The 57,671-nt window shown below is 30.1% G+C and carries 56 protein-coding genes, 3 tRNA genes and 3 pseudogenes (1 of these 62 running past the window's edge); 38 read left to right on the forward strand and 24 right to left on the reverse strand.

Annotated elements, in window-relative coordinates; genetic code table 11:
- Positions 1-769, forward strand: a pseudogene (locus AJ884_RS06195) (tyrosine-type recombinase/integrase); the annotation flags it as partial.
- 42 nt (positions 770-811) lie between these two features.
- On the opposite strand, the gene AJ884_RS06200 reads toward AJ884_RS06195, so the two are convergent.
- The 7 genes from AJ884_RS06200 to AJ884_RS06215 all read right to left on the reverse strand — a co-directional run bounded on the left by AJ884_RS06200 (position 812) and on the right by AJ884_RS06215 (position 3,091).
- Positions 812-1,222: a hypothetical protein gene (locus tag AJ884_RS06200; RefSeq protein ID WP_261660573.1), complete on the reverse strand. Its 411-nt coding sequence runs from the start codon at positions 1,220-1,222 to the stop codon at positions 812-814.
- An 11-nt stretch (positions 1,223-1,233) separates the two neighbouring features.
- Entirely contained in the window at positions 1,234-1,533 is a 300-nt protein-coding gene (locus tag AJ884_RS09650) for a tyrosine-type recombinase/integrase (protein WP_002881695.1), read from the reverse strand.
- Between the two features lie 8 nt (positions 1,534-1,541).
- Complete coding sequence (locus AJ884_RS09655) at positions 1,542-1,934, reverse strand: tyrosine-type recombinase/integrase (protein WP_052521783.1); 393 nt, start codon at positions 1,932-1,934, stop codon at positions 1,542-1,544.
- Between the two features lie 20 nt (positions 1,935-1,954).
- Complete coding sequence (locus AJ884_RS10310; RefSeq protein WP_374220172.1) at positions 1,955-2,227, reverse strand: phage integrase central domain-containing protein; 273 nt, start codon at positions 2,225-2,227, stop codon at positions 1,955-1,957.
- Positions 2,224-2,439: an Arm DNA-binding domain-containing protein gene (locus AJ884_RS09660; protein ID WP_002881691.1), complete on the reverse strand. Its 216-nt coding sequence runs from the start codon at positions 2,437-2,439 to the stop codon at positions 2,224-2,226. Before AJ884_RS09660 ends, AJ884_RS10310 begins: the two co-directional genes overlap by 4 nt.
- Before the next feature lie 194 nt (positions 2,440-2,633).
- A tRNA-Leu gene (locus AJ884_RS06210) sits at positions 2,634-2,719 on the reverse strand.
- Positions 2,720-2,752: 33 nt separating this feature from the next.
- Entirely contained in the window at positions 2,753-3,091 is a 339-nt protein-coding gene (locus tag AJ884_RS06215) for a F0F1 ATP synthase subunit C (protein WP_002861627.1), read from the reverse strand.
- 231 nt (positions 3,092-3,322) lie between these two features.
- Between AJ884_RS06215 and AJ884_RS06220 the strand changes: the two genes are divergently transcribed.
- From AJ884_RS06220 to argH, 5 genes are read left to right on the forward strand one after another with little or no spacing between them, the layout of a single operon-like run.
- Positions 3,323-4,657: a sodium-dependent transporter gene (locus AJ884_RS06220; protein ID WP_044779223.1), complete on the forward strand. Its 1,335-nt coding sequence runs from the start codon at positions 3,323-3,325 to the stop codon at positions 4,655-4,657.
- 12 nt (positions 4,658-4,669) lie between these two features.
- Positions 4,670-6,010 (forward strand): sodium-dependent transporter, encoded by a 1,341-nt coding sequence (locus AJ884_RS06225; RefSeq protein ID WP_044779224.1) that lies wholly within the window; start codon positions 4,670-4,672, stop codon positions 6,008-6,010.
- A 30-nt stretch (positions 6,011-6,040) separates the two neighbouring features.
- A complete protein-coding gene (locus AJ884_RS06230; protein WP_070233360.1) occupies positions 6,041-7,840 on the forward strand; it encodes a biotin/lipoyl-containing protein in 1,800 nt (599 codons plus the stop codon).
- 12 nt (positions 7,841-7,852) lie between these two features.
- On the forward strand, positions 7,853-9,427 hold the full coding sequence (pckA, locus tag AJ884_RS06235; protein ID WP_004305981.1) for a phosphoenolpyruvate carboxykinase (ATP): 1,575 nt from the start codon (positions 7,853-7,855) through the stop codon (positions 9,425-9,427).
- Positions 9,428-9,436: 9 nt separating this feature from the next.
- On the forward strand, positions 9,437-10,819 hold the full coding sequence (gene argH, locus AJ884_RS06240; RefSeq protein ID WP_070276238.1) for an argininosuccinate lyase: 1,383 nt from the start codon (positions 9,437-9,439) through the stop codon (positions 10,817-10,819).
- A 21-nt stretch (positions 10,820-10,840) separates the two neighbouring features.
- Here the strand turns inward: argH and ychF are convergent, their stop codons facing one another.
- From ychF to rpiB, 6 genes are read right to left on the reverse strand one after another with little or no spacing between them, the layout of a single operon-like run.
- Complete coding sequence (gene ychF / locus AJ884_RS06245) at positions 10,841-11,944, reverse strand: redox-regulated ATPase YchF (RefSeq protein WP_004305979.1); 1,104 nt, start codon at positions 11,942-11,944, stop codon at positions 10,841-10,843.
- On the reverse strand, positions 11,941-13,392 hold the full coding sequence (locus AJ884_RS06250; protein WP_044779226.1) for a leucyl aminopeptidase: 1,452 nt from the start codon (positions 13,390-13,392) through the stop codon (positions 11,941-11,943). Before AJ884_RS06250 ends, ychF begins: the two co-directional genes overlap by 4 nt.
- Entirely contained in the window at positions 13,389-13,985 is a 597-nt protein-coding gene (locus AJ884_RS06255; RefSeq protein WP_002861619.1) for a DedA family protein, read from the reverse strand. The genes AJ884_RS06250 and AJ884_RS06255 overlap by 4 nt, the downstream gene beginning before the upstream one ends.
- An 18-nt stretch (positions 13,986-14,003) precedes the next feature.
- Complete coding sequence (apt, locus tag AJ884_RS06260) at positions 14,004-14,552, reverse strand: adenine phosphoribosyltransferase (RefSeq protein ID WP_044779227.1); 549 nt, start codon at positions 14,550-14,552, stop codon at positions 14,004-14,006.
- On the reverse strand, positions 14,549-14,881 hold the full coding sequence (locus AJ884_RS06265) for a membrane protein (protein WP_002853247.1): 333 nt from the start codon (positions 14,879-14,881) through the stop codon (positions 14,549-14,551). The genes apt and AJ884_RS06265 overlap by 4 nt, the downstream gene beginning before the upstream one ends.
- The gene (gene rpiB, locus AJ884_RS06270) at positions 14,881-15,318 is read right to left on the reverse strand and encodes a ribose 5-phosphate isomerase B (RefSeq protein WP_002861617.1); all 438 of its coding nucleotides are present in this window, start codon (positions 15,316-15,318) and stop codon (positions 14,881-14,883) included. The genes AJ884_RS06265 and rpiB overlap by 1 nt, the downstream gene beginning before the upstream one ends.
- Positions 15,319-15,481: 163 nt before the next feature.
- Here rpiB and AJ884_RS06275 point away from each other — a divergent pair, with 163 nt between their 5' ends.
- The 9 genes from AJ884_RS06275 (at position 15,482) to kcuS (ending at position 23,421) form a co-directional block, all read left to right on the forward strand.
- Positions 15,482-16,036, forward strand: a complete 555-nt coding sequence (locus tag AJ884_RS06275; RefSeq protein ID WP_002861616.1) for a CheB methylesterase domain-containing protein — start codon at positions 15,482-15,484, stop codon at positions 16,034-16,036.
- 15 nt (positions 16,037-16,051) lie between these two features.
- Positions 16,052-16,840, forward strand: a complete 789-nt coding sequence (locus tag AJ884_RS06280; protein ID WP_070276240.1) for a CheR family methyltransferase — start codon at positions 16,052-16,054, stop codon at positions 16,838-16,840.
- A gap of 135 nt (positions 16,841-16,975) precedes the next feature.
- On the forward strand, positions 16,976-17,704 hold the full coding sequence (locus AJ884_RS06285) for an amino acid ABC transporter ATP-binding protein (RefSeq protein ID WP_002865902.1): 729 nt from the start codon (positions 16,976-16,978) through the stop codon (positions 17,702-17,704).
- 21 nt (positions 17,705-17,725) lie between these two features.
- On the forward strand, positions 17,726-18,505 hold the full coding sequence (gene peb1A, locus AJ884_RS06290) for a bifunctional adhesin/ABC transporter aspartate/glutamate-binding protein PEB1a (protein ID WP_044780510.1): 780 nt from the start codon (positions 17,726-17,728) through the stop codon (positions 18,503-18,505).
- A gap of 1 nt (position 18,506) precedes the next feature.
- Positions 18,507-19,259 (forward strand): amino acid ABC transporter permease, encoded by a 753-nt coding sequence (locus AJ884_RS06295; RefSeq protein ID WP_044780509.1) that lies wholly within the window; start codon positions 18,507-18,509, stop codon positions 19,257-19,259.
- Positions 19,260-19,269: 10 nt separating this feature from the next.
- Complete coding sequence (locus tag AJ884_RS06300; protein ID WP_004305969.1) at positions 19,270-19,929, forward strand: amino acid ABC transporter permease; 660 nt, start codon at positions 19,270-19,272, stop codon at positions 19,927-19,929.
- Between the two features lie 107 nt (positions 19,930-20,036).
- Positions 20,037-20,966, forward strand: coding sequence for a ribose-phosphate pyrophosphokinase (locus tag AJ884_RS06305; RefSeq protein WP_002861611.1), 930 nt, complete (start codon positions 20,037-20,039; stop codon positions 20,964-20,966).
- Positions 20,967-21,131: 165 nt separating this feature from the next.
- A complete protein-coding gene (locus AJ884_RS06310; protein WP_070276244.1) occupies positions 21,132-23,243 on the forward strand; it encodes a carbon starvation CstA family protein in 2,112 nt (703 codons plus the stop codon).
- On the forward strand, positions 23,224-23,421 hold the full coding sequence (gene kcuS, locus AJ884_RS06315) for a KCU-star family selenoprotein (RefSeq protein WP_002867452.1): 198 nt from the start codon (positions 23,224-23,226) through the stop codon (positions 23,419-23,421). Before AJ884_RS06310 ends, kcuS begins: the two co-directional genes overlap by 20 nt.
- A gap of 39 nt (positions 23,422-23,460) precedes the next feature.
- Here kcuS and AJ884_RS06320 read toward each other — a convergent pair whose 3' ends face one another.
- Positions 23,461-23,874 carry an acyl-CoA thioesterase gene (locus tag AJ884_RS06320; protein ID WP_052949397.1) on the reverse strand — a complete coding sequence of 138 codons (414 nt, stop codon included), beginning with the start codon at positions 23,872-23,874 and terminating at the stop codon, positions 23,461-23,463.
- 61 nt (positions 23,875-23,935) lie between these two features.
- Between AJ884_RS06320 and ciaB the strand changes: the two genes are divergently transcribed.
- The 3 genes from ciaB to cysM all read left to right on the forward strand — a co-directional run bounded on the left by ciaB (position 23,936) and on the right by cysM (position 27,192).
- The gene (gene ciaB / locus AJ884_RS06325) at positions 23,936-25,768 is read left to right on the forward strand and encodes an invasion protein CiaB (RefSeq protein WP_004305962.1); all 1,833 of its coding nucleotides are present in this window, start codon (positions 23,936-23,938) and stop codon (positions 25,766-25,768) included.
- 101 nt (positions 25,769-25,869) lie between these two features.
- Positions 25,870-26,166 (forward strand): HU family DNA-binding protein, encoded by a 297-nt coding sequence (locus AJ884_RS06330; RefSeq protein WP_002861608.1) that lies wholly within the window; start codon positions 25,870-25,872, stop codon positions 26,164-26,166.
- 126 nt (positions 26,167-26,292) lie between these two features.
- On the forward strand, positions 26,293-27,192 hold the full coding sequence (cysM, locus tag AJ884_RS06335; RefSeq protein ID WP_070210065.1) for a cysteine synthase B: 900 nt from the start codon (positions 26,293-26,295) through the stop codon (positions 27,190-27,192).
- A 6-nt stretch (positions 27,193-27,198) separates the two neighbouring features.
- Here cysM and AJ884_RS06340 read toward each other — a convergent pair whose 3' ends face one another.
- The 4 genes and pseudogenes from AJ884_RS06340 to AJ884_RS06355 form a co-directional block, all read right to left on the reverse strand.
- Positions 27,199-27,759, reverse strand: a complete 561-nt coding sequence (locus AJ884_RS06340) for an SCO family protein (protein ID WP_070210066.1) — start codon at positions 27,757-27,759, stop codon at positions 27,199-27,201.
- Positions 27,756-28,208: a hypothetical protein gene (locus tag AJ884_RS06345; RefSeq protein ID WP_053872823.1), complete on the reverse strand. Its 453-nt coding sequence runs from the start codon at positions 28,206-28,208 to the stop codon at positions 27,756-27,758. The genes AJ884_RS06340 and AJ884_RS06345 overlap by 4 nt, the downstream gene beginning before the upstream one ends.
- A gap of 3 nt (positions 28,209-28,211) precedes the next feature.
- Entirely contained in the window at positions 28,212-28,631 is a 420-nt protein-coding gene (locus tag AJ884_RS06350) for a copper chaperone PCu(A)C (protein WP_053872822.1), read from the reverse strand.
- 86 nt (positions 28,632-28,717) lie between these two features.
- Positions 28,718-29,175 (reverse strand): annotated as a pseudogene (locus AJ884_RS06355) (hypothetical protein).
- Between the two features lie 153 nt (positions 29,176-29,328).
- Between AJ884_RS06355 and AJ884_RS06360 the strand changes: the two are divergent.
- The 4 genes from AJ884_RS06360 to AJ884_RS06375 all read left to right on the forward strand — a co-directional run bounded on the left by AJ884_RS06360 (position 29,329) and on the right by AJ884_RS06375 (position 33,333).
- Positions 29,329-30,306: a murein L,D-transpeptidase family protein gene (locus AJ884_RS06360; RefSeq protein ID WP_004305957.1), complete on the forward strand. Its 978-nt coding sequence runs from the start codon at positions 29,329-29,331 to the stop codon at positions 30,304-30,306.
- Positions 30,307-31,293: an alanine racemase gene (locus tag AJ884_RS06365; RefSeq protein WP_002861602.1), complete on the forward strand. Its 987-nt coding sequence runs from the start codon at positions 30,307-30,309 to the stop codon at positions 31,291-31,293.
- 2 nt (positions 31,294-31,295) lie between these two features.
- Entirely contained in the window at positions 31,296-31,763 is a 468-nt protein-coding gene (locus tag AJ884_RS06370; RefSeq protein WP_002921721.1) for a tRNA (cytidine(34)-2'-O)-methyltransferase, read from the forward strand.
- Between the two features lie 103 nt (positions 31,764-31,866).
- Entirely contained in the window at positions 31,867-33,333 is a 1,467-nt protein-coding gene (locus tag AJ884_RS06375; protein ID WP_002861600.1) for an alanine/glycine:cation symporter family protein, read from the forward strand.
- Positions 33,334-33,353: 20 nt separating this feature from the next.
- Here the strand turns inward: AJ884_RS06375 and AJ884_RS06380 are convergent, their stop codons facing one another.
- A complete protein-coding gene (locus tag AJ884_RS06380; protein WP_002861599.1) occupies positions 33,354-34,085 on the reverse strand; it encodes an amino acid ABC transporter ATP-binding protein in 732 nt (243 codons plus the stop codon).
- Positions 34,078-34,821: an amino acid ABC transporter permease gene (locus AJ884_RS06385; protein WP_002861598.1), complete on the reverse strand. Its 744-nt coding sequence runs from the start codon at positions 34,819-34,821 to the stop codon at positions 34,078-34,080. Before AJ884_RS06385 ends, AJ884_RS06380 begins: the two co-directional genes overlap by 8 nt.
- A gap of 82 nt (positions 34,822-34,903) precedes the next feature.
- Here AJ884_RS06385 and AJ884_RS06390 point away from each other — a divergent pair, with 82 nt between their 5' ends.
- Positions 34,904-35,083 (forward strand): hypothetical protein, encoded by a 180-nt coding sequence (locus tag AJ884_RS06390; RefSeq protein ID WP_010891894.1) that lies wholly within the window; start codon positions 34,904-34,906, stop codon positions 35,081-35,083.
- Positions 35,076-35,634 (forward strand): annotated as a pseudogene (locus AJ884_RS06395) (DJ-1 family glyoxalase III). The gene AJ884_RS06390 and the pseudogene AJ884_RS06395 overlap by 8 nt, the downstream one beginning before the upstream one ends.
- Before the next feature lie 29 nt (positions 35,635-35,663).
- Here the strand turns inward: AJ884_RS06395 and AJ884_RS06400 are convergent.
- On the reverse strand, positions 35,664-36,029 hold the full coding sequence (locus AJ884_RS06400) for a histidine triad nucleotide-binding protein (protein WP_002857192.1): 366 nt from the start codon (positions 36,027-36,029) through the stop codon (positions 35,664-35,666).
- A 123-nt stretch (positions 36,030-36,152) separates the two neighbouring features.
- Here AJ884_RS06400 and pheS point away from each other — a divergent pair, with 123 nt between their 5' ends.
- The 10 genes from pheS to abc-f all read left to right on the forward strand — a co-directional run bounded on the left by pheS (position 36,153) and on the right by abc-f (position 49,307).
- Positions 36,153-37,145 (forward strand): phenylalanine--tRNA ligase subunit alpha, encoded by a 993-nt coding sequence (pheS, locus tag AJ884_RS06405; protein WP_002852567.1) that lies wholly within the window; start codon positions 36,153-36,155, stop codon positions 37,143-37,145.
- A complete protein-coding gene (pheT, locus tag AJ884_RS06410) occupies positions 37,142-39,463 on the forward strand; it encodes a phenylalanine--tRNA ligase subunit beta (protein ID WP_070261282.1) in 2,322 nt (773 codons plus the stop codon). Before pheS ends, pheT begins: the two co-directional genes overlap by 4 nt.
- Positions 39,460-40,746, forward strand: coding sequence for a 3-phosphoshikimate 1-carboxyvinyltransferase (gene aroA / locus AJ884_RS06415; RefSeq protein ID WP_070239657.1), 1,287 nt, complete (start codon positions 39,460-39,462; stop codon positions 40,744-40,746). The genes pheT and aroA overlap by 4 nt, the downstream gene beginning before the upstream one ends.
- A complete protein-coding gene (locus AJ884_RS06420; RefSeq protein ID WP_002861592.1) occupies positions 40,736-41,569 on the forward strand; it encodes a 4-hydroxy-3-methylbut-2-enyl diphosphate reductase in 834 nt (277 codons plus the stop codon). The genes aroA and AJ884_RS06420 overlap by 11 nt, the downstream gene beginning before the upstream one ends.
- Before the next feature lie 132 nt (positions 41,570-41,701).
- A complete protein-coding gene (locus AJ884_RS06425; protein WP_070286508.1) occupies positions 41,702-43,372 on the forward strand; it encodes a 30S ribosomal protein S1 in 1,671 nt (556 codons plus the stop codon).
- On the forward strand, positions 43,372-43,860 hold the full coding sequence (locus AJ884_RS06430; protein WP_070276251.1) for a hypothetical protein: 489 nt from the start codon (positions 43,372-43,374) through the stop codon (positions 43,858-43,860). The genes AJ884_RS06425 and AJ884_RS06430 overlap by 1 nt, the downstream gene beginning before the upstream one ends.
- Positions 43,857-45,440: a phosphoglycerate dehydrogenase gene (serA, locus tag AJ884_RS06435; protein WP_044780500.1), complete on the forward strand. Its 1,584-nt coding sequence runs from the start codon at positions 43,857-43,859 to the stop codon at positions 45,438-45,440. Before AJ884_RS06430 ends, serA begins: the two co-directional genes overlap by 4 nt.
- The gene (locus tag AJ884_RS06440) at positions 45,427-46,089 is read left to right on the forward strand and encodes a response regulator transcription factor (protein WP_004305935.1); all 663 of its coding nucleotides are present in this window, start codon (positions 45,427-45,429) and stop codon (positions 46,087-46,089) included. Before serA ends, AJ884_RS06440 begins: the two co-directional genes overlap by 14 nt.
- Positions 46,083-47,372 (forward strand): sensor histidine kinase, encoded by a 1,290-nt coding sequence (locus AJ884_RS06445; RefSeq protein ID WP_044779238.1) that lies wholly within the window; start codon positions 46,083-46,085, stop codon positions 47,370-47,372. The genes AJ884_RS06440 and AJ884_RS06445 overlap by 7 nt, the downstream gene beginning before the upstream one ends.
- A gap of 3 nt (positions 47,373-47,375) precedes the next feature.
- Positions 47,376-49,307, forward strand: a complete 1,932-nt coding sequence (gene abc-f / locus AJ884_RS06450) for a ribosomal protection-like ABC-F family protein (protein WP_070286509.1) — start codon at positions 47,376-47,378, stop codon at positions 49,305-49,307.
- Between the two features lie 30 nt (positions 49,308-49,337).
- On the opposite strand, the gene AJ884_RS06455 is transcribed toward abc-f, so the two are convergent.
- Positions 49,338-49,412 (reverse strand) — tRNA-Gly (locus tag AJ884_RS06455).
- Positions 49,413-49,422: 10 nt separating this feature from the next.
- A tRNA-Leu gene (locus AJ884_RS06460) sits at positions 49,423-49,509 on the reverse strand.
- Positions 49,510-49,689: 180 nt separating this feature from the next.
- Between AJ884_RS06460 and flgL the strand changes: the two genes are divergently transcribed.
- Together flgL and AJ884_RS06470 are read left to right on the forward strand one after the other, a co-directional pair.
- Positions 49,690-51,939, forward strand: a complete 2,250-nt coding sequence (flgL, locus tag AJ884_RS06465) for a flagellar hook-associated protein FlgL (protein WP_070286510.1) — start codon at positions 49,690-49,692, stop codon at positions 51,937-51,939.
- A 107-nt stretch (positions 51,940-52,046) separates the two neighbouring features.
- On the forward strand, positions 52,047-54,887 hold the full coding sequence (locus tag AJ884_RS06470) for an FtsK/SpoIIIE family DNA translocase (RefSeq protein WP_044780499.1): 2,841 nt from the start codon (positions 52,047-52,049) through the stop codon (positions 54,885-54,887).
- Between the two features lie 85 nt (positions 54,888-54,972).
- Here the strand turns inward: AJ884_RS06470 and rpsO are convergent, their stop codons facing one another.
- Complete coding sequence (gene rpsO, locus AJ884_RS06475) at positions 54,973-55,245, reverse strand: 30S ribosomal protein S15 (protein ID WP_002852579.1); 273 nt, start codon at positions 55,243-55,245, stop codon at positions 54,973-54,975.
- 174 nt (positions 55,246-55,419) lie between these two features.
- Here rpsO and AJ884_RS06480 point away from each other — a divergent pair, with 174 nt between their 5' ends.
- Entirely contained in the window at positions 55,420-55,830 is a 411-nt protein-coding gene (locus AJ884_RS06480; RefSeq protein WP_044780498.1) for an Rrf2 family transcriptional regulator, read from the forward strand.
- Positions 55,817-57,671, forward strand: the 5' portion of a protein-coding gene (flhA, locus tag AJ884_RS06485) for a flagellar biosynthesis protein FlhA (RefSeq protein WP_002890378.1). It continues 320 nt past the right edge of the window; only the first 1,855 of its 2,175 coding nucleotides appear in the window; its start codon is at positions 55,817-55,819; its stop codon lies off the right edge, out of view. The genes AJ884_RS06480 and flhA overlap by 14 nt, the downstream gene beginning before the upstream one ends.

Genomic DNA, 57,671 nt, shown 5'->3' on the forward strand with positions numbered 1-57,671 from the left:
GCAAATAAACGATATAAAAACGACTTTTTTAGTCAATTTTCTTAATTATTTAGAAAATAATTCAAAAAATGGCAATAAACTATCAAAAAAACAAAAATAACTTATTTGAGAGTATTAACTAGCTTTTTTTATAAGCGATAATAATGATGATTTGTTTATTTTTTCCTTTGATATGAAGAAAATTAGATTTAGAACAGAAAAATCAGAAGAAAAATTAAATTATCTTAATGAAAATGAAATTATAAGGCTAAATAATGTTTTAGAGAAAGAAAAAGCAAAAAAAGAAGTTTATAATAGTTTTAGAAACTCTTTACTGATAAAACTTATGCTTTATGGAGGACTTAGAATTTCTGAAGCTTTAAATGTAAAACTTTGTGATTTTGAAGAGGTTGATGATGAAATATTAAAAATATCCATAATAGGCAAGGGTGGTAAAGAACAATTTGCATTTATTAAAAAAGAAGTAGATGATGAGCTTGAATATTTTAAAGAAAATATCCAAGATCATGATTACATAATGCAAACTAGCATAGGAAAACATTTAAATAGAAGCAATGCTTTTTTGATTGTAAATAATATTTACGCTAAAGCTTTGATCAGCAAAAAAGGACTTCATTTGCTTAGACACACTTTAGCCATGAGATTAACAGCCAAAGGAACAAACCTTGTGGTCATACAAAAAATTCTAAGACATGCAAATCTAAATACTACCACTATATATGCCAAAGCAACAAATGATACAATAAAAGCTGCGTTATTGAATAATTAATTTTTCTAAAATTGAGTATTTGCATAGACTTCTTTTTGAAGTCTATGCTGTGAATCTTTCTAATAAAAGTTTAGGTTCTCCGCCAAGTATTTTGATGAAATTTGCAATTCTTGATTGTATTATTTCTACGGAATACATACCTCCTAAACCGCCTAAAGCATAAAATAATTCTTCGAAAATGTCTTCTTTGTTAAATTCAAGTTCTTCTATGTCAATAAGATCAGGAGTTCGGCTACATTTTTGTAAATTTTGATATATTTTGACTAAAATCTTGATTTTTTGTAGATTACTTTCAGCCTCTAAATAAGAATTTAAGTGTATGATTAGGGTTTTTATGAGTTTTTCTCTATTTTCTTTATTTTCTCTATTTTCTCTATTTTCTTTATTTTCTTTATTTTCAAGAAATTCACCCCCCGCCCGAGTGAATGCTTCTTTTAAATATTTGTTTTTCATATTATTCCTTTTTATATAAAATCAAGTAAAATAAAATCTTTTAATTTTGGGCATATTTCGCACAAATAATCACTATACCATTGCATCAACTCCCTTCTCTCTTTTAAATTTTGTGCAAAATTATATGAAGCTTTAACCTTATTTTTTTCCGTATGTGCCAAACACATTTCTATAATATTGCTACTAAACTGATGTTTTTGAATATTTTCGTGAGCTAGAGTACTAAACATAGATCTAAAACCATGTGGAGTAAAATCTTCATTTGAATATCCCATTCTTCTAAATACCATTCTTACTGTATTATCACTCAAGATCTCATTTAGTCCATCGCCTTTCTTTTTTGTTTAATGGATTTAAATAAAAGATCATGATGACTTATTTGTTTGTATTCTTTTAATAATTGCACTGCAATATCACTTAGATGTATACAATGCGCTTTTTTCATTTTCATTTTTGAAGCAGGTATGTTCCACAAGCCATTTTCTAAATCAATATCTTCCCAAGCAGCATTTCTTATGCTAAAACTTCTTTGCGCAGTAAGAAGCGACAATAAGATTGCCATTTTTGTATTTGTATCACATTGTATATAAATAATATTTTCAATTAATTCTTTAATTTTTGAAACTTCCGTAATAGTCGCAAAATGTCTTGTTTTTTTGTTATAGACCAAATCCTTTCTTTTTATACCAAGCATAATATTATTTTCAATCATCTCTTTGTTAACTGCATAAGTTAATGTTGTAAATATTTTTTTACCGACTTCGGATTTTTTTGTAGTTTTATTTTTTCAAGAACATTTAAAATATCGCTTCTTTTAAGATTACTAATGGGAATATCTCCTATAATAGGATAGCAATGATTTTCCATTCGCTTAATAGACTCATTGAGAGTGCGTTTTGTTATGTCGTTTTTTTGAAGAAAATACTGTTCAGCAATTTTTCTAAAACTTGTATCACATCCTTCTTTTTTTCTTATACTTTCATTAGTTTTTAGTAAAGTTTTTATCTCATTTTTTTATCTCGAGCTTCTTTAATTGATATTTGCGGAAATTGCCCCAAAGTTATTCTTTTTAATTTTCTTGTTTTTGGATCTTTACAATCAAATACAAAAGACTTTTTGCCGCTAGGATAAACTAATACAAATAAATTATCACTATCGCTAATTAAAAATTTTTTATCTTTTGGACTAATATTTACTATATCTTTCTGTGTAAGCATTTAAAAATAGACTCCTTGTGGTAATTTCTCCTAACTTTTTAGAATAAAAAATAAAAAGTTAGGAGAAAAGTTAGGAAAAAAGTTTCGAAATGAATTTTAACGGAAAAAACTTTAATTTAGGCTTTATATAGCTATAAATGCCTATTTTATCGATATTTTATAAGTATGATATTTATAGTAGTTTATAGTATCGATGGTGCGGTTAGCGAGATTTGAACTCGCACACGCAGAGCGTACCACCCCCTCAAGATGGCGTGTCTACCAATTCCACCATAACCGCATAAAAAAAGCCCAAAAAGGGCTTTGATAAGTTTTATTGTAAAACTATAAAAGGATTTGCATAAAGTGCTATTAGCGCGATAACAAGAGCATAGATAACTTGTGCTTCAATCATCGCTAAAGCGATAAACATAGTTGTCATTAATTTTGGCCCAAGGCCAGGGTTTCTAGCTGTTCCTGCAATTGTTGCCGCTGCAGTATTACCCATACCGATAGCACCACCAAGTGCTGCAACACCAAGACCTAAACCTGCTGCAAGAACTGAAAATGCTTTAATCCATACATTAATAGCTTCTTGCTCTACTGGAGCATTAGTTTCAGCTGCAAAAGCTACTGCTGAACATGCTAATAATAAAAAAAGAACTTTTTTCATTATCTTAACCTTTCTATAAAAAAATTTTTTCAATTTTTAAATCAGTTCGGCTTGCGTATCCCTACTTAAGACTTAAAAATAAAGCCGAATTATAACCAAAAGTATCTTTATTTTTATTGAAATTTACAAAAATTCACATTTTTGATTTAAATTTGATTGTTTTCAATAAAGCTTAAAAGTTTTTTTGCTTTAATAATATTTTAAAATAATTTTTAAGTTAAGGTTGTAACATTGAGTTCTAAATTTTCAAAAATAGGTTTCATTTTAGCGGTAGCAGGTTCAGCGGTGGGCTTGGGTAATGCTTGGAAATTTCCAACATTAGTAGGTCAAAGTGGTGGATCTGCTTTTATCTTGCTTTATATAATTCTTACTTTAGGTGTAGGTTTTGTGATATTTTTAGCTGAGCTTAGCATAGGAAAAATTAGTGAAAAAGATCCGGTTAATGCCTATGAAAAGTTAGCACCTTCAAATAAAAAAGCTTGGTCTTATGTTGGTTTTACTATGGTGGGGGCGATTTTAATAGTTTCTTTTTATACCTTGGTGATTGGCTGGATAGTTAAATATGTGTTTTTAAGTATCACTGGAAATTTGCCTATGGATCTAGAAGTAAGTAAAGCACAGTTTGGATTTTTTACAAGTGAGGATTTTTTAAGTCAGTTTATTTGTTTTACTTTGGTTTTTTTATGTGTTTTTTATATTGTTTCTAAAGGTGTTAAGAATGGGATTGAAAAGTTAAATGTTTGGATGATGCCTTCATTGTTTATTTTACTTATTTTGATGCTTGTTTATGCTATTAGTAAAGATGGTTTTATGATGGCGGTTAAATTTCTTTTTGTACCTGATTTTTCCAAAATCAACACTTCAAATGTTCTTGAAGCCTTAGGACTTGCTTTTTTTAGTCTTTCTTTGGGCGTTGGAACGATTATTACTTATTCTGCTAGTCTGCCTGATAAAACCAATTTTATTACCAGTACTTTAAATATTATTTTTATCAATCTTTTAGTTGGTTTATTAATGGGTTTGGTTGTTTTTACTTTTATCTTTGAATTTGGCTACAATCCTAATCAGCAAGGACCAGGACTTGTTTTTATTTCCTTAGCTACTTTATTTGAAAAAATTGGGGTGATTGGTTGTATTTTTGGAGCAGCATTTTTTATTTCTTTAATCTTTGCTGGTATTACTTCAGCTGTTTCAATGATAGAGCCTTTTGCTTTTTATCTTATTAATACTTTTGGCATGAGCCGTAAAAAAGCTTTGATTTTAATAGGAATTGTTGTTTATATTTTAGGAATGTTGTGTATTTTATCTTCTTTAAAAAGTACTCAGTTTGGATTTTTTGGAATGAGTTTTTTTGATTTGCTTGATAGTGTTTCAAGCAAGGTTATTATGCCTTTAGGTGGAATTTTGGCAGCTATTTTTGTGGGATTTGTGATGAAAAAAGATGCTTTAAAAATTTTATTTGAACCTTATATGAGCGGTATATTTTTTGAACTTTGGTATGTGTTTTTGAGATTTATTTCCCCTTTGGCTGTTGTTATAGTTATGATAGCCGCTTTTTTAAAGTGAGTTTGAAAAATAATGAGAACATATTTTTCAAAAATCGGTTTTGTATTGGCTGTTGCTGGTGGAGCCGTTGGTTTAGGTAATGCTTGGAAATTTCCAACTTTAAGTGCAGAAAATGGTGGTTTTGTTTTTGTGCTTTTATATTTGTTTTTTACCTTAACTATAGGATTTAGTATTTTTTTGGCTGAAGTGGCTATGGGACGTTTAAGTAAAAGTGATCTTGCAAATGCTTATTCAAATCTTGCTATAAAATATGGCAATAGATGGCGATATGGCGGCGTTTTTATGTTAGGTGGTATTTTTGTCCTCTCTTTTTATCTAGTTATCATGGGATGGGTTTTAAAATATACTGTAGTGAGTCTTTATTATCTTCCTAAAACTTTAGATGAAGCAGCAAGTAATTTTCAGAATTTAATCACTACAAATTTGACAAGTTCTGTTTTTTTCTTCACTTTATCTTTTTTTCTTACTTTATTGATAGTATCTAAAGGTTTAATCAAAGGGATTGAAAAATTAAACGTTGTTATAATGCCTAGCTTATTTTTAATGCTTGTTTTTATGTTGTTTTATTGCATGGGATTTAAGCAAGGTTTTGCAAATGCTTTTTCTTATTTATTTTATCCTGATTTTTCACACTTTAAATTTAGCTCTATTGCCGAAGCCTTAGGGCTTGCATTTTTTACCTTATGCTTGGGAATAGGTTGTATAGTTACATATTCATCAGCCTTGGATAAAAAAACAAATTTTATAAAAAGTTCAGTGTATATTGTTTTGATTAACTTATTGATTTCTTTTATTATGGGACTTATTGTTTTTACTTTTATCTTTGAATTTGGAGCCGATCCACATACTCAAGGAGCGGGGATTGTTTTTGTATCCTTGATGAGTTTGTTTAATCAGCTTGGGATTTTAGGCTATATTTTTGCATTTTGTTTTTTCTTAGCACTTTTTTTTGCTGGTATTACTTCAGCTGTTTCAATGATAGAGCCTTTAACTTTTTATATGATTAATAACTATCAAATTTCTCGTGCTAAAGCTCTATTTTTAATAGGTTTATTTGTTTTTGTTTTTGGAATTTGTTGTATCTTGTCGTTAAATTTAAATTTTTTTTCTATGTTTAGTTTTTTTGGCAAAGATTTTTTTACTTTATTAGATAAATTAACTTCAAATTTTTTACTTCCACTTGGTGCTATAGCATGCTCTATATTTGTAGGTTTTTTTATGAATAAAAAACAAATTTATAAAATTTTTTCTAAATTTATAAGTCGAAAAATTTTCTTAATTTGGTTGTTTTTTATTCGTTTTATATCGCCTATAGCAATAATTTTGGTAATGTGTTATCAAATTTTTGTATAATAATGAAAAAATATTTTTTAAGGAAAAATAATGGCTAAAAAATTCATCGATGTAATGGATACAAGCTTTAGGGATGGTTTTCAGTCTGTTTATGGAGCTAGGGTTTTAATGGATGATTTTTTTCCTGCAATAGAAGCAGCAAAAGAAGCAGGCATTACACATTTTGAATTTGGCGGTGGTGCTAGATTTCAAAGCTTGTATTTTTATCTTAATGAAGATGCTTTTACCATGATGGATAGATTTAGGGCTATTGTAGGAAAAGATGTCAATCTTCAAACTTTAGCAAGAGGGGTCAATACCGTTACTTTAGATACTGGAAGTAGTGAACTTATTGATTTGCATGCAAAACTTTTTGCAAAACACGGTACTACAACGATAAGAAATTTTGATGCCCTTAATGATGTAAATAATTTAAAATTTAGTGGTGAATGTATAGTAAAACATGGGTTAAAGCATGAAATTACTATCACTTTAATGGATTTACCGCCAAATTGTAAAGGTGCCCATGATGTGCCTTTTTATGAAAAAATTTTAAAAGAAATTTTAGCAGCAGAAATTCCTTTTCATAGTATTTGTTTCAAAGATGCAAGTGGGACTTCTAATCCAAATAAAATTTATGAAACCATTAAAATGGCTAGAAAAATTTTACCTCAAGATACACACATTAGACTTCATACGCATGAAACTGCAGGAGTGAGTATAGCCTGCTATCTTGCAGCACTTGAAGCAGGGGTTGATGGTATCGATTTGGCTGCGGCTCCAGTAAGTGGCGGAACCTCTCAGCCTGATATTTTAACCATGATGCATGCTTTAAAAGGCAAAGATTATGATTTAGGCGGACTTGAGGAAGAAAAAATTCTAAAATACGAAGAAGTTTTAAAAGATTGTTTAAAAGAATATTTTTTACCACCTGAAGCTACTATGGTAAATCCACTTATTCCTTTTTCTCCTATGCCAGGAGGAGCTTTAACAGCAAATACACAAATGATGAGAGATAATAATATCTTAGATAAATTTCCACAAGTCATTCATGCTATGAGAGAAGTTGTAGAAAAAGGTGGATTTGGTACTTCGGTTACTCCAGTTTCTCAATTTTATTTTCAACAAGCTTTTAATAATGTGATGTTTGGACCTTGGAAAAAAATAGCAGAAGGTTATGGAAAAATGGTGCTTGGTTATTTTGGAAAAACTCCTGTTACACCCGATGCAAATATTGTTGAACTTGCTTCAAAACAACTTAATTTAGAACCTACTACAGAGCTTGCTATTAATATAGCTGATAAAGATGAGAGTAAAAGTATAGTTTATACCAAAACCTTGCTTGAAAAAGAGAGTATAGAAACGAGTGAAGAAAATATATTTATTGCAGCAGCTTGTAAAGAAAAAGGTATAGCATTTTTAAAAGGAGAGGCAAAGGTAAATGTACGCAAATTAGCTAGTATGCCAAAGCCTATGAGTGTAGATGAAAACAAATTTACCGTAGCTGTAAATGGTAATAAATATCATGTAGAGGTAAGCTATGGTTTTGATAAAGATGTTAATGTTAAAAGTGTAAAAAAAGTAGAAGAAAATAAAAATATTGTTTCTTCAAATTCAACAAGTTCTGTAGATGCTGAAAATGAAGTTTTAGCAGGTATTTCAGGTAATGTCTTTAAAATTTATGTTAACGAAGGTGAAGAAGTAAAATCAGGTCAAGCCATCATGGTTTTAGAAGCAATGAAAATGGAGATTGAGGTTAATGCTCCAAAAGATGGAATTATTTCAGAGCTTTGTATTAAAATAGGCGATACTGTTAACGAAGGCGAAGTATTAGCTATCTATAAGAATTAAAGTGAGGGAAAGATGAAAAAATTTGATAATTTAGGTTTGGATAATATAAAAGAAATTTTTCATAATTTAAGTTATGATGAATTAAATGCTCATGAAAAAGCAAATAATGAAGGTTTAAGTACGGATAATGATACTTTTTGTGTAGATACAGGGATTTTTACAGGTAGAAGTCCTAAAGATAAATATTTTGTAAAACAAGATCCATCTAGTAAGTATATTGCTTGGGGAAAGGTAAATCAGCCCATTACAAAAGAATTATTTGATAAGCTTTTGACCAAAGCAAAACAAGAATTAAGTGGAAAGAAAATTTATGTTCAAGATGCTTTTTGTGGCGCTTCTTTGCAAAGTCGCAAAGCAGTAAGATTTGTTACTGAAATTGCATGGCAAGCGCATTTTGTTAAAAATATGTTTATTCGCCCAAGTCAAGAAGAACTTGAGAATTTTAAAGCAGATTTTATTGTTTATAATGCTTGCAAATGTATCAATGAAGATTACAAACAAGATGGTTTAAATTCAGAGGTTTTTGTAATCTTTAATGTTGAAGAAAATATAGCAGTTATTGGTGGAACTTGGTATGGCGGAGAAATGAAAAAAGGTATTTTTTCTATGATGAATTATTGGTTGCCACTAGAAAATAAACTTTCTATGCATTGTAGTGCAAATGTCGGAGAAAAAGGTGATGTAGCACTTTTCTTTGGACTTAGTGGCACTGGAAAAACTACACTCTCAACCGATCCAAAAAGAAAACTTATAGGTGATGACGAACATGGTTGGGATGATGAAGGTGTATTTAATTTTGAGGGTGGTTGTTACGCAAAAACAATCAATCTCGATCCTGAACATGAGCCTGAAATTTATGGTGCCATTAAAAGAAATGCACTTTTAGAAAATGTAGTTTTAAGAGCCGATAAGAGTGTTGATTATGCTGATGCTTCAAAAACAGAAAATACAAGAGTTTCTTATCCTATAGAGCATATTGAAAATCATGAGCCTAGTCTAAAAGCAGGGCATCCAAAAAATATTATATTTTTAAGTGCAGATGCTTTTGGAATTTTACCTCCAGTAAGTAAACTAAGCAAAGAGCAGGCTATGTATTATTTTTTAAGTGGTTATACAGCAAAAGTAGCTGGAACTGAGCGTGGTATTTTAGAACCTCAAGCAACTTTTTCAGCTTGTTTTGGAGAACCTTTTATGCCTTTGCATCCAACGGTTTATGCGAGATTACTTGGTGAAAAGATTGAAAAGCATGAAGCTAATGTTTATCTTGTTAATACAGGCTGGAGCGGTGGAAGCTACGGTGTGGGTAAAAGAATGAGTATTAAGGCTACTAGGGCTTGCATTAATGCTATTCTAGATGGAAGTATTGCAAAATGCGAATTTGAAAATTTTGAAGTGTTTGATTTAGCTATTCCAAAAGCTTTAGAAGGTGTAGAAAGCACGCTTTTAAATCCTATAAATACTTGGTCAGATAAAAATAATTATATTGCAACAAGAGATAAATTAGCACATATGTTTATACAAAATTTTAAACGTTACGAAGATGTCAAAGAAGGCATTGAATTTAGCAAATTTGGACCAAAAATTTAAGGCATTTAAATGAAAAATGAAATGTGGTCAGGACGCTTTAGTAGTGCAAGTGATGAGCTTTTAAAAGAATTTAATGCAAGTTTAAATGTAGATAAAACTTTGTTCAATGAAGATATACAAGGTTCTATAGCACACGCTACAATGCTTGAAAGTTGTGGTATTTTAAAAAAAGAAGAATTAGATGCTATTATAAAAGGTTTAGAGCAGGTTAGAAGTGAAATAGAGCAAGGCAAATTTATTTTTGATATTAAAGATGAAGATATTCATATGGCTATAGAAAAGCGTTTAAGCGAGCTTATAGGTAGTGAAATTGGTGGAAGACTTCATACTGCAAGAAGTAGAAATGATCAAGTGGCTACTGATTTTAAACTTTTTGTCAAAAAATCTCATATTGAACTTATAAAGCTTTTAAAAGAATTGATTCAAACCATGCTCAAACATGCCAAAGTGCATAAAAAAACTATTATGCCAAGTTTTACACATTTACAACACGCTCAGCCTGTGAGTTTTTCTTTTTATATTTTAGCTTATGCTTTTATGCTAATGCGAGATATTAAGCGTTTGCAAAATAGTCTAGAACTCGCTGATTTTTCGCCACTTGGGTCTTGTGCGTGTGCAGGAACAAGCTATGCCACCAATCGTGAGTTGAACGCTAAAATTTTAGGATTTAAAGATATTATGCCAAATGCTATGGATGGAGTGAGTGATAGAGATTTTGCTCTTGATTTACTTTATGATATAGCAGTTATTTTTACACACACTTCAAGACTTTGCGAGGAAATGATTTTATTTTCAAGTTCGGAATTTTCTTTTATATCCATAAGTGATAGTTTTTCAACAGGAAGTTCTATCATGCCTCAGAAAAAAAATCCCGATGTTTGTGAACTTATACGCGGAAAAACAGGGCGTGTCTATGGAAATCTGATTTCTCTTTTAACTATAATGAAAGCTCTACCTTTAGCTTACAATAAAGATATGCAAGAAGATAAAGAAGGGCTTTTTGATAGTGTAAAAACCGCTAAAGATAGTTTAATCATCTTAAATGCAATGTTAAAAGAAATACGAATTAATAAAGAAAATATGCTTAATGCTTGCAAAAAAGGTCATTTATTGGCTACTGATTTGGCGGATTATTTAGTGCGTGAAAAAAATATTCCTTTTAGAAAGGCACATTTTATAGTAGGAAATGTTGTTGCACAAGCTGAAATACAAGGCATTGATATAAGCGAAATTAAAGATCTTTCAAAAATAGATCCTATATTTGATGAAAAAGCTATAGAGCTTTTAAATTTTGAAATTTCTTTAAATTCTAAACAAAGTGAAGGCTCAAGTTCTACTACAAGCGTAGAAAAGCAAATTCAAATTTTACAAGAATTTATTAAAAAAATATAAATATTGTTTAGGCTATTTTGCCTAAACATTGAATCTAAAATGCATTACATCGCCATCTAAAACGATATAGTCTTTTCCTTCAAGGCGTAGCTTTCCTGCTTCTTTGGCGCCATTTTCGCCTTTGTATTGGATATAGTCTTCATAGGAAATAACTTCAGCTTTTATAAAGCCTTTTTCAAAGTCATTATGAATCACGCTCGCTGCTTTTGGTGCTTTCCAGCCTTTTTTGATTGTCCAAGAACGCACTTCAACTACACCAGCGGTAAAATAACTGATCAGTCCAAGCTTAGTAAAAGCAGTGCGTATGATTTGATCAAGACCGCTTTCGTTAACTCCTAGAGAACTTAAAAATTCACGACTTTCTTCATCACTTAATCCTACTAATTCTTCTTCGATTTTTGCACAAAGCTTGATAACTTCATGATCATTTTTTTTAGCATATTCTTTTAAAGCTTTTACATAATCATTATCTTCACTAATACCATTTTCATCAACATTTGCACCATAAATCACTTCTTTAGCAGAAAGCAGTCTTAATTCTTTGATTAAGGCTTGATAAATTTCGCTTTCTTTTTCAGGATAAGAACTTGCAGCTAAGCCTTTGTTTAAATGATCAAGTAAAGAATTTGCAAGTTCGAGGCTTTCTTTAGCACCCTTTTGGTTGGCTTTGGTTTCTTTGGTGAGTTTTTCTATTTTTTTACTAAGTTGTTCAATATCTGCTAAAATAAGTTCTGTATTGATAATTTCTACATCACGCAAAGGATTAACTCCACCTTCAACATGGGTGATATTTTCTTCATCAAAACAACGCACTATGTGTAAAATAACCTCAGTTTCGCGTATATTTGAAAGAAATTTATTTCCTAAGCCTTCACCCTTACTTGCACCTTTAACAAGTCCAGCGATATCTACAAATTCTATTAAAGAATGCATAATTCTTTCAGGTTTTACGATTTTAGCAAGTTCATTAAGTCTTAAGTCAGGAACTTCAACCATGGCTTTGTTAGGCTCTATAGTGCAAAAAGGATAGTTTGCACTTTGGGCATTTTGTGCTTTAGTTAAAGCATTAAAAGTCGTTGATTTGCCAACATTTGGAAGTCCTACTATACCTACGCTTAAACTCATTTAGATTTCCTTAAAATTTGAATTAAATAATTAACACACATTCTAACTCCAGCTCCACCTGCACCAAAACTAGAATATCCCCAAGATTTTTCCGTATAAGCAGGTCCTGCTATGTCAAGATGTAACCATTTGTCTTTATATTCTTTACGAATAAATTTATCTAAAAATAACCCCGCGGTAATTGCGCCTCCATAGCGACTAGAGGCAGTGTTGCTAATATCGGCAATATTTGATTTTATAAGTTCTCTTAAGTGGGGGTTAAAGTGTAAGATTGTAGTATATTCTCCACTTTTTTTAGAGCTTAGATAAAAATCATTTTGCAATTCTTCATTGTTTCCCATAATAGCACTTGTAAATTCTCCAAGTCCTACAACACAAGCTCCAGTAAGTGTTGCCATATCGATAAGTAAATCAGGTTTTAAATCTTGTGCAAAAGAAAGACAATCAGCTAAAACCAAGCGTCCTTCTGCATCTGTATTTCTTACTTCTATACTTACGCCTTCGCGACTGATTAACACATCATCAGGCTTATAAGCATTGCCGCCTATCATATTTTCAGTTGCACCTAAAATACAATGCACTTCTAAATCTAAAGCAAGCTCGGCTACGGCTTTTATGATCCCCATTGCTGCTGCTGCACCGCTTTTATCAGCTTTCATTGTAAGCATAAAATCAGCTGGTTTTAAGCTTAATCCACCGCAATCGTAAGTTAAGCCTTTTCCAACAAATACAACACGTTTTTTTGCATTTTTGGCTTTATAGCTTAGATGAATGAGGCGTGGTGGATGTACCGAGGCACGATTGACTGCCAAAAAAGCATTCATTTTTTCTTTGGCCAAAAATTTTTCATCATAAATTTTACAAATAATGTTTTTATTTTCTTTAGCTAAATTTTGCGCATCTTCTGCCATTTTTAAAGGGGTGTAAATTTCAGGAATTTCATTGACTATATTTTTAGTAAAATTTGTGGCATTAGCTAAAATTTCTCCACGCTCCAAGCCTATCTTAGCTTCATCTTTATTAAATTTCTTACCATTTAATTCTTCGCTTGAAATAATAAATTTTTCCAAAGTGCTTGTTTTTTTCTCGCTTTTATATTTATCAAATTTATAAGCTCCAAAAAGTACGCCTTCAACTAAAGATGTAAAACTTCTAACTACACAATCTCCTATTATGCTAGGAAGTTTTACGCTTTTTATATTAAGCTTTTCAAGAGTTTTATATGCTGTGCAAAGACTTAATCTTATATCCTCATAAGCAAGGCTTTTAAGCTCTAAATAAAGCTTTTTATTGTTTAAGTCTAGTAATACACCTTCGCCTTTGTAATTATTAAGTTTAAAAAAATCTTTTTCTTTGTTAAAATTTTTTAAATTTTTATCCTGTATAAAAATAAGTTCAAAGTCTGCTTTTATAGCATCTAGTTTTTTATCGTTTAATTCAAATTTCATGATTTTTTCCTTTTATCTTTAAGTATAGCTTTTTCCATTTGTTTAAAACCAAATAATAAAAGGGATAAAAAAGCTATAATAATAATGGCTGCATAATACCAATGTTCTTCAGCCCAAGTCACCATCTTCCAAATTTGTTCTCCAAAATACCAAGCTAAAAGTATAGTGATTGATGCCCAAACCCAAGCACTAAAAAGATTGATAATAGCAAATTTTTTTGCACTATAACGCGTGACTCCTATACTCATAGGTATAATGGTTCTAAAGCCATACATATAGCGTTGTATAAAAATAATAGGCCAACCAAAACGTTGTAAAAGTAAGTGTGCTACTGCAAATTTACGCCTTTGGGTTTTTAATTTTTTTTGTATGTAGCGTTTATTATATCTTCCTATATAGAAATAAATTTGATCGCCTACAAAACCACCAAGTCCTGCTATAAATATAACAAAGCCTAAATTTACATGTCCTTGATGGGCAAAAATACCTGCCAAAATTAAAGCCAACTCCCCTTCTAAAATACACCATAAAAAAATAATAATATATGCTAGATCTTTGTATTGGTAAAGTAAATTTTTTAAAAATTCTTCCATTTGCGCCTTTCTATAGTTTTAAATTTCTAAAACACTATAAACTGAAGTAAGTTTTTCAAGTTTATTTGCTCCATTTAAATCTTTAAGATTCATTAAAAAACAAGCTTCAACGCATTTTGCTCCAGCTTTTTGAATAAGTTCATACGAAGCTATAGCTGTTCCGCCAGTTGCTATTAAATCATCTACAAGTAAAACCTTTGCATTTTGAATATTTTTAAATGCATCTTTATGAAGTTCTACTTTATCGCTGCCATATTCAAGATCATATTCGCAGCTAAAGGTTTCAAAAGGGAGTTTTCCAGGTTTTCTAATAGGCACAAAAGGAAGATTAAGTTTTGCACAAATCATAGATGCAAAGATAAATCCTCTGCTTTCTGTTCCTGCTATGAAGTCTAGATTGTAATCTTTGTAACGTTCTTTTAAATGTTTAAGTAGAAAATTTAAAGCCTCTTTGTTATTTAGTAGAGTGGTAATATCTCTAAAAATAATTCCTTTTTTTGGAAAATCAGCAATAATTCTAATGCTATCAAGCAGGTATTTTTGTTCTTCTTGTGTTAGTTTTATCATAATAATGCCTCGATTTTTGCTTCTAATTCTTTAATTCTTTGTCTTAGTTTGTCATTTTCTAAACGATATTGAGAATTTCTAGTTCTTAAAGATGTAAGGTCTGCTTTGATTTTATTAAGCTCTTCTGTGAGTATATCTATATTTCCAAGACTTCTTTGAAGTTGGATTTGTAGTTTTCTAATAACAATCTCAGTATCATCAAGATTGTTTTTGATAAAATCTTTTGATGTTTTTTCTTTATTAAGTAGAGTTTTATAGTAAAACAACATTACAATCAGATAGATAGTTGCACAAATTAATATAGTTAAAACAAGCCAGTTTGTAAACATTATATTTTTACCTCAATTTTTTGAATTCTTTGCATATGTCTCCCTTCTTCAAAAGGAGTTTGAATGAATTTTTCTATAATATCTGTAGCTAATTCAATCCCGATTAATCTTCCACCTAATGCCAAAACATTGGCATCATTATGTCTTCTTGCAAGTTCCGCACTTAAGCTTTCATGGCATAATGCGCAGCGAATGTTTTTATGACGATTTGCTGCAATAGAAATTCCAATTCCACTTCCACAAATAAGAATGCCAAAGCTTCGTTTGTCTATTTTTTCGGCAAGTAAATGTGCATAATCAGGATAATCACAGCTTGCGCAAGTGTTTGTTCCTAAATCGTTAAAAATTATATTTTTTTCTTTTAAAAATACGCAAATTTTTTCTTTTAATTCAAAACCAGCATGATCACTAGCAATATAAATTTTTTCCCTAAGCATTGGTTTCCTAATTACTATATAAAATAAGATAAAAATCTAATCTTATCATATTAAATCATAAAAACAGCTTTTCTTTTTTTAAAAATAAGCTTTATTTTTCTTTATATATGTTAGAATTTGCGACAAGAAAAATAAAATTTCAATAAATTAAGGGGAGAAGAAAATGAAGCTCATACTCATAGGATCTTCAACAGGTGGTCCTAATCAGCTTAAATTTCTTTTAAAGGATATTGATATAAAAAATACTTGTGTAGTTATAGCTCAACACATGAGTGTTAGTTTTATTCCATCTTTTGTGGGGCAATTTAATAAAGAGGCTTTTAGTGAAGTGTGCTTATTGAACGATAAAGAGATATTAAGCAATAAAATTTATATTTGCCCTAAAAATACTATTTTATCTGGAAATTTAAATATTGTAGCCTCTTGGCAAGATGTGGTATCAAGTTTTAAGCCAAGTGTAGATTTGCTTTTTCATTCCGCTGTTTCTTTGGCAAAAACAAATAAAATACTTGCTATTATTTTAACGGGTATGGGAGATGATGGCGCAAAAGGTTTATTTGAGCTTTATAAAACAGGGGTTAGATGTTTATGTGAGAATGAGGCAGATAGCGTCGTTTATGGTATGCCAAAAAGAGCGAAAGATATGAATCCACATTTAAAACCTATGAGCTTAAAAGAAATTAAAAAAGAAATTATAAATTTTATTGATCAGGATTAATAAAAGGAAAATTACATGGAAAAAAAAATAACTCCTAGCGAATTAGAACTTAATGAATTTATAAAAATTATCAACGAAATGAGCGGTATTGATTTAACCGATAAAAAAAATATATTAGCTTTAAAGTTGAATAAATTTCTTGAAGGAACTAATACTAAAAATTTTTCCGAATTTTTGGGAAAATTAAAAAGTAATAGACAACTTAAACAAGAAACTTTAGATTTTGTAACCATAGGTGAAACTTATTTTTTAAGAGAATTGGCTCAATTGAAAGAAATAATTTATTATGCCAAAAGCTTAGAAAAGAGAGTAAATATCCTAAGCGCCCCTTGTTCAAGTGGAGAAGAGGTATATTCTTTGGCATTATTGGCTGCACAGAATTTTATTAAAGATATGTATGTTTTAGGCATTGATATTAATTCAAGCGTGATTGAAAAAGCAAAACTTGGAAAATATCAAGGAAGAACTTTACAGCGATTGAGCGAGAGTGAAAAAAGAAGGTTTTTTTTAGAAAGCGAAGATAAATTTTATACTATTAATAAAAATGAGCTTTGTACTTGTAAATTTGAACTTTGCAATGTTTTTGAAGAAAAATTTTCAAGATTGGGAAAATTTGATATTATAGCTTCTAGAAATATGATTATTTATTTTGATCATGAATCAAAACTAAAACTTATGGAGAGATTTCATAGAATTTTAAATGATAAAGGAAGGCTTTATGTTGGCAATGCTGATTTAATTCCAGAGACTATTTATTTTAAAAAGATTTTCTCTCCAAGAGGTGTTTACTATGAAAAAGTATGAATTCTAAAAATTACTAAAAGTTACACTTTAGAAATTTATTAGTAAAAATAAGTTACATTTTGAAGTAGTTTTCTTTATTTAATGATAAAATAATTTTAATTAATTTTATATTTAGTTAAAAATAAAGGAAAAAACTTGATTGAATTAAAAAATGTAAACAAATACTACGGAACTCATCATGTTCTAAAGAATATTAATCTTTCTGTTAAAGAAGGTGAGAAGCTTGTTATTATAGGTCCAAGTGGAAGTGGAAAAAGTACAACTATCCGTTGCATGAATGGGCTTGAAGAAGTTAGTTCAGGAGAGGTCGTAGTTAACAATCTTGTTTTAAATCATAAAAATAAAATTGAAATTTGTCGAAAATATTGTGCAATGGTTTTTCAGCATTTTAATTTATATCCACATATGACGGTTTTGCAAAATTTAACCTTAGCTCCAATGAAACTTCAAAAAAAATCTAAAAAAGAAGCTGAAGAAACAGCTTTTAAGTATTTAAAAGTCGTAGGTTTAGTGGATAAAGCAAATGTTTATCCAGCAACCCTTTCAGGCGGACAACAACAGCGCGTTGCTATAGCAAGATCACTTTGTACTAAAAAACCCTATATTTTATTTGATGAACCTACTTCAGCCCTTGATCCAGAAACCATACAAGAGGTTTTAGATGTAATGAAAGAAATTTCACACCAAAGCAATACTACCATGGTGGTTGTTACACACGAAATGGGTTTTGCAAAAGAAGTAGCAGATAGGATTATTTTTATGGAAGATGGCGCTATTGTGGAAGAAAATATTCCTAGTGAATTTTTCTCAAATCCAAAAACCGAACGAGCGCGACTCTTTTTAGGGAAAATTCTTAAAAATTAACCAAAATTGAAAGGAGAAAAAATGGTTTTTAGAAAATCTTTATTAAAGTTGGCAGTTTTTGCTCTAGGTGCTTGTGTTGCATTCAGTAATGCTAATGCAGCAGAAGGTAAACTTGAGTCTATTAAATCTAAAGGACAATTAATAGTTGGTGTTAAAAATGATGTTCCACATTATGCTTTACTTGATCAAGCAACAGGTGAAATTAAAGGTTTTGAAGTAGATGTTGCCAAATTGCTAGCTAAAAGTATATTAGGTGATGATAAAAAAATAAAACTAGTCGCAGTTAATGCTAAAACAAGAGGCCCTTTGCTTGATAATGGTAGTGTAGATGCAGTGATAGCAACTTTTACTATTACTCCAGAGAGAAAAAGAATTTATAATTTCTCAGAACCTTATTATCAAGATGCTATAGGGCTTTTAGTTTTAAAAGAAAAAAATTATAAATCTTTAGCTGATATGAAAGGTGCAAATATTGGAGTAGCTCAAGCTGCAACTACAAAAAAAGCTATAGGTGAAGCTGCTAAAAAAATTGGTGTCGATGTTAAATTTAGTGAATTTCCTGATTATCCAAGTATAAAAGCTGCTTTAGATGCTAAAAGAGTTGATGCGTTTTCTGTAGACAAATCAATATTGTTAGGTTATGTGGATGATAAAAGTGAAATTTTACCAGATAGTTTTGAACCACAAAGTTATGGTATTGTAACCAAAAAAGATGATCCAGCTTTTGCAAAATATGTTGATGATTTTGTAAAAGAACATAAAAGTGAAATTGATGCTTTAGCGAAAAAATGGGGTTTATAATATGAATGAAAGTGTAGGTTTTGTTGAACATTTAAGACAAATTCTTACTTCTTGGGGTTTATATGATGAAAATAGTATAAGCCCTTTTGCGGTATGGAAATTTTTAGATGCTTTGGATAATAAAGATGCTTTTATTAATGGTTTTATTTATACTTTAGAAGTAAGCATTCTTGCTTTGCTTATAGCTACAATTTTTGGAACTATAGGCGGAGTTATGGCTATAAGTAGATTTAAAATTATCAGAGCCTACACTAGAATTTACGTAGAGCTTTTTCAAAATGTTCCTTTGGTAATACAAATTTTCTTTTTGTTTTATGCCTTGCCTATTTTAGGTATAAGACTTGATATATTTACTATTGGTGTATTGGGTGTTGGGGCTTATCACGGAGCTTATGTAAGCGAGGTGGTTAGAAGTGGAATTTTGGCTGTGCCAAGAGGTCAGTTTGAAGCTTCTGCTTCTCAAGGGTTTACTTATATTCAGCAAATGCGTTATATCATAGTACCTCAAACCATTAGAATTATTTTACCACCGATGACAAATCAAATGGTAAATTTAATCAAAAATACCTCTGTATTGCTTATTGTAGGTGGAGCTGAGTTAATGCATTCTGCTGATAGTTATGCAGCTGATTATGGAAATTATGCGCCAGCTTATATATTTGCAGCGGTTTTATATTTTATAATTTGTTATCCTTTGGCTTATTTTGCAAAGGCTTATGAAAATAAATTAAAAAAAGCACATTTAACGAGATAAAGGGTTGTTAATGGAAAATGTTTTTAATGCACAAAATATTGAATTTTTAATGCAAGGTTTATTTCTGACATTAAAAATAGCCTTAGCAACTTGTATTATTTCGATTGTTTTTGGAACTTTTTTAGCTATAACTAAAAATTATGGGGATAGATTAAGTAAATTTTTAGCAGCTTGCTATATAGATATTTTTAGAAATACTCCTTTATTATTATGGATGCTTGCAGCTTGTTTTGTTCTACCTGTATTTTTTGGACAATTTCCTCAAGCTTTTTGGGGTACTATAGGATTTTCACTTTATACGAGTTCGGTTATGGCTGAAATTATTAGAGGTGGATTAAATTCTATACCAAAAGGTCAGTTTGAAGCAGCTTATTCTCAAGGTTTTGGTAAATTTTTTACTCTTTTTTATATTATTTTACCACAAACTTTTAGAAAAATAGTACCTGCTTTATTATCTCAAATTGTAACCACTGTAAAGGATACAGCTTATTTAGCGGGTTTAGGTATAGCTGAGCTTACTTATAACTCAAAAACTATATTGGCAAAACTAACAAGTTTTGAAGAAATTTTAGCGATGATAGGTGTTGTTGCGGGAATCTATTTTATAATATGTTTTTCACTTTCTATGTTGGTAAGATATTATGCCAAAAAGACAGCTTACATTTCTTAAAAAAGCTTATATTTTTATATAAGCTTTTTAAATTTACAGCAGTTTTTAACATTTTTTTTATTAAAATCCTTTGTATTAATTCATAATTTTATTGATTAAGGTTTTTTATGCGAGGTTATAAAATTTTTTCAGGCTCAGCTAATGTGGAATTTGCAAGACAAGTTTCTAAATATCTTTCCCTGCCTTTAAGCGATGCTGGAGTAAAACGGTTTAGTGATGGGGAGATTAGTGTTCAAATTGATGAGAGCGTACGCGGAAAGGATGTTTTTATTATTCAAAGTACTTGTGCTCCTACAAACGATAATTTAATGGAACTTTTAATTCTTACAGATGCTTTGCGTCGCTCAAGTGCAAATTCGATTACGGCTATTATCCCATATTTTGGCTATGCGAGACAAGATAGAAAAGCAAATCCTAGAGTGCCAATTACTGCTAAACTTGTGGCTAATTTGATTCAGGCAGCTGGGATTGATCGCGTAGCTACGATAGATTTGCATGCAGGACAAATTCAGGGTTTTTTTGATATTCCAGTAGATAATCTTTATGGAAGTATAGTTTTTAATGATTATATTAAAGCCAAACATTTTAAAAATGCTATTATAGGAAGTCCAGATATAGGCGGTGTTGCAAGAGCTAGGAGTGTTGCAAAGCATTTAGGACTTGATATAGTTATAGTTGATAAGCGTCGCGAAAAAGCCAATGAAAGTGAAGTAATGAACATCATTGGAGATGTAAAAGATAAAGAAGTTATCCTAGTAGATGATATTATTGATACTGCTGGCACTATAGTTAAAGCTGCAGAAGCTTTAAAAGAAAAAGGTGCAAAATCTGTTATGGCTTGCTGTACTCATGCAGTTTTAAGTGGAAAAGCCTATGAGAGAATAGCAAGTGGAGCTTTAGATGAGCTTGTAGTAACAGATACCATACCTTTAAAAGAGCAATTACCAAATATTAAAGTATTAAGTGTTACATCTGTTTTTGCTGAAGTAATACGTCGTGTTTATCATAACGAAAGTGTAAATTCTCTCTTTATTTAGATTAAAAAAGCTTAAAGATTGTTTTTAAGCTTTTCATTTTTATGCTACTTAAAGAAACAAAAAATATATATTTTTTAAAAATGTGAAAAAACTAAACATCTTTCTATACAATTTAATCTATAAATCTGTTATTCTTTGAAAATATTTTATTTTCTTAGGAGAAATATGACTCAGTTAAGTACTAAAATTTTATGGTTGCTTGTTGCAACTTTAGGCGCTATTTGTTTTAGTTATTTAGCTTTACAAAATGGCGAAAGTGTATCAGCGATTTATTTGGTGGTTGCTGCTGTATGTATTTATATGATAGGATATAGATTTTATGGGCATTTTGTAGCTTATAAGGTTTTAGAACTTGATAAAAATCGCGCAACACCAGCACTTGTAGAAAATGATGGGCGTGATTTTGTGCCTACAAATAAGGCTGTATTATTTGGACATCATTTTGCTGCTATTGCAGGAGCAGGTCCATTAGTAGGACCTATCTTGGCTGCTCAAATGGGATATTTGCCTTCTATGCTTTGGATTTTAGTAGGAGGAGTTTTAGCGGGTGCTGTGCATGATTTTGTTGTTCTTTTTATATCTACTCGTAGAAAAGGTAGAAGTCTTGGCGAGATGATTAAGGATGAGATGGGTAAATTTACAGGTGGAGTTGCTATGGTGGCGATTTTTGGCATTATGCTTATTATTATTGCCATTTTAGCTATGGTGGTTGTAAAAGCTTTAGCAGAATCTCCATGGGGTTTATTTACTATCGCAATGACTATTCCTATAGCAATATTTATGGGAATTTATATGCGTTTTATCCGTCCAGGTAGAGTAGGGGAGGCTTCTATAATAGGTTTTGTGCTTTTAATTTTGGCTATTCATTATGGTAGCGTTATAGCTGCTGATCCTTATTGGGCTAAAATATTTACTTTAGAAGCTCCAACTTTGGCAATTGTTATGATGGCTTATGGTTTTATTGCTTCTGTTTTACCTGTGTGGTTTTTACTTGCTCCAAGAGATTATCTTTCAACTTTTTTGAAAATCGGTGTTATTGTGGTAATGGCTGTAGCTATTGTTTTGGTTGCTCCTGATTTGCAAATGCCAAAAGCAAATACTCAGTATTTTGATGGAACAGGTCCAGTATTTGCAGGTGGAGTATTTCCATTTTTATTTATTACCATTGCTTGTGGTGCGATCAGTGGTTTTCATGCTTTGATTTCTAGTGGAACTACTCCTAAAATGCTTGAAAACGAAACTCATGCCTTAGCTGTTGGATATGGCTCTATGCTTGCTGAAAGTGCTGTGGCGATTATGGCTTTAATTTGTGCTTGTATTTTACATCCAGGTCTTTATTTTGCTATAAATTCAAGCTCTGCTTTGATAGGAACAGATGTTGTAAGTGTAGCACAAACCATTTCAAGTTGGGGATTTAGCATTACTCCTGAAGAAATTACTACTTTGACTACAAATATAGGAGAGCATACTATACTTTCAAGAACAGGTGGAGCTCCAACTTTTGCTATAGGTGTAGCTTTGATCTTGCATGAACTTTTTGGCGGCGTGGATTTGATGGCTTTTTGGTATCATTTTGCTATATTGTTTGAAGCTTTATTTATTTTAACAGCGGTGGATGCTGGGACAAGGGCTTGTCGTTTTATGGTGCAAGATATATTGGGTAATGTTTATAAACCTTTAGGAGATATTCATAATTATCCAGCTGGACTTTTGGCTACGGCTTTAAGTGTTGCAGGTTGGGGATATTTTCTTTATCAAGGTGCCATTGATCCTAAGGGAGGAATTTATACGCTTTGGCCTCTTTTTGGCGTGAGTAATCAAATGCTTGCGGGTATGGCTTTGCTTCTTGCTACAACTATACTTGTAAAAATGGGCAAGGCAAGATATACTTGGGTTACTTTAGTACCTGCGGTATTTGTCTTAGTGGCAACTCTGTATGGAGGAATTCAAAAAATTATGCCTTATGAAGAAGGCAATAAAGTAGCAAATGCGGTAAGTCATGTAGCCGCCGTTAGCATACAAAGTCAAAAAATTAAAGATTTAGAATTTAAATTAAATAACACTAAAGATGAAAAAGAAATTTCTACAATTAAAAAAGAAATTTCAATAGCCACTCAAAGTAAAGTTGGAAATTTACTTAATGCAATTCTTTGTGTGTTCTTTATGATAGCTACCTTGCTTGTTATAATTTCTTGTATAGGAATTTGCTTAGGTAAAATTAAAATTCCTCTTAAAGAAACTAAGTATATTAAGATTGATGAATTTCAAAAAATTTAAGTATTATTATGAAAAAGCCGAAAGGTTTTTTCATCCCTTGGTGGGACTTTCTAGTTATGATAAGTATTTAGAACACATGAAACAAAAACATCCAGGAAAAATTCCAAAAACCAGAGGGGAATTTTTCAAAGAATGTCTAGATAAAAAATATAATAGTGGCGGTTTAAATAAATGCTGATAAGCTTAAAGGATAAAGTTTTATCATACAAAATAAGCTTTAAGCATTTAAAAAGCCATGAATTCTTTTAAGTTCTTCAGTAATAGGCTTTTTCTTTCCATCTCTTGTAACACTTACGTAAGTTACTAAAGCCGAAGTTACATTAATGCAAGAAGTACAACCTTGAGAATCCACTCTTTGAGCTGTGACTTCTACTTCAACGCTGATTGAAGTGTTGCCCACATTTACAACTTTAGAGTAACAAGAAATTATATCACCTATAAAAACAGGTTCTTTAAAAACTACTTTATCCATAGAGATGGTTACAACGCGTTCAGGAGAAAGTTCTCTTGCTGCGATAGCTCCTGCTAAATCGATTTGTGAAAGTATCCATCCGCCAAAAATATTTCCTGCTGGATTTGTATCGCTTGGCATGGCTACAATTTTTAATTTTGGTTCTCCCATATCTCTCATTTTTACTCCTTATTTTAAAAAATGAATTATAATTAAAAAAGTTAAAAAGGAGAATAAAAGTATGAATAATTTTAAAGAAATAGCTAAATTGGTTAGAAAATACAAAGAAAGAAATAATGCGTTATATGAGTTTTTAGACAAAGAAGATGTGGGTGAGTATTTTAGATCTTTGATTTCTTTAAGCGAATTAAAACAAGATAAAACAACTATGCTAGCCATACTTAGGCGTTTGGTTGATTTAAAGGAAGAAAATTTAGTTCAAGAGTGGAAAAAAAACAACTTTAAGGAAGATAAGATTATAGAGTTAAAACATAAGTTCTATGAAGAGATTAGAAAGTTTTATGAAAAAGAACATCAAAATTTAATTAATGAAATAAAAGAGAAAAAGCTTTTAAATAATTTTTATCAGTCCTTAATACAAGGAGTGCATAATATAGGTTTAATTATGAATATTTTTGAAATTTCTTGGACTAAAGAAATTATAGAAAAAAATAATAAAATTTTATCTACTCAATTTCCAAATTTAGATGATGCAATGGAATTTTTGCGTAAAAATCGTTTATATCAAAAAACTTCAGAAGGAGAAATTTGTGAGCGAAGCTATGGTGTTTTAGTTAGAATAGGAAATTTATGGAAATTTGTTCCTTATGCGAGATTTTTCGAGAATGAAATTTTAAAATTAGAATTTGCTTTTGAAAATATGATTGATCAACTAAAAATATTTGCTAGCAACGAAGAGGAAAAAGCTTATATAGAATATTTTGAAAAATTAAAATTGGCGTTTTGCGAAAAAGATGAAGATAGGGTTATAAAAGCTTGGCAAGAAGCTGAATTTGCTTGGATGAAAGTAAAATCACCTTTACAAGTGGGACATCCTTTAGAATATTATGAAGATAATTATACTCATGCGGTGGCATTAGAATGGGATATAAGAATAGAAGATGAGAATGATTTTGATGTTTTGAAATTTGGTAGTGAAATTAAGGAAAGTTTTGAACATGTTTATAAAAATATAGGACTTGAAGATTGTGAATTAGAAAAAGAAGTTTTATCTAATATAGAAAAAACTCAACTTTATATTTGCACTCCGATGATATTTTATGGTGCTGAACTTAAAGGTTTATTCTCAGCTCAAGTCGTTCCAAATGATGAGTTTGTAAGTTCTAAGGCGGGCAAAAAAATATTTGCCTTTATAAATTTTGTATATGAAAATGCTAAAACAAAGCCTTTTATGAAAATTTCTAGCGAGATTTTTGATAAAGAATTTTTGGATTTTGGAAGAAATATTTTATTTTATCAGGAAAAAATTTGGAAAAGGGTTTATGAAGTATCAACTATAGGCCATGAATTTGGTCATATATTTTTTATTGCTAATGATACTGAAAAAACAATGAATCAGAGTGGTTTTTTTAAAAATATAGAAGAATATAAAGCTACTACAGGTGGACTTATAAATTTCTTTTATCACGAACAAGATGACTTGATAATGCCTGTTTTTCATGAACTTATAAAAAGGGCTATTGGACTTATTTCTTGGCAAAGGGTTGATGAAGTTAGACCTTATTATACAGAAGGACTTATTCATCTTAGTTTGCTTTTTGAAAGTGAAGTATTGATTTTTGAAAATAATAATTTGAAGATAAATTTTGATTTAGGGCATTATGAAAAATTTAAAGAACTAACTTTAAAAAATTATCATGAATTGGCAAAACACTATGCTTTAAGACTTGATGCAAAAGAGTTTTTAAGTAGATTTTGTGAAATTGAAGATGATATTTTTCTTCCTATTATGCCTAAGTGTAAAGAATTTGTTAAATTTTATTATGATTTATACGAGAAAATTGGTAATGAAATTGATAATAGCGGAGAATTTGAAAGATATAAGAAAAAATAATAAAGTTTTTTGAAAAAAACTTAAAAAAAGCTGTTTTTTACTTGATATTGTTTTTTAAATATGCTAAAATTAGGCGTTTCAATTAAAACAAAGGAGCTTTTATGACTAAAGCAGATTTCATTTCATTAGTTGCTCAAACAGCTGGGCTAACAAAAAAAGACGCTACTACTGCTACTGATGCAGTTATTTCTACTATTACTGATGTTTTAGCTAAAGGTGATAGCATCAGTTTTATTGGTTTTGGTACTTTTTCAACTCAAGAAAGAGCTGCTAGAGAAGCTAGAGTACCAAGCACAGGAAAAACAATTAAAGTTCCTGCTACAAGAGTTGCAAAATTTAAGGTAGGTAAAAACCTTAAAGAAGCTGTTGCAAAAGCAAGCAACAAAAAGAAAAAATAAAACTTCGGCTAGATAAATTCTAGCCTTCTTTCTTGATTGATTCGGATATTTTGCATCTTTTATTTACTTTATTTTTTTAAACTTTTATAAAACTATCATTATTAAATAAAAAAGGATATTAAAATTATGAAAGTACATGAAAAAGTAAGTGAGCTTATAGGAAATACTCCCATTATACATTTGAAAAAATTTGGTATCAATGTTTTTGCTAAATGCGAATTTTTAAATCCTAGTCATTCTATAAAAGATAGAGCAGCTTTTGAAATGATTAAAGATGCTTTAGATAGTAAAAAAATTAATCAAGATACTACAATAGTTGAAGCAACTAGTGGGAATACTGGAATTTCTTTGGCTATGATTTGTGCAGATTTGGGACTTAAATTTATTGCTGTAATGCCTGAATCTATGAGTTTAGAAAGAAGAAAAATGATAACACTCTTTGGCGCTAGGTTAGAATTAACTCCTGCAAATTTAGGAATGAAAGGAGCGGTTGATAAAGCAAATGAAATATTGTTAAATACTCCAAATTCTTTTATGATTTCTCAATTTGAAAATATTTCAAATAAAAATGCGCATCGTAAGAATACGGCTTTAGAAATTTTAAGAGATTTGGATAATAAACTTGATATTTTTGTAGCTGGTTTTGGAACTGGCGGTACTATTAGTGGAGTTGGGGAAATACTAAAAGAAAAATTAGAAAAAGTGCATATTGTTGGAGTCGAGCCTCTAAATTCTCCATTGCTTAGCAAAGGTGAAGCGGGAAGCCATAAAATACAAGGAATAGGGGCGAATTTTATACCTGCTATTTTAAATAAAGAAGTTATAGATGAAGTGATCACGGTAAGTAATGAAGATGCTATAAATACAGCCAAAGAACTTGCCAAAAGTGGTTTAATGGTAGGTATATCAAGTGGAGCAAATGTATTTGCCGCAAGTATGCTAGCAAAGAAATTTCCAGATAAAAGAATTTTAACTATGCTAAACGATACGGCTGAAAGATACCTCTCAACTGATCTTTTTGCTTAAGTATGATTATTGAGAATTTAGAAAAATTCTAAGTTCTCTTAAAATTTCTTGTGGATTTAAATCGCTAATTTCTTTATAAAAATGACCTTTTTCATCAATAAGATAAAGCATATTGCTATGTGCTATAGAATAACCCATAAAAGAATCATTTAGATCTATTTTTTGATATTGAATATTATATTGTTTTGTTATTTTTTGAAGAGTTTTTTCATCTTTTGCAATTAAAGCATCTGCTTTTGGGTAAAAGTATCGTAACCATTCGTTTGTATTACTTAAGTTATTATCTCTATTTAGATCTAAAGAAATAAAAAGAAGGTGAGCCTTAGGATTATTGATTTGCTTTAAGGCTTTGCCTACTAAACTAAGAGTTGCCGGACAAACATCAGGGCAATAAGTGTATCCAAAATAGATAATAAGCTTATCTCCTTTAAAATCTTTTAGGGTGGCTTCCTCTTTTAAATCTGATTTCAAGATAAAATCATAAGAATTTTGATGATTTTTAATAAAAAATATTACACCTAAAATAATGGCAACTATAACTATAAATAAAATAATATTTTTTTTCATTTTTTTAGCTCAAAATCAAAATAAAACCCTATGGGTTTATTATTATCCATAAATTCTACCCTAAAACGCATAGTATCTAAAACACAAGTAGCAAGAACTATTTTGCTTTCATAGTCTGTTGAATTTAATCGATGTATTTTAGGCTTAATTTCACCCATATACATATTTAATCCATAAATTTTAATTCCTAAGTTGTTATAATTTCCTAGATTTACAATCTTTAGATTTGTAACATCTAAAGATTGTAAGGGTTTAGGATTTAGGGAAATTAAGACTTCTTTATTATTAAAACTATATGTGCAGTCTTTAACATTAAGATCGCAAGTCAATGGGGTGGAAAAATCAGCTTTTGTTATTTTTTGAGAATCTTTTATTATATAAAAATCAAAAATAATATATAAAGTAGCAATAACAAAAGCAAAAGCTAGGATAAAAATAATTTTTCTCATTAATTAGAATTCTTTAGAATCAATATTTTTTAACTCTATGGTTTTGTGATTATTAAATTTTAAATCTAAATTTACCTTCATATCTTTAATAATAGGTTTTTTTAGTTTTAAAAGCATTATATGGTAACCTCCTGATTTAAGCTCTGTGCTTGAATGAGCTTTTATAATAATTTCAGGAATTTTTTGCATCATCATTTTTCCATCTTTGTGTATATGTGTATGCAGTTCACTTGCTTCACTGATATCGCTTTTGACGCCTATTAAAGCAATATCTTTATCAGTATTATTAAAAATGGTAAGAAAAATAGCACTATTTTTCGCATGAGGTGGAGTTTGTTTTACAAAAGCATTTTTTACCTCTATATCATTAACAGCCCAAAGATTTACAGCAAAAAGAGCGCCTAAGAGAAGAATTTTTTTCATATTTGCATCCTTATTTTTATAATATTAAATATTTGTTCATTATATCAAAAAATATTTTTATTTGAATATAAATTTTTTAAAATCTTTCAATGTGTATTACCTGTTTGAAAATTTTTTGCATAGTAACATCACAATCAAAGAAAAAACCAGCTGGATAAAAATTCAACCCTAAATCTAGAATCATTGGTAATACTTCTATACTATAAAATTTATAAGAATATCACCATTAACTATATAAATTTTTTAGGAATGATATCGCCTATATTAGGAATTTAAACTATAAATTTTAATCTTTAAATTAGAATAATGAGGAGAATTTTTAATTTTTATAGTAGTTTTATTGAAAATTTTTATAGGTTTTGGGTAGGCTGAAACTTCAATATTTTTTTATTAAAAGAAAAAACACAATCTTGTAAATTTAAGTCACAAGCTAGATCTTGGCATGTATTTAAGCTAAATATACTTTCTTTTTATCATATAATGCATAAAAAGCTAAAAACAAAATGCCTAAAAAGATATTTCTATAAAAATTTCTTACCACTATAGACAACCTTTTAAAACAAGCCTTTATGATTTATAAAAATTATATCATAAATAAGGTCGCATTATTAATATAATTAATATTTTTTAAGAAAAAAAATATTATAATCACAAACATTTTTGACTTAAAAAATTTTGAAATACCTAAGGAAAAACATTGTTAAAACGACTTACTTTATTAATTACACTTTCTTCATTGATGTTGCATGCCTCAGATCTTGTTAAAATTTATCTTAATCAAGGGTTAGATGCTGTTGGCGTAGCGATTGAAAAAGAATTAACTCAAAAGGATTTTTGGTTAAGTGAAATAGGAGATAAAAATATTTCACTCGGATATTATGATGATAATGTTGCTATCGTGCTTGCAAATAAAACAGATAAAATTCTCCGTGTTTATTCTTACGAGGATGGAAAAATAAGAAAAGATTTTGAACAAAAAGAAATAATAACTGGATTAATGGGCGATAAAAAAATAGAAGGAGATTTGAAAACGCCAGTAGGTTTTTATGAGCTAGGTCGTAAGTTTAATCCAGGTGATCCTTATTATGGTCCCTTTGCTTTTGCTACAACTTATCCAAATTTACTTGATAAAGTACAAGGAAAAACAGGTGGTGGTATTTGGATCCATGGCTATCCTTTAGATGGTTCTAGACTTGATGAATTTAAAACAAGAGGGTGTATTGCTTTATTTAATAACAATTTGGAGAAATTTGCACAAGTTGTGCAAGACAAAAAAGTTTTTGTTATGACAGAAGAAAAAGAAAAAATTAGAGCTAAAAAGGATCAAATAGCTAGTTTATTGGCTGATCTTTTTACATGGAAACTAGCTTGGACAAATAGTGATACTAATACCTATTTAAGTTTTTATGATGAGCAAGAATTTAAACGTTTTGATAAAATGAAATTTGAACAGTTTGCTTCCATGAAAAAATCTATTTTTTCTCGTAAAGAAGATAAAAAGATTAAATTTTCAGATATTAATATCAGCCCTTATCCGAATTTAGAAAATGAAACTATGTATAGAATTTCATTTTATGAGGATTATTACACTAAAAACTATCAGTTTAGAGGCGATAAAATTTTATACGTTAAGATAGATAGTAAAGGTAAAATGAAAATTTTAGCAGAGCAATAAATGTCTTTAATAAAAATTGATCAAAAAGCTTATGAATATAATTTAAGACATATTGCTAAAAAAATAGGGAGTTTTCAAAGATTAATTTGCGTTTTTAAAGATAATGCATATGGACATGGAGCTAAGCTTTTAGCTCCATTAGCCAAAAATTTAGGAGTTTCTTTTGTTGCTGTTAAGAGTGAAGAAGAAGCTCAAGAAATCGAAGAATTTTTTGAGAATATATTAATACTATCACATCGTCCTCATGGTAATGAAAATTCTCGATTTATTTATGCTTTAAATGATATTTCCCAAGTAAAAAAATACAAGCAAGATATAAAAATACATCTAAAAATAGATACAGGCATGCATCGCAACGGAATTTGTGTAGAAAATTTAGAGCATGCTATAAATCTTATTCGAAGTAGTGATTTAAAACTTACTGGAATGTTTACACATTTTGCTAGTGCAGATGAAATGGATGGAAGTTTTTTTGTTCAAAAAGAAAATTTTCAAAAAGCTAAAAAGATAGTAAAAAAATATTTTTCAAATTTATTATTTCATTCGCATAATTCTGCAGCATTATTTAGAGGGAAAATTCCTGAAGATGAATATTGTAGAGTTGGGCTTGTTCAATTTGGATATGGGGAATCAAATTTAAAAAGAGTTTTAAGTTTGTATGCTCATAGATTAAGTCAAAGGATTTTACAAAAAGGACAGAGTATAGGATATGGAGGCATTTTTACTGCTGCAAAGGATATGGAAGTAGCAACTTATGATTTGGGTTATGCTGATGGTCTTTTCCGTTACAATGGAAAAGGGGAGTTAGTGCTTGGAAATGGAAAAGTAATACTTGGAAAGATGTCAATGGATAGTTTTTCTTGTGAAAATTCTGGTGAGGAAATTTGCGTGTTTAAAGATGCTGATATTTGGGCTGATTTTTTTCATACTATTAACTATGAAATTTTAGTAAAATTAAACCCTAACATTCAAAGAGTTCTAGTATAAACATGTTTAATATAGTTTTAGTTCACCCTAGAATACCGCAAAATACAGGTAGTATAGGTAGAATGTGTTTTAATGCTGGTTTTAAACTTCATATTGTTAAACCAACTGTTTTTGATATTTCTCAAAAGGCTGTTAGAAGAGCAGGACTTGATTACTGGGATAAATTAGAGCCTATTATTTGGGAGAATCTTGAAGAATTTTTAAATGAAAATATGATTTATAAAAATCGCTTTTTTTTCGCAACAACTAAGAGTCAAAAAGCTTATTTTGATGCAGAATTTCAAAAAAATGATTTCTTATTCTTTGGAAGTGAGAGTTATGGCTTACCTATGGAATTAATGCAATTAAATTGGGAAAATGCTATAACTATACCTATGAAATCTTATGGAAGAAGTTTAAATTTAGCTACAAGCGTTGGTATAATCTCTTATGAAGCTTTAAGACAAAATTTTAGCAATTTTGTTTCTTAAAAGTTTCAAATTTACACAATAACTTAAAACAAATAAAATCATAAAGTCCTTTTTATAAAAATTATGTTAAAGTAAAATTTAGATTATTTTTTGAGGAGTTTGGATGAATTTAGATATTATACTAGATTTTGCCAATAAAGCGTCTGATATTATAGCTAATAAGATTGTCCCAAATACAGACATTATTATGGTAGTTTTACTTATTGTTTGTGGGCTTTATTATAGTTTTTTAACTCGCTTTGTTCAGTTTCGTATGTTGAGTTCTGTATTTAAAATTCTTACAGAAAAAAACGAAGGACACACTAAAGAACATATTTCACCTTTTCAAGCATTGATGATCTCAACTGCTTCTAGAGTTGGTATAGGAAATATCGCTGGAATTTCTTTGGCATTGGCTACAGGTGGAGCTGGTGCTTTATTTTGGATGTGGGTTATGGCATTTTTTGGTGGTGCCTCAGCATTTGCTGAAAGTACCTTAGCTCAAGTTTACAAATCAAAAGATGATACAGGCGGGTTTAAAGGTGGTCCAGCTTATTATATAAAAAAAGCCTTAGGCTCACATTTTTTTGGAGCTTTTTTTGCTTTTATTCTTATTATTACTTATGCTTATGGATTTAACGGACTTCAAAGTCAAACAATGACTTCGTCTTTTAAAGTTTATTATGATATGTTTAATCCAAATGCTGCTGTAGATTTTGCATCAAGTTCTTGGCCAATGATTATTGGTATTGTTTTAACTATTTTTGGTGCATGGATGTTTTTTTCTCACCATACTAAAATAGGTAAAATTAGTTCTTTAATTGTTCCTTTTATGGCTTTAGCTTATGTTTTACTTGCCGTGATTGCTGTTTTAATGAATTTTGATAAAATTCCTTCTGTGGTTCATATGATTTTACAAAGTGCTTTTGATTTTAAAGCGATTTTTGGTGGTTTTGCTGGTTCTGCTTTAGTTATAGGGATTAAAAGAGGACTTTTTTCAAATGAAGCAGGTATGGGCTCGGCACCTAATGCAGCTGCAGCAGCTTTGACAAGTCATCCAGCTAAACAAGGTGTTATACAAGCCTTTTCAGTTTTAATTGATGTTGTTGTTTGTACAAGTTCTGGATTTTTAGTTCTTTTTTCTATGGCATATTTAGGACTTGGAGAAAGTAAAATCGATGGTGGAATGCCTTTAGTTCAAGAAGCTATGCGTGAGTATTATGGTAGCTTTGGAATCCATTTTATTACTATAGCTATTGTTCTTTTTGCAATAACTTCTTTAATAGGAAATTATTATTATGCTCAAGCTAATGTTAAATATTTAACAAATTCCAAATTTGTAATGAATTTGTTTAGAATTACAGCTGTAGCTATGATTTTTATAGGCTCGCAAATGAATTTAAAACTTGCTTGGAATTTGGCTGATTTGACTATGGCTTTCATGGCAACGACAAATATTATATCTTTATTGCTTTTAGGTGGTATAGTAAATAAAGTTTTAAAAGATTTTAATACGCAACAAAAATCTGGTATAGATCCTAAATTTAACGCTAGTAAACTTGGAATTAAAAACGCTGAATGTTGGGATTAAAATTCATAAGCCTTAATGGCTTATGAATGATTTAAAACCTTGTTTAAAAATTCTCTCAATCTTTCATTGCTAGGATTTTCAAATACTTCTTTAGGGCTTGCATCAACAGCAATTTTTCCTTTATCCATAAAAAATATACGATTGGCAACATTTCTAGCAAAACCCATTTCATGGGTTACCACAAGCATAGTTAAACCTTCTTTTGCAACATCTTTCATAATGCTTAGAACCTCGCCTATCATTTCAGGATCTAGAGCTGAAGTAGGCTCATCAAATAAAATAACATCAGGATTCATCATCAAGCTTCTAGCAATAGCTATGCGTTGTTTTTGTCCACCAGAGAGCTTATGGGGCATTATATTTTCTTTGTCTGCTAAACCCACCTTAGCAAGAAGTATTTTTGCTTTTTTTATGGCTTCTTCTTGACTTAAAATTCCTGTTTTAATGGGCGTTAAACATAAATTTTCCATAACATTTTTATTAGCAAAAAGATTAAAATGCTGAAATACCATGCTAACTTTTTGCCTGATCTTATTAATATCAATTTCTTTATCAAGTATGTTTTGCTTATTGATTAAAATTTCCCCACTATCAGCTACTTCTAAGCGATTGATGCAGCGTAAAAATGTACTTTTTCCTCCTCCACTTGGACCTATGATAGCTATTACATCGCCTTTTGAGATTGTAGTGTTAATATTTTTTAAAACTTCTAATTCTCCATATTTTTTTTGTAAATTTTTAACTTCAATCATTTTTATTCATCCTAAGTTCAAGTTTTTTTGCAAAATAACTAAAAATTTTTACACTTACGTAATAAACAAGTCCAGTGAAAATAATAGGTTTTGGATTGTAAAGTACGGCTTGCAAGCTTTGACTTTGCATGGTAATATCAACAACACTAATAAATCCTACAACAGAAGTTTCCTTAAATAAAGAAATAAATTCATTAGCTAATGCAGGTAGAATGTTTTTAGTAGCCTGAGGAAGAATAATTTCTTTCATTGAAGTTTTGTAATCAAGTCCCATTGCTCTTGCAGCTTCCATTTGTCCTTTATCCACACTATTAATGCCACTTCTTACAATTTCTGCTATATAAGCCGAGCTATTAAGTCCTAGTGCAAGAATGGCTGCATAAAGGTTATCTATAAAAGTAAAAATTACAAAAGCAAAAATCATCAATTGTAAAATTACTGGTGTTCCTCGTATAATGTCTATATATTCATCTATAATAAAATTAAGTGTTTTAAATTTAGAGAAGCGTAAAATAGCTAAGCTAAAACCAATAATCACTCCGATAATAACAGCACAAGCAGTTAATAAAAGCGTAATAAGATAACTTTTTAAATAAGCTTTTGCATTTTCTGTATAGCCATAGCTTACAACTCCACTAGGATCTTGAATTTTTAATATTTCTATCGGGAAAGAAAAATAGCCCCATAAAATAATAATAACAAAAAAAACAAAAATTCTTATATTTTTCTGATTCAATTTGTAAACCTTTTCAGAGAAATTATTTAAAAAAAGATTTTATAGAAATATCTTTGAATTTTCTCTAAAGATTTAAAAAAATGTGTTAGAATTTCCCAAAAATAAGGTTGTATTTATGGAAATTTTAGATTTCATTCTAATAGTTATTTTTGTGTTTTTAATGATTGTTTTGGTCATAGGATTCAATCATCAAATGATGCAAAAAAACAAAGAAAGAGAAGAAAGATTTAAAAAATATAAAAAAGGAGAACAAAATGAGTAAAAAAGTATTAATTCCATTGGCTCAAGGTTTTGAAGAAGCTGAATTTATAGGAATTGCAGATGTTTTAAAACGAGCAAGAGAATTAAATCCGGATTTGGAAGTTGTTATAGCTTCGCTAAATAGTGAGTTATTAGTAAAGGGTGCTAATGGCATTAGTATAATCTATAGAGGATGTTGATATAGAAAATTTAGATGCCATTGCTTTGGCGGGTGGCTTTGAAGGTATGATGAATCTTAAGAATTCAAATATTATTTTAAATATCATTAAACAACTTCATAGCAACAATAAAATTGTTGCCGCAATCTGTGCTTCTCCTATAGTCTTAAATGAAGCAGGTGTTTTAGAGGGCGAGTTTGCTTGCTATCCTAGTTGTGAAGTTGGACTTAATGGAAATCGTGTTAATAAGGCTGTAGTTGTAAATAAAAATGTTATAACTTCAGCAGGTCCAGCTACGGCAATTCTTTTTGGTTTAGAACTAGCTAAAAAGTTATGCGGTGATGAAATTTATCAAAAATTATACGAGGGAATGTTGCTACCTCTGACAAAATAATTTAAATGGTAGTTTTTCTACCATTTAAATTAAAATAAAGCTTGAGGATTTTCTTTTTTTGTTTTTTCCTTAGGCAGTTCAAAACCTCCAAGCATATGAAAATGCAAATGAAAAACTTCTTGTCCGCTATTTTTTCCACAGTTTGTTACCAAGCGATATCCACTTTTATCTACGCCTAAAAGAACAGCTAGTTCTTGTATAAAACTTGTCATTTTGGCCATAAGTTCAGGATCAAATTCTTGAAAGTCTTTAAAATGTTTTTTAGGGATTATAAGTATATGTATGGGTGCTTTGGGTGCAATATCATGAAATGCTAGAAAATCGTCACTTTCAAGCACTTTATTGCATGGAAGTTTACCTTCAACTATGAGTTCAAAAATTGTTTTTTCTTGCATTATTTATCCTTTTTTATTGTTGGTTTGATACAATTATATCTTTAAAGTTTGGTTTTTATGCTGAATTTAAAATAGTTTTTAATAGAATTAGAACTTGAAATATTTTATTTTAAGGTAAGAAAATTGCAAAATTTTATAGAACAGATTCAAAAATGTGAGAATTTAAATGATTTGGAAGCCATTAGGATTTCCGTTCTTGGAAAAAAAGGTATTTTAACAGAAGGCTTTACAAAGCTTAAAGAGTTAGAAGATGAGGCGAAAAAAGAATTTGCTGCTAAACTAAATGCACAAAAAGAAATATTTAATGAGGCTTATTTAGCTAAATTTAAAGATTTGGAAAATCTTGCTTTAGAAGAAAGAATGAAACAAGATGCTTTAAATTTTAACTATTTTGATGAAAGTATTACAACAGGTGCCTTGCATCCTGTTATGAGCACCATGGATAAAATCATAGAGTATTTTATAGCTTTGAATTTTAGCATAGAAAAAGGGCCTTTAATAGAAGATGACTTTCATAATTTTGAAGCGTTGAATTTACCTAAATCTCACCCTGCAAGAGATATGCAAGATACCTTTTATTTTGATGATAAAAGGCTTTTAAGAACACAAACTTCGCCAGTGCAAATACGGACAATGCTTGCACAAAAACCTCCTATTAGGATGATAGCCCCTGGTGCTGTATTTAGAAGAGATTTTGATATTACGCATACTCCTATGTTTCATCAAGTTGAAGGCCTTGTAGTGGAAGAAGGGCAAAAGGTTAGCTTTGCAAATTTAAAAAGTGTATTGGAAGATTTTTTGCGTTATATGTTTGGAGATGTGAAAGTTCGTTTTCGTCCAAGTTTTTTCCCATTTACAGAACCTTCTGCTGAAGTTGATATTTCTTGTGTATTTTGCAAAGGAAAGGGTTGTAGAGTTTGCAAACATACAGGTTGGCTCGAAGTTTTAGGATGTGGAATAGTTGATCCTAATGTTTATAATTTTGTTGGTTATGAAAATGTAAGTGGCTATGCTTTTGGATTAGGAGTAGAGCGTTTTGCAATGCTTTTGCATCAAATTCCAGATTTAAGATCTTTATTTGAAGGTGATTTAAGATTATTGGAGCAGTTTAGATGATAATTACTAAAAGTTGGTTGAATGATTGGTTAGAACTTGAAGAAATAAGTTCAGATAAAATAGCTAAAACTTTAAATTCTATAGGTATAGAAGTTGATAGGGTTGGCGTTTTAAAGGCTCCAGATAAAGTTGTTGTAGGCTATGTTAAGGAAAAAATTAAACATGAAAATTCAGATAAATTAAGCATTTGTCAAGTTGATATCGGAAGTGAAACCTTGCAAATTGTCTGCGGTGCTGCGAATGTTGATGTAGGACAATTTGTAGCTGTTGCAACTAAAGGTGCTATCATGCCAAACGGTATGGAAATAAAAGAAGCAAAATTACGAGGAGTGGATTCTTGTGGTATGCTTTGTTCTAGTTTAGAATTGGGTTTTGAAAAAATCAATGAAGGAATTATGCTTTTAGATGAGAGTATAGGGAAATTAGAACTTGGGAGAGCTTTAAATACTTATGAAATTTTTAATGATGAGCTAATAGAAGTAGAGCTTACTCCTAATAGGGGTGATTGTTTAAGTATTTATGGTATTGCTCGTGATTTAGCTACAGCTTTAAATTTAAATTTAAAAGAACCAAAACCATTCAAAGAAAGTGAAAATGTTTTGGGTATCGGTAGAATTTTGCGCTTAGCAGCTGAGAAAGAACTTAACGGACTTTATAATTATCGAGCTATAGAGCTAAAAGAAGAAATTCAAACAAATTTATTGCTTAGTTTAAGACTTGCTCAAATTGAAGGTTTGGGAAAAAATTCCATAGAAAATTTATTAAATTATGCAACGCATTCAACTGGTGTTCTTTTTAATGCTTATGATTTAAGTGGTTTTTCTGAAAAAGATGAAGAATTTACCATCAATTTAAGCAAGCAAATGCATGGAGAAACAAAAGTATCTTACAAAGATAAACTTTTAAGCTTTAGCGGAATTTTCCAAAATAATGAAAGTAGATGTAAAGATGATTCTAAAATAATTATTATTGAGGCTAATTATACCGATCCATTGGTAATTGCAGATGCTAAAATATATCATAAAGATCAAGATGAAAAAATGCTTTATAGAAGTTTTAGGGGAAGTGAACCTAAATTAAATTTAGGAATGGATTTTTTGCTTAGTATTTTTGAGCAGATTCCAAATCTTGTTATTTATAGTTCTTCTCAACAAATTTTAACCAATAAAGAATTACCAATCATACCAATAAGTATTGAAAGTATTGGCGATATAATAGGGCAAAATGTTGATAAAGATGAAGTATTAAAAATATTGAAGAAATTAGGTTTTGAGCTCATACTTTCAGGTGAAGGGCTTATAAATGTTAAAGTACCTTTACATCGTCCTGATATTAAAAATTTATCAGATATTTGCGAGGAAGTTGTAAGAATTATAGGTATTGATAATATTGCTTCTAAGGGTTTAGAATTTATAGAAAAAAATCGTTTAAATTCTGCATATAAAAATTATATTGAGTTTTTGAATTTAAGGAAAAGAGCAGTAGCTAGTGGTTATTTTGAAAGCTTACATTATGTTTTAGACAATGAAAAAGAACTTAAAAAATTGGGTTTTGATTCTGTTAAATTAAAACTAATCAATCCAATTACAGCAGAACTTAATACTTTAAGAACAACCCTTTTAAATCATTTATTGAATGCAGCAAGTTTAAATGCAAAAAATTCTAAAAAAATTATTAAACTTTTTGAACTAGGGGTTGTTTTCAATGTCAATAATCAAGAATTAAATCGTATCGCATTTATCCATTCTGGCTTAAAAGAAGAAGCTAAAATTTCTAATAAGGCAAAACCTGAATCGGTGCAATTTTATGATTTTCTTTTAGACATTAAAAATATTATAGGCGATTTTAAACTAAAATCATCAAAATATAATATTTTAAGCCCTTATGAACAAGCAGATATTTATCTATCGGATATTAAAGTAGGTTTTATAGGCCGTTTGCATTTAAAAATAGAAAATGAGAGGGATTTGCCAAAAACATATATTTGCGAACTTGATTTAGATTTAATTAAGCAAGATTTTAAAATAGCTAAGCCTTACTCCAAATTCCCAGCTATCACTAGAGATCTTAGCGTGTTAATACCTAAAGGTTTTGAATACAATCAGATTAAAAATTGTATCGAAGAATTGAATTTAGAAATACTTGAAAATTTTCGTTTAGTTGATATTTATAGTGATGAAAACCTTAAAGAATTTTATAGCATTACTATGAGTTTTTCTTTTAGAGATATAAATAAAACTCTAGAAGATAATCAAGTAAATGAATGCATGGGTAAAATTTTAAATACTCTTAAAAATTTAGGTCTTGATTTAAGATGAAAATTTACAAATTGCAAACCTCTATAAATGCTATACTTGAAAATATAGCAGCAGATAAAAGCATATCTCATCGTTTTGCTATATTTTCGCTTTTAACACAAGAAGAAAATAAGGCTCAAAATTATCTCTTAGCTCAAGATACTTTAAACACTCTTGAAATTATAAAAAATCTTGGAGCTAAAATTGAACAAAAAGATTCTTGCGTCAAAATTATACCCCCTAAAGAAATTTTATCTCCAAATTGTATTTTAGACTGTGGAAATTCAGGAACCGCTATGCGTTTGATGATAGGATTTTTAGCAGGAATTTCTGGTTTTTTTATTTTGAGTGGAGATAAGTATTTAAACAATCGTCCTATGAGAAGGATAAGCAAACCACTTACTCAAATAGGCGCTAGAATTTATGGAAGAAATGAGGCAAATTTAGCTCCACTTTGTATAGAAGGTCAAAAATTAAAAGCTTTTAACTATAAAAGCGAAATTTCTTCAGCTCAAGTTAAAACAGCTATGATTTTATCTGCTTTTAGAGCTGATAATATATGCACTTTTAGTGAAATTTCTCTTAGTCGAAATCATAGTGAAAACATGCTAAAGGCTATGAAAGCTCCAATAAGGGTTAGTAATGATGGCTTAAGTCTTGAAATAAGTCCTTTAAAAAAACCTTTAAAAGCTCAAAATATAATCATTCCTAATGATCCTTCTTCGGCTTTTTATTTTGTTTTAGCAGCTATTATTTTGCCTAAATCTCAAATTATTTTAAAAAATATTTTACTTAATCCTACTCGTATAGAGGCGTATAAAATTTTGCAAAAAATGGGCGCCAAACTTGAAATGACAATAACTCAAAATGATTTTGAAACTATTGGTGAGATCAGGGTGGAGTCTAGCAAGCTTAATGGCATAGAAGTTAAAGATAATATCGCTTGGTTGATAGATGAAGCGCCTGCTTTGGCTATAGCTTTTGCTTTGGCTAAGGGTAAATCTAGTTTAATAAATGCTAAAGAATTACGCGTTAAAGAAAGCGATAGAATTACTGCGATGGTTGAAAATCTAAAGCTTTGTGGTGTTGAAGCTAGAGAACTTGATGATGGTTTTGAAATAGAAGGTGGATGCGAACTAAAATCTTCAAAAATTAAAAGCTATGGAGATCACCGTATTGCTATGAGTTTTGCTATTTTAGGTTTGCTTTGTGGAGTTGAGATTGATGATAGTGATTGTATAAAAACTTCTTTTCCAAATTTTATAGAGATTTTATCAAATTTAGGAGCTAGGATTGATTATTGAATTAGCAAAAAACTATGGTTTTTGTTTTGGTGTTAAAAGAGCTATTAAAAAAGCAGAACAAATAAAAGATGCCGCAACTATAGGTCCTCTTATTCATAATAACGAAGAAATTTCTCGTTTACAAAAAAATTTTAATGTCAAAACTTTGGAAAATATAAAAGCTTTAAGCAATGAAAAAAAGGCTATTATAAGAACTCATGGTATTACAAAGCAAGATTTAGAAGAATTGAGAAAAAAAGATATAGAAATTTTTGATGCCACTTGTCCTTTTGTTACAAAGCCACAACAAATTTGCGAGCAAATGAGCAAGGAGGGTTATGAAGTTGTTATTTTTGGAGATGAAAATCATCCCGAAGTTAAAGGAGTAAAAAGTTATGTAAGCACAAAAGCTTATGTAGTTTTGGATAAAAAAGAGCTTCAACATATAAAACTTCCTAATAAAATAGCTGTAGTAAGCCAAACAACTAAGAAGCCTGAACATTTTATGGAGATAGTAAATTTTTTAATACTTAAAACCAAAGAAGTAAGAGTTTTTAATACTATATGTGATGCAACCTTTAAAAATCAAGATGCTATTAAAGAACTCTCGCTTAAAAGTGATGTTATGGTTGTTGTAGGGGGTAAAAACTCAGCCAATACAAAACAACTTTTTTTGATTGCAAAAACCAATTGTGAAGATAGTTATCTAATTGAAACCGAAGAAGAGTTAAAAAAAGAATGGTTTTTAGATAAAAAACATTGTGGTATTAGCGCAGGCGCTAGTACTCCTGATTGGATCATACAAAAAGTTATCGCCAAAATAGAAAATTTTAAAATTAATTAAAAAATGTTTTCAATATAGAATAAAAAAGTCAAAAATTTAAAAAAAATTAATAAAAATAAAAAAACTTAACACTAATTAAAGAAAAATAAGGTAAAATCAATCAATTTCTAAAAATTATTTTAAAGGACCATAATGAGCGAGGTGAACAAAAAAGTTCAAGGCGGCGTAGATGATTATCTTGAGGAAGAAGATTTTGGACTGCTTTTAGAGGCTTTCGATAAATCAAGAGAAGAGACTACAACAGAGGGTGTGATTGTAGAGATCAAAAATGATGAAGTTTATGTAGATATAGGCAAAAAATCTGAAGGTATTTTAGCTCTTAGTGAAATACAAGATGATAATTCTAAGCTATTATTTAATGTAGGCGATAGTATTAAAGTTGCTGTTATGGGTTCTCGTGGTGGCAGATCTTTACTTTCTCATAAAAAAGCTTTGAGAAAAGAAAAAGTTATTGAATTTATTAAAAACTATCAAGAAAATCAAGATGATATTTTTACCGTAAAAGTAGTTGGAAAAAATAAAGGCGGATTGATAGTTGTTGATGAAAATGATGTTGAATTTTTCTTGCCAAAATCTCAATATGGCTTCAAAGAAACAAATAACATTATAGGCAAAACGTTTAAAGTTAAAATTATTAAAATCGACAAAGATGAGCAAAGTATCATTGTTTCTCGTAAAAAAACTTTAGATGAGGAGAGAAGAAAACGCAAAGAATTGATCAATAATGTAGCACAACAAGAAGATTTAATTGAAGGTATTGTGAAAAAAATTACCACCTATGGTATGTTTGTAGATGTAGGAGGTGTTGATGGCCTTGTTCATTACAGCGAAATTTCTTACAAAGGACCTGTAAATCCTGGAACACTTTATAAAGAGGGCGATAAAGTTCCAGTTAAAGTTATAAAGTATGATAAAGAACGCAAACATTTATCCTTATCTATAAAAGCGGCTTTACCTGATCCATGGAGTGAGATAAAAGATACTCTTGATGTAGGTGATACCATTAAAGTAATAGTATCAAATATAGAGCCTTACGGTGCTTTTGTGGATTTAGGAAATGATATAGAAGGATTTTTACATATCAGTGAAATTTCTTGGGATAAAAATATTAAAAATCCAAAAGATTATATCAACAAAGGCCAAGAAATTGATGTTGAAGTAATTGAAATCAATCCAAATGAAAGACGCTTAAGAGTTTCTTTAAGAAATTTACTTTCTAGACCTTTTGATGAATTTATGAAATCTTACAAAATTGCAGATGTGGTTGAGGGAGAAATTACCTCAGTAACTTCTTTTGGTGCGTTTGTTAGACTTGACGGTATTGAAGGTTTGTTGCATAATGAAGATGCTTCTTGGGATAGAAATGATAAATGCAAAGACAAATTCTCTCAAGGGGATAAAATCAAAGTAAAAATTATCAAAATAGATGAAGAAAACCAAAAAATATCATTAAGCGCAAAAGAATTAAGTAGCTCTCCAGTTCAAGAATATGCCAAAATTCATAAAGTCGGCGATATTGTAAAAGGCACTATCCGTGATATTAAAGATTTTGGCGTTTTTGTAGAGCTAAGTAAAAATGTTGATGCTTTAATTCATAAAGAAGATATAAGCACTTCTATGCTTGAAAATTTAAAAATTGGCAACGATATTGAAGCTGCTATAGTTTTTATTGATGAAAAGAAAAATAGAATTCGCCTAAGTGTTAAAAATCTTATTAGAATGAAAGAAAGAGAAGTTCTTAATGAAATCAATAATGATGATAAAGTAACCTTAGGTGATATCATTAAAGATCAACTAACTTAATGAAAAAATACTTTACAATAAGCATTTTGAGTATTTTATTACTCATTTTGCTTGCTGTTGTTTTTACATTACTTTGGCAATTTAAAGCTAATGTAAATTTCATTCCACAATTTGCTAAAGATACAAATACGCAGCCAAGCATTCAAACCCAAAATCAAGATCTTTCATGGCAAGAAGAATTAGCAAAATGGCCTACACGAGATTTTACCCCAGCAGCAGAAAAATTTACCTTATATTTTGATGCGGATACTAGCGAGCTTAAGGAGAAAAATAAATATTATCAACTTATAGTTGGAAAATATGATATTTATTCTATGTTTTGCTTAAGACAGACTTTAAATTCTTTTAATGTGAAGTATTTTCTTCTTAAATCAGGTGATAGTCCAGAAATCTTTTTGGATACAGGTAATGAAAAACTTATAGATGATATTATGAAAGAATTAAAAAAATATAAAATAAATACAGAAGTAAAGGAAATTTGGTTATGAAAAAAAAGATTATAGTATGTGATGCTATTTTGGATAAAGGTATCGATATTCTAAGAAAAGCTGAAGATATTGAGCTTATAGAAGCTGCAAAAGTTCCAAAAGATGAACTTATGCAAATGCTAAGCGATGTTGAAGTTGCTATTACTAGAAGTTCTACAGATGTAGATATAAATTTCTTAAATCATGCCAAAAAATTAAAAGCGCTTGTGCGTGCTGGGGTGGGCGTAGATAATGTTGATATTCCAGAGTGTTCTAAAAGAGGAGTGATTGTGATGAATGTCCCAACTGCAAATACTATTGCCGCAGTTGAACTAACAATGGTACATCTTTTAACATCAGCTAGAAGCTTTGTCAATGCTCATAATTTTTTAAAAATTGAAAGAAAATGGGAAAGAGAAAAATGGTATGGCATTGAATTGATGAACAAAACGCTAGGGGTTATAGGTTTTGGAAATATAGGTTCAAGAGTAGCTATCCGTGCTAAAGCATTTGGTATGAAAATTTTAGCCTACGATCCGTATATTTCTGCTTCTAAGATTACAGATTTAGATATGGAGCAAGCAAAAAATTTGGATGAAATTTTAGAAAAAAGTGATTTTATTACCATTCACACACCAAAAACCAAAGAAACCAATGGTATGATAGGAAAGCAAGAAATTGCAAAAATGAAAGATGGAATAAGATTAATAAATTGTGCTCGCGGAGGATTGTACACAGAAGAGGCTTTATATGAAGGTTTAAAAAGTGGTAAAATAGCATGGCTTGGTATAGATGTATTCAATAAAGAACCTGCGACTAATCATCCTCTTTTAGACTTTGAAAATATTTCAGTTACTTCTCACCTAGGAGCAAATACTTTAGAAAGTCAAGACAATATCGCAAGAGAAGCTTGTGAGCAAGCACTAAGTGCAGCACGAGGCGTGGCTTATCCTAATGCCTTAAATTTGCCAATTAAAACCGAAGATTTACCACCTTTTGTAGCTCCTTATATAGAACTTGTTTCTAAAATGGCTTTTTTAGCTGTTCAAATTGATAAAAATCCTATAAAAAGTATTAAATTAGAGGCTGAAGGAATTATTGGCGAGTATGCAAATTCTATGCTAACCTTTGCAGCTGTTGGTGCTTTGGGTGGAATTTTAGGAGAGAAAATTAATTATGTTAATGCAGAATTTGTTGCCAAAGAAAAAGGAGTTGAATTATCTTGCGAAACTCTTCCAAATAGTGGTTATAATAATAAACTTAGCGTTAAAATTATCACCGAAAATTCAAATATCAGTGTTTCAGGAACAGTGTTTAATGAAAATGAACAACGCATAGTTGGATTAAATGGCTTTAAAACTGATTTTAAGCCAAAAGGGAAAATGATTATTTTTAAAAACAAAGACATACCAGGAGTTATAGCTAAAATCAGCTCCGTTTTGGCAGCTAAAAATATCAATATAGCTGATTTTAGGCTTGGTAGAGATGGTTTTGGGTATGCTTTGGCTGTTGTTTTGATTGATGAAAAAGTTCAGAAAGAAGTATTAGATGAACTAAAACAATTAGAGGCGTGTGTATTTGTCCAATATGTTGAAATTTAAAATTTTAATTATAGAAGATGATATAGATTTAAACGAACTGCTTGTTTTAAAGTTAAAATCTAGTGGTTATGAAGTTATATCTTTAGTGGATTTTTTTGGAGTTGAAGATTTGCTCGATAATGAGCAAATCGATCTTTTAATAGTCGATAGAAATTTGCCCAGTGGAGATTCTTTAGAAAAAATTCAAGATTTAAGAGAGCAAGGATATAAAGAAGCAGTTATTTTTCTTACAGCCAAGGCTTTGCATCAAGATTTGCTCGAAGGCTTTGAAAGTGGTTGTGATGATTATGTTTGTAAACCTTTTGATTTTAATGAGCTTTTGCTTCGCATTAAAGCAATTTTAAAACGCCATAAAAAAGAAGAAGAAAAACTATCTTTTGGTGATTTTATTTTAGATTTGGCTAATTATGAATTCTTTTACAAAAATCAAAAATTAGAAATCTCAAATCTTGACTATGAGCTTTTAAAATATTTTTTTGAAAATCCAAATACCTTGCTTACTAGACAATTTTTAAGCGAAAGCGTTTGGAAAGATGATACTACAAGTGATAAAACAATCAATATAGCTCTAACAAGACTTAGAAATAAATTTCCAAAACTAAAAGATCATATTATAAGCGTTAGAGGTGTTGGCTATAAATTATGCTAAAAACTAAAAATATTTTTATAGTTTTTTTTGTTGTATTGGCTTTGATTTTTGGGTTTATTTTTTGTACTTTTACTAACTCTTATCTTAATTTCTTGCTTATAAAACAATATGAGCAAAAAATCAAAAGCCTTGATGATGTTTTAAAATTTTCTCTCTTAGAACATTTAAATGATGCTAATATCAAGGATTTTGCTAAAGATACTAGGGCTGATTTTATTATCCTAAACAATGATATGAAAATAAGTTCTGTAAAAAATCCTGATTTTTTTTCTAATCTTAAAGAAGGAAAAATTTTAAATTTCGATTCAAAAAAAATTCTCACTAAAAGCTTTATTTACAAAGGATATAAATATATTATTATTGTTTATCCTCGTTTTTTAGATTTAGAACTTTTTTGGACAAAAATGGCAATCGGTTTTGGAGTGTCCTTGCTGTTTGTTTTTATTTTAATGTTGTTGCTAGGTAGAAGAATAGAGAAAAATTTTAATAAAATTTTGGATTTTTTAGATTCTATAGGGGATCATAAAGTTGTTATATTAGAAAAAGGAATGTTTAAAGAATTTAATTTGCTAAATGAGAAGCTTTTAAAAACTAAGGATAAAATTCTAAAGAATACCCAGAAAAATAAAAAACAAAGCGATAAAATCACTTTAAAAAATACTCAGCTTGCTAGTGTGATTTCTGCTATTTCTCATGAGCTTAAAAATCCATTAAGCGTGATTGATCTTAGCTTAGAGATGCTAAAAGATGAGAAATTGGAAGATAAAAAATTAAAAAAGGAATTGCTAGAAAAAATTTCGCGTCAAAGCATTAAGCTTAATGCTTTGACCCATAAGCTTAATTTTGTTTTTAATCTTAATAGTGAAGCCTTGCAGATGCAAGAATTTGATCTTTTTTCTCTGTGTGAAAAAATCACTAAAAACCCAGGCTTTGAAAGAGTTGTATTGCAAGGTAAAAGCACGAAAGTTAAGGCTGATGAATTTTTAATCGAGCAAGTGATTATAAATTTGCTTTCTAATGCTTTAAAATATAGTCAAAAAGAAGTCATTTTAACAGCAAGAGATCAAAAGATAATAGTGCAAGATTTTGGAAAAGGTATAGAAGAAGATAAAATAAAATTGATTACAAAAAAATTTTATAAAATTGATGTAAAAAGTGATAATTCTTTTGGTTTGGGACTTTTTTTAGTAAAGAAAATTTTAAGTATACATAAAAGTTATCTTGAAATTTCTAGCACTTTAGGCTATGGTTCTAGTTTTAGTTTTAAACTCAGTCAAGGATAAAAAATGGCTCTTATAGATTTAATTGAAGCTTCAAAAAAATTTGGAGACAAAATAGTTTTAAATGAAGTAAATTTTAGCGCAAACGAGGGAGAAAAGATTGCCATTATAGGCAAAAATGGAGAAGGAAAATCTACTTTTTTAAAAACGCTTTTAGGCGCACTTCCTTTAGATAGCGGTAGAGTAATAAGACAAAATGGAAAAAGCATAGCCATGCTTTCACAAACCGTTGATTTTAACGCAAATTTAAGTGTAAAAGAAGCCATCAAGCAAGAGCTTGCAGAAATTTACAATGCCTTAGAAGAATATGAAATACTGCATAAAAAATTAGAAGAAGATCCTAGCAATAAAGATTATCTTAAAAAAATAGATACGCTTATGACTTTGATTGATAGTAAAGATGCTTGGAATATAGAATCTAAAATAATACGCGTTTTAAAAGAATTTAGTTTGCTTGAGTATGAAAATCGTATTATATCTACTTTAAGTGGTGGAGAAATACGCCGCGTTGGCCTTTGCATACTTTTACTAAAAAATCCTGATATTTTATTGCTTGATGAGCCAACTAATCATTTAGATGTATATATGACAAGCTTTTTAGAAGAATTGCTAAAAAATTCAAAGATGTGTGTGATTTTTATTTCCCATGATAGATATTTTATTAACGCTATAGCACACAAGTGTATAGAAGTGGAGCAGGGTAAACTTAGTATTTTTAAAGGCGGATATGCAAACTATTTAGAGAAAAAAACACAAATTTTGCAAAGCCTTGCTAAGAGCCATGAAACTCTTTTAAAGCAATTAAAAAGCGAAGAAGAATGGCTTAGAAGAGGGGTTAAGGCAAGACTTAAAAGAAATGAAGGACGAAAAGAACGCATTTTTAAAATGCGTGAAGAAGCGAAAAAAAATCCCGGAGCAATCAAACGCTTAAAACTTGAAATTTCAAGAGCGGCCTTAAATTTTAATGGAGGAAAAACGATCAATCGTAAAAAAATGCTTTTTGAGCTTAAAAATATAAGCAAAAATATAAACAATAAAAATCTTTTTAAAGATTTTTCAACGCGCATTTTACAAGGTGAACGCATAGCTATCGTAGGAAGAAATGGTTGTGGAAAATCGACATTGTTAAAAATTCTTCTAGGGCAAATAAAACAAGATAGCGGTGAAATAAAACGCGGAGAGCTTAAGATAGGATATTTTGATCAAGCTAGAAGCTTGGTAAATTCTGATAAAAGCTTGCTTGAAATTTTTTGTCCCAATGGTGGAGATAGGGTTGAAGTTCGTGGTAAAAATATGCATGTTTATGGATATTTGAAAAATTTTTTATTTCCTAAGGAATTTTTAGATAAAAGTGTGGCTCTTTTAAGTGGTGGAGAGAAAAATCGCGTTGCTTTAGCCTTGCTTTTTACTAAAGAATATGATGTTTTGATTTTAGATGAGCCAACTAATGATCTTGATATAGCTACGATTAATATACTAGAAGAATACTTACTTAGTTTTGAAGGGGCTATTTTGCTAGTATCACACGATAGATATTTTGTTGATAAAATCGCAACAAAACTTTATGCTTTTGAGGGAAATGGATATATAAATATTTTACACACTCTTTATACTGAATATCTTGAAAATGAAAAAGAAATTGAAGAATTGGATAATTTTGCTTTAGAGCTTCAAACCCAAGAGCAAAATAATAACCAAAAAGAAAAAAGCTCTAAAAAATTAAGCTACAAAGAAAATGAGATATTAAAAAACCATCCTGAAAAAATAGATTTTTTAGAGCAAAAGATAGCTAAATTAAATCAAGATTTATCCGATCCAAATGTATATCAAGAAATAGGTATTAACAAGCTTTATCAAGAGCTTGAAGTAATGCAAAAAGAACTTGGAATTCTAGAAAATGAGTATTTTTTAGTATTAGAGAAAAGTGAGAATTTATAATTAATAAAGATTTTATATTTTTTTACTCTATGGAGCGGGAAACGAGATTCGAACTCGCGACCCCAACCTTGGCAAGGTTGTGCTCTACCCCTGAGCTATTCCCGCAAAAAATAAGTGGTGCCCGAGGTCGGACTCGAACCGACACAAGGTTGCCCTTACCAGATTTTGAGTCTGGCGCGTCTACCAGTTTCACCACTCGGGCTCATTTTTAAGATTTAAAGTTGAAATTATACTTTTTTAGACTAAAAAATACTTTAAAAATAAAAAGTATTTTCAAAAAGATTATATAAAATTATGTAATTTAAATTTTTGGAACAGTTATTGCTTTTGTTTATTAGCAATGTTTGAAAAGATTTTAACTTTAATACTTTAGAGGAAAAAAATGAGAATTACAAATAAACTTAATTTCACAAATAGTGTGAATAATTCTATGGGTGGTCAAAGTGCTTTATATCAGATATCTCAACAACTTGCTTCAGGTTTAAAAATACAAAATTCATATGAAGATGCAAGCATTTATATAGATAATACGCGTCTTGAATATGAAATTAAAACATTAGAACAAGTAAAACAAGCAACAAACAGTGCAAAAGAAATGACTCAAAACAGCATGAAAGCTTTGCAAGATATGGTAAAACTTCTTGAAGATTTTAAAGTTAAAGTAACTCAAGCTGCAAGTGATGGGAACTCTCAAACTTCAAGGGAGGCTATAGCAAAAGAATTAGAACGCATAAAAGAGAGTATAGTTCAGCTTGCAAATACTAGCGTTAATGGTCAGTATCTTTTTGCAGGCTCACAAGTTGCAAATAAACCTTTTGATTCCAATGGTAATTATTATGGAGATAAAAATAATATCAATGTAGTAACTGGAGCTGGAACTGAAAGTCCTTATAATATACCTGGATGGGATTTATTTTTCAAAGCAGATGGAGACTATAAAAAACAAATTACTACTAATATCAGTTTTACAGATAATCGTTATACAGATAAAGATAAACAAGAATATTTAAACGGGGATTCTGCTTGGAAGCAGCTTATCGGGCAAAATTATGTAAAAGATGGAAAATTAGATCCGGATATAGATTTTGAAGATAAAGACCGAAAACTTAATTTTCCACCTTCAACACTCTATGTTCAAGGAACAAAACCAGATGGAACAAGCTTTAAAAGTGCAGTTTTAGTAAAACCAGATGATAAAATAGAAGATGTATTAGAGCAAATTGGTGCACTTTATGGCAACACTGCTAATAATAAAGTTGTAGAAGTAAGCATCAATAATAGTGGTCAAATTCAAATCACAGATTTAAAACAAGGCAATAATAAATTAGACTTTCATGCCGTAGCCTATACTCCACAAATGGACAAAACAGAAAGTTTCAAAGCAATGGAAAAATTTGTTAAGGATAATGATCTTAACATGGATAATGTTACCAATGCTGTTATGCAAGAGGCTATGAAAAATGGTGATATTACCAATCCAACTAGTCCAGTTACTATTAAATTAACAGGAAAAGATGGAAAAGAGCAAGAGTTTACCTTTAGTTTAGCTCAAACTGATTTTATTAAAAGCAATATGACTGATTCAGCTGGCAACAAAGCCAATGGTGCAGATTATGATAATGTTTATTTTGAAAAAGATGGAAATACTGTTTATGGTAATGTTTCTCAAGTTATTAAAGGAAGTAATGCTTATGCAACTGATTCAACCAAACTTAGCGAGGTAATGGCAGGAAATAGTCTAAATGGTACTACTTTAAATTTAAAAGTCAATTCCAAAGGTGGAAATTCTTACGATGTTACTATAAATTTACAAACTTCAACTGTAAGCTATCCTGATCCTAATATTCCAGGTCAAACCATAAGTTTTCCTATAACCCATACTGATCCTGCAACTGGAAATAGTGGAGTTGTTACAGGATCAAATGATATTACTTATGGTCAAATCAATGATATTATAGGTATGTTTGCCGCAGATAAAATTCCAACCCAAAGCATAACAGCTACAAATGGAAAAGTTGATGCAAATGGTTATAATAGTTTACAACAACTCATGAAAGATTCTCAAGCTACTGTTGATGTAAGCATGGATTATAAAGGTCGCATTAGCGTTACCGATAAGCTATCCTCAGGAACCAACATAGGAATTTCTTTAACTGATTCTCAAAGTGGACATTTTCCGCAACCACCTTATACTACAACTGCGCAAGTAGAGAATGGTCCAAATTTTAGTTTTAGTGCCAATAATGCTTTAGTTATAGATGAACCAAATGTTGATCTTATAAAAGATTTAGATACTATGATAGATGCGGTTTTAAGTGGTAATATGAGAGCCGATGGAAATTCGGCCGATCCAAGAAATACCGGAATGCAAGGAGCTTTAGAAAGACTCGATCATTTAGCAGATCATATCAGCAAGCTTAATACAACCATGGGAGCTTATCATAATACTATAGATGGTGTCAATACTCGAGTAAATTTCTTAAGCGTAAATGTGCAAAGCATTAAGTCAAATGTTATTGATGTAGATTATGGTGAAGCTATGATGAATTTAATGCAAGTTCAACTTGCATATCAAGCTTCTCTTAAGGCTAGTACAACAATTTCTCAACTTAGCTTATTAAATTATATGTAAAAATTTATGGTATAATTTGGCTTTGATTTTATTTTTAAGGAAAGAATATTAAAAAAGAAGCCATTTTTACCAGCTCTACACTTGTTATTTTTTATATTTGTCTTTGTATGCTAGCACCTAGCATGGGAGAATGGGTTTACAAGGCTAATTTATTTTTATTTGGAGAATTTGGGTATTATTATCCATTTTTTTTACTTGTGTTAAATTATCTTTACTATAGAAAAAATTATAAAATAGAAAATTTTAAGCGTAGAGAGCTTTTTGGTTTTTCTTTGGCCTTTTTTTCTACTTTGCTTTTATTTTCTGTCTTTTATAGAGAGTTTGGGTATATTTTAGAAATTGTATATGGATTTTTTTCTATAATCTTAGGACATACAGGGAGTGGAATTTTTGCTCTTTTACTTTTGCTATTTTCTTTGATCTTATTGTTTCCGAAATTTGCAAAAGAAATTTTAAAAATAGAATTAGATTTTACTTTTTTATTAAAAGTAGAGCAAGCTTTTAAATCTTTACTTATGCGTGTATTTGGCGGAGAAAATGAGAAAGAAGATGTAGGTAAATCAGAACCTATGGCTCCAAAATTAAATATTTTGCAAGATAGTATTTATGAGAATTTGCAAATAAATAAAAAAGAAAAAACCAATAACTTAGAACAGATAATCAAAGATTGCAATATCAATGCAAGTAAAAATTCAATTACCACAGCTAAGGAAAACTTTGAAAAACTAAAAAATCAAATTTTAGATGAAACCATAGAGATTGATACACAAAGCTTAAAAGAATCAAGAAGTTTTGTTTATGAGCATTCTCAACAAGTGCGAAATTTCGCACAAAAGGCTAGCAAAATGAGCATTAGCCTTGATGAAGATTTTAATTTTATTTCAGAAGAAGGGGTAGATATGATTCCTGAACGTTTTTTAAAACCTAAAAAACTTGAAGATATAAAGCAAATAGATACAAATAAAAATTTAGATGAGCCAAGTTATAAGCGTAAAAATATTGAAATTCCAGTTTCTAAACAGGAAGTTAAACCAAAAATTTTCACAAAAGAGCTTGAACTTAGAGAGAATTTGATAAAAAAAGAAAAACTAGAACAAGAATACAAAGCCTATCAAAATGAAATTTTAGAAAATAAAGTAAAACAAGAAATTAAAAAATTAGAAGAATATGATGCGATAAATTCAAGCGATATTATAGAAGGGAATAAATACAGTTTTAATAACTCAAAGACAATCAAAACAGAAACAGAAGAATCAAACAAAATAAATGAAAATAAAAATCCAGATAAAGCAGACAATATCTTCGAATTTACTCCTATTGTAGAAGAGTTAAATCATCCTTATATAGAACCTACTCCTATAAAAAATATAAATGAAATAGTTATAGAAGAAAAAAATACACTCGATTTTATCCAAAATACAGAAATTAAAATCGATAATGAAAAAACAAATGATCAAGAAATTAAACTTCAAAAAGCAGTTTTAGCCAAAGAAATTGCTATTAACCAAGCTTTATTGCGTGAAATAGAGCAGGGTGAGATAGAAAAACCAAAAGATTTCACCTTGCCACCATTAGATTTTTTAGCTAATCCAAAAGAGCATAGACAAGAAATCAATGAAAGTGAAATAGATAAAAAAATTTATAATCTTCTTGAAAAGTTGCGTCGTTTTAAAATAGGTGGCGATGTTATAAGCACTTATGTTGGTCCTGTTGTAACTACTTTTGAATTTCGTCCTAGCGCAGATGTAAAAGTAAGTCGTATTTTAAATTTACAAGATGATTTAACTATGGCTTTAATGGCAAAATCAATCCGTATTCAAGCTCCAATACCAGGAAAAGATGTTGTAGGCATAGAAGTCCCAAATGATGAAATTCAAACTATTTATCTAAGAGAAATTTTACAAAGCGAAGTTTTTAAAAATGCTAAAAGTCCTTTAACTATAGCTTTGGGCAAAGATATAGTAGGCAATGCTTTTGTAACCGATCTTAAAAAACTTCCGCATTTACTCATCGCAGGAACTACAGGTAGCGGTAAAAGTGTGGGGATAAATTCTATGCTTTTAAGTCTTTTATATCGTAACTCTCCTAAAACCTTGCGTTTGATGATGATAGATCCTAAGATGCTTGAATTTAGCATTTATAATGATATTCCTCATCTTTTAACTCCTGTTATCACAGATCCAAAAAAAGCGGTCAATGCGCTTTCAAATATGGTGGCTGAAATGGAAAGACGCTATCGTTTAATGGCAGATGCAAAAACCAAAAATATAGAAAATTACAATGAAAAAATGAAAGAATTAGGTAGCGAAGAGCTCCCTTTTATTGTAGTAATTATTGATGAACTTGCCGATTTGATGATGACTGCGGGTAAAGATGTAGAATTTTATATAGGAAGACTTGCACAAATGGCAAGAGCAAGTGGAATTCACTTGATTGTAGCTACACAACGACCTTCTGTTGATGTTGTAACAGGGCTGATCAAAGCGAATTTGCCAAGTAGAATTTCTTATAAAGTAGGGCAAAAAGTTGACTCTAAAGTTATTTTAGATGCTATGGGTGCTGAGAGTTTACTTGGAAGAGGGGATTGTTTATTTACTCCTCCTGGAACAAGCTCTATAGTGCGTTTGCATGCGCCTTTTGCAAGCGAATTTGAAATAGAAAAAATCGTGGATTTTCTAAAGGATCAACAAAGCGTAGAATATGATGAAAGCTTTTTAAAAGATCAGCAAAGCGTGGGTGTTACAACAAATGAAAGCTTTGATGGGGAAGTAGATGAGCTTTATGAAGAAGCCAAAAGAGTGATCTTAGAAGATGGAAAAACAAGCATTTCTTATTTGCAACGCCGTTTAAAAATCGGCTATAACCGCTCTGCAAATATTATTGAACAACTTACGCAAAACGGGATTTTAAGCGAACCTGATGCCAAAGGACAAAGGGAAATCTTGTAAGATTTTTCTTGTATTTTTGATATATAAAACTGATTACAAAAGAAGAAATTTAAAAAGAAAAAGCCCCGTAAAAAGGGCTTAAAAATTATTTATCTCTAAGATTTAATTCAGTAATTAACTTACTATAAGAATTATAATCTTTTCTTTTAAGATAAGATAAAAGTCTTTTTCTTTGACCTACAAGTTTTAGAAGTCCTAGTCTTGATGAAAAGTCTTTTTTGTAGATTTTTAAATGTTCTGTAAGTTCTGCAATTCTTGCAGTTAAAAGAGCTACTTGAACTTCTGTTGAACCAGTATCACCTGGTTTTTTAGCGAATTTCGCAACTATTTCTGCTTTTTTGGCCGAATCCAAAGCCATGATAGACCTCCTGATTGGTAAAATAATAAAATTAAAGAACTGTAATTTTATCTTAAAAAGCAAAAAATAAACTGAATTTATCCTTTTTAGAAGGTTTTGTCAAAATTTAAGTCTTTTTCTAAGAATTATTTATTATAATTACAGCTATTTCTGTAGTTATAATAAGGAGAATTTGTGCTATTTACCAAAGCTAGCGAATACGCTTTACTTTCTTTAATTTATATTTCTCAAAAAGAAGCACCTCAAGATGTAGATTCTTTAGCTTTAGAGCTTGATATTCCCAAAAGTTTTTTAGCTAAAATTTTACAAACTTTAGCTAAAGATGGCTTGTTAAAATCCTTTAAAGGGGCAAAAGGTGGTTTTGCATTAATCAAAGAACCAAATCAATATACTATAAAAGAAATTGTTAATAGTGCTGAAAAAAAGGATATCAGTGTATTTGAATGCAGCGGTGGTACTTGTCCAAATAATAAAGAAAAAAATTGCACCTTAATGCCTATGTTAGTAAATTTACAAAATAAAGTAGATGAATTTTTAGATTCTATTACTTTAGAAGATATTATGAAAAATAATGGCAAAAAATAAAATAGTCGATTTAGTTTTTCCTTTTTTGGGGCCTTTAATTGCTCCTGTTTTAAAAGCTAAAAGCTTAACTATTGTTGGTTTTTTAGTTTGCATTTTAGCTATTATTATAGTTCCTTTACCAAGTCCTATTTTGGACTTTTTCTTAGCTTTAAGTATAGCTTTATCGGTATTAATTATTTTAATTTCTATTTATATACCTAAACCGACAGATTTAACAACTTTTCCAACTTTAATCTTGATTATTACTTTATTTAGACTTTCTTTAAATATAGCTACTACAAGGATGATTTTAAGCGAAGGGCAAAACGGCCCTGAAGCTGTGAGTGAGATTATAGCAGCATTTGGAGAATTTGTTGTTGGTGGAAATATGGTCATTGGTGTGATTGTATTTTGTATCTTAGTATTGATTAATTTCATGGTTGTAACAAAAGGTAGTACAAGGGTTTCTGAAGTACAAGCAAGATTTACACTTGATGCAATGCCGGGTAAACAAATGGCTATTGACGCGGATTTAAATGCAGGACTTATCGATGAACAAACCGCTAGAGCAAGACGTCAAGAAGTTATTGCTGAAGCAAACTTCTATGGTGCAATGGATGGTTCTTCTAAATTTATCAAAGGAGATGCTGTTGCAGGAATTATCATAACTATTATAAATATCATAGGTGGTTTTTTAATAGGATCTTTTCAGCACGATATGGCTTTAAGCGATGCTGCATCTACTTATACTATTTTAACCATAGGCGATGGACTTGTATCGCAAATTCCAGGGCTTATTACTTCTACTGCAACCGCTATAATTATCACTCGTGCAAGCAAAGATGAGGAAAATTTTGCAGAAGGAACTTTAACTCAACTTTTAAGTGAATATCGCACACTTTTAATAGTAGGTTTTGTACTTTTTATCTTTGCGTTAGTACCTGGTTTGCCAACTTTATCCTTGGGCTTTATGGCTTTAGTTTTTTTAAGTCTTGGCTATCTTACCAAGCAGGTTAAGGAAGGTAAAATTGATATAACCACAGTTAAAAAAAGCAAACCAAGTGCCGCAGCTGCATCTCAAAGTGGAGCAGGTGGGACAACGGCAGCACCTGCTAAGAAAAGCGAAGAGGAAATTCTCAAAGAAGAAGAGTACAAGATTAACGACATACTCAAAGTTGAAATTTTAGAACTTGAACTTGGATACGGACTTATTAAGCTTGCTGAAAACGAACTTACAGAAAGAATTCGCTCAATGAGAAGAAGTATTGCTGAAAGTTTAGGATTTTTAATGCCAAAAATAAGAATAAGAGATAATTTAAGACTTAAACCAAATGAGTATAGTTTTAAACTCAAGGGCGTGTCTATAGCAAGTGCTGAAATTTATCCGGATAAATATTTAGCCATGGATAGTGGTTTTATCACAGAAGAGATAGAAGGGATTGCTACAAAAGAACCTGCTTTTAACTCTGATGCACTTTGGATTGATGCGAATTTAAAAGATGAAGCAACATTAAATGGCTATATAGTAATAGATCCTGCAAGTGTTATTTCAACACATATGAGCGAACTTATCAAAGCACACGCAAGCGAACTTCTTACACGCCAAGAGGTGCAAAATCTTCTTGATAAGGTTAAAAATGATTATCCAATCATTGTAGAAGGTGCTTTAGGTGTTGCACCTGTAAGTCTTATTCAAAAAATTCTCAAAGACTTGCTTAAGCATCACATACCAATTAAAGATATGCTTACTATTTTAGAATCTGTAAGCGATATAGCAGAAGTAAGCAAGAGTTTTGATATGATTATTGAACATGTAAGGGCGTCTTTAGCTAGGATGATTACAAATATGTATTTAGATGATA

Source organism: Campylobacter sp. BCW_6463 (assembly GCF_001762785.1).
Taxonomy (GTDB): Bacteria; Campylobacterota; Campylobacteria; order Campylobacterales; family Campylobacteraceae; genus Campylobacter_D; species Campylobacter_D jejuni.

Bases quoted from the DNA above. Each gene is read 5' to 3' on its own strand.
- AJ884_RS06200 (WP_261660573.1), bottom strand. From the start codon at position 1,222: ATGAAAAACAAATATTTAAAAGAAGCATTCACTCGGGCGGGGGGTGAA.
- AJ884_RS09655 (WP_052521783.1), bottom strand. From the start codon at position 1,934: ATGATTGAAAATAATATTATGCTTGGTATAAAAAGAAAGGATTTGGTC.
- AJ884_RS09660 (WP_002881691.1), bottom strand. From the start codon at position 2,439: ATGCTTACACAGAAAGATATAGTAAATATTAGTCCAAAAGATAAAAAA.
- AJ884_RS06215 (WP_002861627.1), bottom strand. From the start codon at position 3,091: ATGAAAAAAGTTCTTTTTTTATTATTAGCATGTTCAGCAGTAGCTTTT.
- AJ884_RS06225 (WP_044779224.1), top strand. From the start codon at position 4,670: ATGAGAACATATTTTTCAAAAATCGGTTTTGTATTGGCTGTTGCTGGT.
- AJ884_RS06230 (WP_070233360.1), top strand. From the start codon at position 6,041: ATGGCTAAAAAATTCATCGATGTAATGGATACAAGCTTTAGGGATGGT.
- pckA (WP_004305981.1), top strand. From the start codon at position 7,853: ATGAAAAAATTTGATAATTTAGGTTTGGATAATATAAAAGAAATTTTT.
- argH (WP_070276238.1), top strand. From the start codon at position 9,437: ATGAAAAATGAAATGTGGTCAGGACGCTTTAGTAGTGCAAGTGATGAG.
- ychF (WP_004305979.1), bottom strand. From the start codon at position 11,944: ATGAGTTTAAGCGTAGGTATAGTAGGACTTCCAAATGTTGGCAAATCA.
- AJ884_RS06250 (WP_044779226.1), bottom strand. From the start codon at position 13,392: ATGAAATTTGAATTAAACGATAAAAAACTAGATGCTATAAAAGCAGAC.
- AJ884_RS06255 (WP_002861619.1), bottom strand. From the start codon at position 13,985: ATGGAAGAATTTTTAAAAAATTTACTTTACCAATACAAAGATCTAGCA.
- apt (WP_044779227.1), bottom strand. From the start codon at position 14,552: ATGATAAAACTAACACAAGAAGAACAAAAATACCTGCTTGATAGCATT.
- AJ884_RS06265 (WP_002853247.1), bottom strand. From the start codon at position 14,881: ATGTTTACAAACTGGCTTGTTTTAACTATATTAATTTGTGCAACTATC.
- rpiB (WP_002861617.1), bottom strand. From the start codon at position 15,318: ATGCTTAGGGAAAAAATTTATATTGCTAGTGATCATGCTGGTTTTGAA.
- AJ884_RS06275 (WP_002861616.1), top strand. From the start codon at position 15,482: ATGAAGCTCATACTCATAGGATCTTCAACAGGTGGTCCTAATCAGCTT.
- AJ884_RS06280 (WP_070276240.1), top strand. From the start codon at position 16,052: ATGGAAAAAAAAATAACTCCTAGCGAATTAGAACTTAATGAATTTATA.
- peb1A (WP_044780510.1), top strand. From the start codon at position 17,726: ATGGTTTTTAGAAAATCTTTATTAAAGTTGGCAGTTTTTGCTCTAGGT.
- AJ884_RS06295 (WP_044780509.1), top strand. From the start codon at position 18,507: ATGAATGAAAGTGTAGGTTTTGTTGAACATTTAAGACAAATTCTTACT.
- AJ884_RS06300 (WP_004305969.1), top strand. From the start codon at position 19,270: ATGGAAAATGTTTTTAATGCACAAAATATTGAATTTTTAATGCAAGGT.
- AJ884_RS06305 (WP_002861611.1), top strand. From the start codon at position 20,037: ATGCGAGGTTATAAAATTTTTTCAGGCTCAGCTAATGTGGAATTTGCA.
- AJ884_RS06310 (WP_070276244.1), top strand. From the start codon at position 21,132: ATGACTCAGTTAAGTACTAAAATTTTATGGTTGCTTGTTGCAACTTTA.
- kcuS (WP_002867452.1), top strand. From the start codon at position 23,224: ATGAATTTCAAAAAATTTAAGTATTATTATGAAAAAGCCGAAAGGTTT.
- AJ884_RS06320 (WP_052949397.1), bottom strand. From the start codon at position 23,874: ATGAGAGATATGGGAGAACCAAAATTAAAAATTGTAGCCATGCCAAGC.
- ciaB (WP_004305962.1), top strand. From the start codon at position 23,936: ATGAATAATTTTAAAGAAATAGCTAAATTGGTTAGAAAATACAAAGAA.
- AJ884_RS06330 (WP_002861608.1), top strand. From the start codon at position 25,870: ATGACTAAAGCAGATTTCATTTCATTAGTTGCTCAAACAGCTGGGCTA.
- cysM (WP_070210065.1), top strand. From the start codon at position 26,293: ATGAAAGTACATGAAAAAGTAAGTGAGCTTATAGGAAATACTCCCATT.
- AJ884_RS06340 (WP_070210066.1), bottom strand. From the start codon at position 27,759: ATGAAAAAAAATATTATTTTATTTATAGTTATAGTTGCCATTATTTTA.
- AJ884_RS06345 (WP_053872823.1), bottom strand. From the start codon at position 28,208: ATGAGAAAAATTATTTTTATCCTAGCTTTTGCTTTTGTTATTGCTACT.
- AJ884_RS06350 (WP_053872822.1), bottom strand. From the start codon at position 28,631: ATGAAAAAAATTCTTCTCTTAGGCGCTCTTTTTGCTGTAAATCTTTGG.
- AJ884_RS06365 (WP_002861602.1), top strand. From the start codon at position 30,307: ATGTCTTTAATAAAAATTGATCAAAAAGCTTATGAATATAATTTAAGA.
- AJ884_RS06370 (WP_002921721.1), top strand. From the start codon at position 31,296: ATGTTTAATATAGTTTTAGTTCACCCTAGAATACCGCAAAATACAGGT.
- AJ884_RS06375 (WP_002861600.1), top strand. From the start codon at position 31,867: ATGAATTTAGATATTATACTAGATTTTGCCAATAAAGCGTCTGATATT.
- AJ884_RS06380 (WP_002861599.1), bottom strand. From the start codon at position 34,085: ATGATTGAAGTTAAAAATTTACAAAAAAAATATGGAGAATTAGAAGTT.
- AJ884_RS06400 (WP_002857192.1), bottom strand. From the start codon at position 36,029: ATGCAAGAAAAAACAATTTTTGAACTCATAGTTGAAGGTAAACTTCCA.
- pheT (WP_070261282.1), top strand. From the start codon at position 37,142: ATGATAATTACTAAAAGTTGGTTGAATGATTGGTTAGAACTTGAAGAA.
- aroA (WP_070239657.1), top strand. From the start codon at position 39,460: ATGAAAATTTACAAATTGCAAACCTCTATAAATGCTATACTTGAAAAT.
- AJ884_RS06425 (WP_070286508.1), top strand. From the start codon at position 41,702: ATGAGCGAGGTGAACAAAAAAGTTCAAGGCGGCGTAGATGATTATCTT.
- AJ884_RS06430 (WP_070276251.1), top strand. From the start codon at position 43,372: ATGAAAAAATACTTTACAATAAGCATTTTGAGTATTTTATTACTCATT.
- serA (WP_044780500.1), top strand. From the start codon at position 43,857: ATGAAAAAAAAGATTATAGTATGTGATGCTATTTTGGATAAAGGTATC.
- AJ884_RS06440 (WP_004305935.1), top strand. From the start codon at position 45,427: ATGTTGAAATTTAAAATTTTAATTATAGAAGATGATATAGATTTAAAC.
- AJ884_RS06445 (WP_044779238.1), top strand. From the start codon at position 46,083: ATGCTAAAAACTAAAAATATTTTTATAGTTTTTTTTGTTGTATTGGCT.
- abc-f (WP_070286509.1), top strand. From the start codon at position 47,376: ATGGCTCTTATAGATTTAATTGAAGCTTCAAAAAAATTTGGAGACAAA.
- flgL (WP_070286510.1), top strand. From the start codon at position 49,690: ATGAGAATTACAAATAAACTTAATTTCACAAATAGTGTGAATAATTCT.
- AJ884_RS06470 (WP_044780499.1), top strand. From the start codon at position 52,047: ATGCTAGCACCTAGCATGGGAGAATGGGTTTACAAGGCTAATTTATTT.
- rpsO (WP_002852579.1), bottom strand. From the start codon at position 55,245: ATGGCTTTGGATTCGGCCAAAAAAGCAGAAATAGTTGCGAAATTCGCT.